The organism is Streptomyces hebeiensis (assembly GCF_052983195.1).
The window spans coordinates 1-57671 of the sequence record NZ_JBRKBE010000003.1 but is presented as its reverse complement, the minus strand read 5'-3'; the positions used below and the strand labels follow the sequence as shown (position 1 = coordinate 57671).

Annotated in this window: 71 protein-coding genes; 43 read left to right on the top strand and 28 right to left on the bottom strand. The window is 38.9% G+C overall.

The features are described 5' to 3' along the window. Positions 1-898 precede the first annotated feature (898 nt). From ACU6P3_RS33530 to ACU6P3_RS33405, 26 genes are all read left to right on the top strand, one after another. Entirely contained in the window at positions 899-1567 is a 669-nt protein-coding gene (locus ACU6P3_RS33530; RefSeq protein ID WP_447198344.1) for a hypothetical protein, read from the top strand. A gap of 690 nt (positions 1568-2257) precedes the next feature. Further along, a complete protein-coding gene (locus ACU6P3_RS33525; RefSeq protein ID WP_447198343.1) occupies positions 2258-2452 on the top strand; it encodes a hypothetical protein in 195 nt (64 codons plus the stop codon). Between the two features lie 49 nt (positions 2453-2501). Then, positions 2502-2891 carry a hypothetical protein gene (locus tag ACU6P3_RS33520; RefSeq protein ID WP_447198342.1) on the top strand — a complete coding sequence of 130 codons (390 nt, stop codon included), beginning with the start codon at positions 2502-2504 and terminating at the stop codon, positions 2889-2891. Between the two features lie 82 nt (positions 2892-2973). Next, positions 2974-3153, top strand: coding sequence for a hypothetical protein (locus ACU6P3_RS33515; RefSeq protein WP_447198341.1), 180 nt, complete (start codon positions 2974-2976; stop codon positions 3151-3153). Between the two features lie 341 nt (positions 3154-3494). Then, on the top strand, positions 3495-3770 hold the full coding sequence (locus ACU6P3_RS33510; protein ID WP_447198340.1) for a hypothetical protein: 276 nt from the start codon (positions 3495-3497) through the stop codon (positions 3768-3770). Between the two features lie 212 nt (positions 3771-3982). Further along, the gene (locus ACU6P3_RS33505; protein WP_447198339.1) at positions 3983-4276 is read left to right on the top strand and encodes a hypothetical protein; all 294 of its coding nucleotides are present in this window, start codon (positions 3983-3985) and stop codon (positions 4274-4276) included. A gap of 140 nt (positions 4277-4416) precedes the next feature. After that, positions 4417-5133: a hypothetical protein gene (locus ACU6P3_RS33500; protein ID WP_447198338.1), complete on the top strand. Its 717-nt coding sequence runs from the start codon at positions 4417-4419 to the stop codon at positions 5131-5133. 105 nt (positions 5134-5238) lie between these two features. Further along, positions 5239-7236: a DEAD/DEAH box helicase gene (locus tag ACU6P3_RS33495; protein ID WP_447198337.1), complete on the top strand. Its 1998-nt coding sequence runs from the start codon at positions 5239-5241 to the stop codon at positions 7234-7236. Positions 7237-7682: 446 nt separating this feature from the next. Then, a complete protein-coding gene (locus ACU6P3_RS33490) occupies positions 7683-7880 on the top strand; it encodes a hypothetical protein (RefSeq protein WP_447198336.1) in 198 nt (65 codons plus the stop codon). A gap of 552 nt (positions 7881-8432) precedes the next feature. Continuing rightward, positions 8433-8645, top strand: a complete 213-nt coding sequence (locus ACU6P3_RS33485; RefSeq protein WP_447198335.1) for a GntR family transcriptional regulator — start codon at positions 8433-8435, stop codon at positions 8643-8645. A gap of 373 nt (positions 8646-9018) precedes the next feature. Beyond that, the gene (locus ACU6P3_RS33480; protein ID WP_447198334.1) at positions 9019-9342 is read left to right on the top strand and encodes a hypothetical protein; all 324 of its coding nucleotides are present in this window, start codon (positions 9019-9021) and stop codon (positions 9340-9342) included. 250 nt (positions 9343-9592) lie between these two features. Further along, complete coding sequence (locus ACU6P3_RS33475; protein WP_447198333.1) at positions 9593-9886, top strand: hypothetical protein; 294 nt, start codon at positions 9593-9595, stop codon at positions 9884-9886. Positions 9887-10309: 423 nt separating this feature from the next. Then, positions 10310-11206, top strand: a complete 897-nt coding sequence (locus tag ACU6P3_RS33470; protein WP_447198332.1) for a PD-(D/E)XK nuclease family protein — start codon at positions 10310-10312, stop codon at positions 11204-11206. Between the two features lie 3 nt (positions 11207-11209). Continuing rightward, positions 11210-11923, top strand: coding sequence for an AAA family ATPase (locus ACU6P3_RS33465; protein WP_447198331.1), 714 nt, complete (start codon positions 11210-11212; stop codon positions 11921-11923). 5 nt (positions 11924-11928) lie between these two features. Continuing rightward, positions 11929-12381 (top strand): hypothetical protein, encoded by a 453-nt coding sequence (locus ACU6P3_RS33460; protein ID WP_447198330.1) that lies wholly within the window; start codon positions 11929-11931, stop codon positions 12379-12381. A 255-nt stretch (positions 12382-12636) separates the two neighbouring features. Continuing rightward, a complete protein-coding gene (locus ACU6P3_RS33455; RefSeq protein WP_447198385.1) occupies positions 12637-14451 on the top strand; it encodes an AAA family ATPase in 1815 nt (604 codons plus the stop codon). Continuing rightward, positions 14423-15028, top strand: a complete 606-nt coding sequence (locus ACU6P3_RS33450) for a 3'-5' exonuclease family protein (RefSeq protein WP_447198384.1) — start codon at positions 14423-14425, stop codon at positions 15026-15028. Before ACU6P3_RS33455 ends, ACU6P3_RS33450 begins: the two co-directional genes overlap by 29 nt. A 269-nt stretch (positions 15029-15297) precedes the next feature. Continuing rightward, a complete protein-coding gene (locus tag ACU6P3_RS33445) occupies positions 15298-16506 on the top strand; it encodes a DNA polymerase (protein WP_447198383.1) in 1209 nt (402 codons plus the stop codon). Between the two features lie 103 nt (positions 16507-16609). Then, positions 16610-16768: a hypothetical protein gene (locus tag ACU6P3_RS33440; protein ID WP_447198382.1), complete on the top strand. Its 159-nt coding sequence runs from the start codon at positions 16610-16612 to the stop codon at positions 16766-16768. Then, a complete protein-coding gene (locus ACU6P3_RS33435) occupies positions 16765-16950 on the top strand; it encodes a hypothetical protein (RefSeq protein ID WP_447198381.1) in 186 nt (61 codons plus the stop codon). Before ACU6P3_RS33440 ends, ACU6P3_RS33435 begins: the two co-directional genes overlap by 4 nt. After that, positions 16932-17177, top strand: coding sequence for a hypothetical protein (locus ACU6P3_RS33430; protein ID WP_447198380.1), 246 nt, complete (start codon positions 16932-16934; stop codon positions 17175-17177). Before ACU6P3_RS33435 ends, ACU6P3_RS33430 begins: the two co-directional genes overlap by 19 nt. A 50-nt stretch (positions 17178-17227) precedes the next feature. Further along, on the top strand, positions 17228-17476 hold the full coding sequence (locus tag ACU6P3_RS33425; protein WP_447198379.1) for a hypothetical protein: 249 nt from the start codon (positions 17228-17230) through the stop codon (positions 17474-17476). A 5-nt stretch (positions 17477-17481) separates the two neighbouring features. Further along, complete coding sequence (locus ACU6P3_RS33420; RefSeq protein WP_447198378.1) at positions 17482-17940, top strand: hypothetical protein; 459 nt, start codon at positions 17482-17484, stop codon at positions 17938-17940. A gap of 147 nt (positions 17941-18087) precedes the next feature. Then, positions 18088-18714: a hypothetical protein gene (locus ACU6P3_RS33415; protein WP_447198377.1), complete on the top strand. Its 627-nt coding sequence runs from the start codon at positions 18088-18090 to the stop codon at positions 18712-18714. Next, positions 18704-18886 carry a hypothetical protein gene (locus ACU6P3_RS33410; RefSeq protein ID WP_447198376.1) on the top strand — a complete coding sequence of 61 codons (183 nt, stop codon included), beginning with the start codon at positions 18704-18706 and terminating at the stop codon, positions 18884-18886. The genes ACU6P3_RS33415 and ACU6P3_RS33410 overlap by 11 nt, the downstream gene beginning before the upstream one ends. 9 nt (positions 18887-18895) lie before the next feature. Then, on the top strand, positions 18896-19069 hold the full coding sequence (locus tag ACU6P3_RS33405; protein ID WP_447198375.1) for a hypothetical protein: 174 nt from the start codon (positions 18896-18898) through the stop codon (positions 19067-19069). Between the two features lie 58 nt (positions 19070-19127). On the opposite strand, the gene ACU6P3_RS33400 is transcribed toward ACU6P3_RS33405, so the two are convergent. The 28 genes from ACU6P3_RS33400 to ACU6P3_RS33265 all read right to left on the bottom strand — a co-directional run bounded on the left by ACU6P3_RS33400 (position 19128) and on the right by ACU6P3_RS33265 (position 43028). Beyond that, positions 19128-19430, bottom strand: a complete 303-nt coding sequence (locus ACU6P3_RS33400) for a WhiB family transcriptional regulator (RefSeq protein ID WP_447198374.1) — start codon at positions 19428-19430, stop codon at positions 19128-19130. A gap of 314 nt (positions 19431-19744) precedes the next feature. Next, positions 19745-20296: a transglycosylase SLT domain-containing protein gene (locus tag ACU6P3_RS33395; protein WP_447198373.1), complete on the bottom strand. Its 552-nt coding sequence runs from the start codon at positions 20294-20296 to the stop codon at positions 19745-19747. Continuing rightward, entirely contained in the window at positions 20290-21132 is an 843-nt protein-coding gene (locus tag ACU6P3_RS33390; protein ID WP_447198372.1) for a C40 family peptidase, read from the bottom strand. The genes ACU6P3_RS33395 and ACU6P3_RS33390 overlap by 7 nt, the downstream gene beginning before the upstream one ends. A 35-nt stretch (positions 21133-21167) precedes the next feature. Beyond that, positions 21168-25460 (bottom strand): hypothetical protein, encoded by a 4293-nt coding sequence (locus ACU6P3_RS33385; protein ID WP_447198371.1) that lies wholly within the window; start codon positions 25458-25460, stop codon positions 21168-21170. Positions 25461-25638: 178 nt separating this feature from the next. Further along, positions 25639-26844, bottom strand: coding sequence for a hypothetical protein (locus tag ACU6P3_RS33380; protein WP_447198370.1), 1206 nt, complete (start codon positions 26842-26844; stop codon positions 25639-25641). 44 nt (positions 26845-26888) lie between these two features. After that, complete coding sequence (locus tag ACU6P3_RS33375; protein WP_447198369.1) at positions 26889-27314, bottom strand: hypothetical protein; 426 nt, start codon at positions 27312-27314, stop codon at positions 26889-26891. A 3-nt stretch (positions 27315-27317) separates the two neighbouring features. Then, the gene (locus ACU6P3_RS33370) at positions 27318-27626 is read right to left on the bottom strand and encodes a hypothetical protein (RefSeq protein ID WP_447198368.1); all 309 of its coding nucleotides are present in this window, start codon (positions 27624-27626) and stop codon (positions 27318-27320) included. After that, a complete protein-coding gene (locus ACU6P3_RS33365; RefSeq protein WP_447198367.1) occupies positions 27626-27892 on the bottom strand; it encodes a hypothetical protein in 267 nt (88 codons plus the stop codon). The genes ACU6P3_RS33370 and ACU6P3_RS33365 overlap by 1 nt, the downstream gene beginning before the upstream one ends. Further along, positions 27893-29593: a hypothetical protein gene (locus ACU6P3_RS33360; protein ID WP_447198366.1), complete on the bottom strand. Its 1701-nt coding sequence runs from the start codon at positions 29591-29593 to the stop codon at positions 27893-27895. Next, a complete protein-coding gene (locus tag ACU6P3_RS33355) occupies positions 29583-30254 on the bottom strand; it encodes a phage adaptor protein (RefSeq protein WP_447198365.1) in 672 nt (223 codons plus the stop codon). Before ACU6P3_RS33355 ends, ACU6P3_RS33360 begins: the two co-directional genes overlap by 11 nt. Then, positions 30208-30675: a hypothetical protein gene (locus tag ACU6P3_RS33350; protein WP_447198364.1), complete on the bottom strand. Its 468-nt coding sequence runs from the start codon at positions 30673-30675 to the stop codon at positions 30208-30210. Before ACU6P3_RS33350 ends, ACU6P3_RS33355 begins: the two co-directional genes overlap by 47 nt. Beyond that, positions 30675-31163, bottom strand: a complete 489-nt coding sequence (locus tag ACU6P3_RS33345) for a hypothetical protein (protein ID WP_447198363.1) — start codon at positions 31161-31163, stop codon at positions 30675-30677. The genes ACU6P3_RS33350 and ACU6P3_RS33345 overlap by 1 nt, the downstream gene beginning before the upstream one ends. A gap of 75 nt (positions 31164-31238) precedes the next feature. Beyond that, positions 31239-32435, bottom strand: coding sequence for a phage major capsid protein (locus ACU6P3_RS33340; RefSeq protein ID WP_447198362.1), 1197 nt, complete (start codon positions 32433-32435; stop codon positions 31239-31241). A 12-nt stretch (positions 32436-32447) separates the two neighbouring features. Then, complete coding sequence (locus ACU6P3_RS33335) at positions 32448-33200, bottom strand: hypothetical protein (RefSeq protein ID WP_447198361.1); 753 nt, start codon at positions 33198-33200, stop codon at positions 32448-32450. A 53-nt stretch (positions 33201-33253) separates the two neighbouring features. Further along, positions 33254-33532 carry a hypothetical protein gene (locus tag ACU6P3_RS33330; protein WP_447198360.1) on the bottom strand — a complete coding sequence of 93 codons (279 nt, stop codon included), beginning with the start codon at positions 33530-33532 and terminating at the stop codon, positions 33254-33256. A gap of 161 nt (positions 33533-33693) precedes the next feature. Then, entirely contained in the window at positions 33694-33960 is a 267-nt protein-coding gene (locus ACU6P3_RS33325; protein WP_447198359.1) for a hypothetical protein, read from the bottom strand. After that, the gene (locus ACU6P3_RS33320) at positions 33935-36028 is read right to left on the bottom strand and encodes a portal protein (RefSeq protein WP_447198358.1); all 2094 of its coding nucleotides are present in this window, start codon (positions 36026-36028) and stop codon (positions 33935-33937) included. The genes ACU6P3_RS33325 and ACU6P3_RS33320 overlap by 26 nt, the downstream gene beginning before the upstream one ends. Before the next feature lie 12 nt (positions 36029-36040). Then, positions 36041-36238, bottom strand: coding sequence for a hypothetical protein (locus ACU6P3_RS33315; protein WP_447198357.1), 198 nt, complete (start codon positions 36236-36238; stop codon positions 36041-36043). After that, complete coding sequence (locus ACU6P3_RS33310) at positions 36201-36686, bottom strand: hypothetical protein (RefSeq protein ID WP_447198356.1); 486 nt, start codon at positions 36684-36686, stop codon at positions 36201-36203. The genes ACU6P3_RS33315 and ACU6P3_RS33310 overlap by 38 nt, the downstream gene beginning before the upstream one ends. Further along, on the bottom strand, positions 36673-37014 hold the full coding sequence (locus tag ACU6P3_RS33305; protein ID WP_447198355.1) for a hypothetical protein: 342 nt from the start codon (positions 37012-37014) through the stop codon (positions 36673-36675). Before ACU6P3_RS33305 ends, ACU6P3_RS33310 begins: the two co-directional genes overlap by 14 nt. Further along, on the bottom strand, positions 37007-38536 hold the full coding sequence (locus ACU6P3_RS33300) for a terminase large subunit domain-containing protein (RefSeq protein ID WP_447198354.1): 1530 nt from the start codon (positions 38534-38536) through the stop codon (positions 37007-37009). Before ACU6P3_RS33300 ends, ACU6P3_RS33305 begins: the two co-directional genes overlap by 8 nt. Continuing rightward, positions 38526-39155: a hypothetical protein gene (locus ACU6P3_RS33295; RefSeq protein WP_447198353.1), complete on the bottom strand. Its 630-nt coding sequence runs from the start codon at positions 39153-39155 to the stop codon at positions 38526-38528. The genes ACU6P3_RS33300 and ACU6P3_RS33295 overlap by 11 nt, the downstream gene beginning before the upstream one ends. A gap of 56 nt (positions 39156-39211) precedes the next feature. Then, positions 39212-39856, bottom strand: a complete 645-nt coding sequence (locus tag ACU6P3_RS33290) for a hypothetical protein (protein ID WP_447198352.1) — start codon at positions 39854-39856, stop codon at positions 39212-39214. Between the two features lie 120 nt (positions 39857-39976). Beyond that, positions 39977-40633: a hypothetical protein gene (locus tag ACU6P3_RS33285; protein ID WP_447198351.1), complete on the bottom strand. Its 657-nt coding sequence runs from the start codon at positions 40631-40633 to the stop codon at positions 39977-39979. Beyond that, on the bottom strand, positions 40633-41409 hold the full coding sequence (locus ACU6P3_RS33280) for a peptidoglycan recognition protein family protein (RefSeq protein WP_447198350.1): 777 nt from the start codon (positions 41407-41409) through the stop codon (positions 40633-40635). Before ACU6P3_RS33280 ends, ACU6P3_RS33285 begins: the two co-directional genes overlap by 1 nt. 41 nt (positions 41410-41450) lie before the next feature. Further along, positions 41451-41849 carry a hypothetical protein gene (locus tag ACU6P3_RS33275; protein WP_447198349.1) on the bottom strand — a complete coding sequence of 133 codons (399 nt, stop codon included), beginning with the start codon at positions 41847-41849 and terminating at the stop codon, positions 41451-41453. Beyond that, positions 41846-42532 carry a phBC6A51 family helix-turn-helix protein gene (locus tag ACU6P3_RS33270; RefSeq protein ID WP_447198348.1) on the bottom strand — a complete coding sequence of 229 codons (687 nt, stop codon included), beginning with the start codon at positions 42530-42532 and terminating at the stop codon, positions 41846-41848. The genes ACU6P3_RS33275 and ACU6P3_RS33270 overlap by 4 nt, the downstream gene beginning before the upstream one ends. After that, positions 42522-43028, bottom strand: a complete 507-nt coding sequence (locus ACU6P3_RS33265) for a helix-turn-helix transcriptional regulator (RefSeq protein WP_447198347.1) — start codon at positions 43026-43028, stop codon at positions 42522-42524. The genes ACU6P3_RS33270 and ACU6P3_RS33265 overlap by 11 nt, the downstream gene beginning before the upstream one ends. Before the next feature lie 144 nt (positions 43029-43172). Between ACU6P3_RS33265 and ACU6P3_RS33260 the strand changes: the two genes are divergently transcribed. The 17 genes from ACU6P3_RS33260 to ACU6P3_RS33180 all read left to right on the top strand — a co-directional run bounded on the left by ACU6P3_RS33260 (position 43173) and on the right by ACU6P3_RS33180 (position 57344). After that, positions 43173-43484, top strand: coding sequence for a hypothetical protein (locus ACU6P3_RS33260; RefSeq protein ID WP_447198346.1), 312 nt, complete (start codon positions 43173-43175; stop codon positions 43482-43484). A 649-nt stretch (positions 43485-44133) separates the two neighbouring features. Next, positions 44134-44769, top strand: a complete 636-nt coding sequence (locus tag ACU6P3_RS33255) for a hypothetical protein (RefSeq protein WP_447198345.1) — start codon at positions 44134-44136, stop codon at positions 44767-44769. Between the two features lie 1092 nt (positions 44770-45861). Then, complete coding sequence (locus tag ACU6P3_RS33250) at positions 45862-46530, top strand: hypothetical protein (RefSeq protein ID WP_447198344.1); 669 nt, start codon at positions 45862-45864, stop codon at positions 46528-46530. A 690-nt stretch (positions 46531-47220) separates the two neighbouring features. Next, positions 47221-47415, top strand: coding sequence for a hypothetical protein (locus ACU6P3_RS33245; protein ID WP_447198343.1), 195 nt, complete (start codon positions 47221-47223; stop codon positions 47413-47415). 49 nt (positions 47416-47464) lie between these two features. Beyond that, complete coding sequence (locus ACU6P3_RS33240; protein WP_447198342.1) at positions 47465-47854, top strand: hypothetical protein; 390 nt, start codon at positions 47465-47467, stop codon at positions 47852-47854. A gap of 82 nt (positions 47855-47936) precedes the next feature. Continuing rightward, positions 47937-48116: a hypothetical protein gene (locus ACU6P3_RS33235; protein ID WP_447198341.1), complete on the top strand. Its 180-nt coding sequence runs from the start codon at positions 47937-47939 to the stop codon at positions 48114-48116. 341 nt (positions 48117-48457) lie between these two features. After that, positions 48458-48733, top strand: a complete 276-nt coding sequence (locus ACU6P3_RS33230; protein ID WP_447198340.1) for a hypothetical protein — start codon at positions 48458-48460, stop codon at positions 48731-48733. A 212-nt stretch (positions 48734-48945) separates the two neighbouring features. Beyond that, the gene (locus tag ACU6P3_RS33225; RefSeq protein WP_447198339.1) at positions 48946-49239 is read left to right on the top strand and encodes a hypothetical protein; all 294 of its coding nucleotides are present in this window, start codon (positions 48946-48948) and stop codon (positions 49237-49239) included. 140 nt (positions 49240-49379) lie between these two features. Next, a complete protein-coding gene (locus tag ACU6P3_RS33220) occupies positions 49380-50096 on the top strand; it encodes a hypothetical protein (protein ID WP_447198338.1) in 717 nt (238 codons plus the stop codon). A gap of 105 nt (positions 50097-50201) precedes the next feature. Continuing rightward, positions 50202-52199: a DEAD/DEAH box helicase gene (locus ACU6P3_RS33215; protein WP_447198337.1), complete on the top strand. Its 1998-nt coding sequence runs from the start codon at positions 50202-50204 to the stop codon at positions 52197-52199. Between the two features lie 446 nt (positions 52200-52645). After that, a complete protein-coding gene (locus ACU6P3_RS33210) occupies positions 52646-52843 on the top strand; it encodes a hypothetical protein (RefSeq protein ID WP_447198336.1) in 198 nt (65 codons plus the stop codon). A 552-nt stretch (positions 52844-53395) separates the two neighbouring features. Further along, positions 53396-53608 carry a GntR family transcriptional regulator gene (locus ACU6P3_RS33205; RefSeq protein ID WP_447198335.1) on the top strand — a complete coding sequence of 71 codons (213 nt, stop codon included), beginning with the start codon at positions 53396-53398 and terminating at the stop codon, positions 53606-53608. Positions 53609-53981: 373 nt separating this feature from the next. Further along, positions 53982-54305: a hypothetical protein gene (locus ACU6P3_RS33200; RefSeq protein WP_447198334.1), complete on the top strand. Its 324-nt coding sequence runs from the start codon at positions 53982-53984 to the stop codon at positions 54303-54305. Positions 54306-54555: 250 nt separating this feature from the next. After that, positions 54556-54849: a hypothetical protein gene (locus ACU6P3_RS33195; RefSeq protein ID WP_447198333.1), complete on the top strand. Its 294-nt coding sequence runs from the start codon at positions 54556-54558 to the stop codon at positions 54847-54849. A 423-nt stretch (positions 54850-55272) separates the two neighbouring features. Beyond that, positions 55273-56169 carry a PD-(D/E)XK nuclease family protein gene (locus tag ACU6P3_RS33190; protein WP_447198332.1) on the top strand — a complete coding sequence of 299 codons (897 nt, stop codon included), beginning with the start codon at positions 55273-55275 and terminating at the stop codon, positions 56167-56169. 3 nt (positions 56170-56172) lie between these two features. Continuing rightward, positions 56173-56886 (top strand): AAA family ATPase, encoded by a 714-nt coding sequence (locus tag ACU6P3_RS33185; RefSeq protein WP_447198331.1) that lies wholly within the window; start codon positions 56173-56175, stop codon positions 56884-56886. 5 nt (positions 56887-56891) lie between these two features. Then, on the top strand, positions 56892-57344 hold the full coding sequence (locus ACU6P3_RS33180; protein WP_447198330.1) for a hypothetical protein: 453 nt from the start codon (positions 56892-56894) through the stop codon (positions 57342-57344). Positions 57345-57671: the final 327 nt, after the last annotated feature.

Below are 57671 nucleotides of genomic sequence, written 5' to 3'. Positions count from 1 at the left end.
CATTAATGAATCAACCCCCGACTTTAATTAGTCGGGGGTTTTTTCATGCCCTAAATTAGTGAGGCTCATACACCTATAAGTGAGAGCTTCGCATGGAAATTCAGGTCAGCTTTAAGGATGGTTAAATGAAGAAGGTTTCGCTTATCAAGAAGTGCAACACTTGTGGTCACAACGAATCTACTCATCACACCTTGGACGGTAAGGTAATCTGTAATTGGTGTGCTGTAATGTGGATTCACGACTGTTGTAACTAAGAAACTAACCCCTTCTTTAATTAGAAGGGGTTTTCTTTTATATAGTGTGAAGAGTAATAAGCGACTAGAAATTCAGGTCCCGAAATTTACACCTTCCCAGTCTAATAAAATCACCAACGTAATTAATACTTTTGCTACAGGGAGTAGAGAGATGTTTTGGGTTGAGAGGCACTACAGCTATGTAGCTCAGAACAAGGGACGTAAGATTACACCTAAGCAGCGTAAGCGTCTTGAGAAGAAGAATAATCAGATGCTTAGGCGGCTTTTCGATTCCAAGAGGATTCGATAAATTAATACCCATCTAATAGTTATTGACCCAGTTTAGCAGTAACTCAGTGCTAAACTGACATATTCGGGCATATGGCTACAGGGGGTACTAAACACCTGATATCAGGTCAAGGTACCCCCAACTAGCCTAATCGTAACTATTCACCCATTGTTTACTTTAACAGACATCGGGCAGTGAACGACACTTCGTTTACGATACACTGCCCATGCCACCTTGAGTTTTGCATCTCACTGACCTGCTAGTTTGACTTTAGCAAATGAGTTTTGCAGTTTTGCACCCCTAGTTTGACAGGGTTAGTGCAAAACTCAAAAAATGTCCGAATTGCCCGGATGCGGAGAACCGAAATCAGGTGTAATTGAACTTGTCAAGACCACTAAATACAGAGCTGCGATCTGCTATCCTGGGAGCATTCGATCAAACACCGGTTGGAACGGTTCAAAATGTAATTAGTCATCTAAAAGAGCTGAATCTTAAACAAGAGGAAGATAATACTTTCTTCAAACTTGAGAAAAAGACAAAACTAAATACTAATTATCATACTATTCGTAGAGTTATGGTATCCATGGTTAAGGAAGGACTTCTGTCTGAACTTCCTAAACGTGGTGACAGAAACCAGGTCTACTATACTAAGGCAATCTTCAAGAACACTAATCGTCTTACTGATTATTCAGGCAATAACGTATCTCTTCGAGAATTCATCCATACTCTTATTGATGAAGTTAATCCAGAACTAATTAACCCCAGCGCGATGGATGTACTCAAGATTTGGATGCTCGATTCATTGGGTGCATCCATTCCGGGAGCTTACAAAAGTAAGAATAGGGAAGTTCCTAAACCTGAAGAACTACGTAAGAAGCTCGAAGCAACACTCAGCATGACACGAACGTTCCATGCTTTTATAAAGGCTTTCTTGGATAGCGATATTTGGTCTCCTGTAGCCCAAGAAAGACTTGAGCGTGAATTTAAAGCTTCTTGCGTAGAGGAACATACTGCTATCGTAGATAAGGCTTGGCTAGAAAAGTGAACAATTTATGAATATCTCAAAAGCTGAATGGTTTTGGTACTACACTGTCATCTTACTCATAACTCTTTGTCTTAAGTCTCTTGTTGAGGGCGAATATCTGCTCTCTGTAGCCAATATATTCATTTTGTCGTTAGTAACTATTATTATTCGACTAATGAGGTTCATTAATGACTTCCGTAAAGAATATTCCAAATGGGACATGGAATGAAGTATTACGTGGTGAATTAGTACGTCTTAAGCCTCACTATAGACATAGTAGTCCTGATTCTGTTTGTATTAAGATTCGTGATTTTTGTTGCCCTGGTGAAGACCTCGTATATCAAGGTATAATGTCATTGTGTATTAACTGCGGCTCAATAACTCTTAAAGTGGTGAGTTCTAATGGCAGTAAGTCTAAAGAAACACCGGATAATAACAGTCGGATTTAAAGAATACAGTATATGGGAAGACCACGATGGTACCGAGATTTATGTGTATCATCGCGACTCTTCAGGTAGTTATAGATTTCTGAAGAGCAGATTCATTCCCAAGCCCAAGGGTTCTAGATGATTTTCGAGTTTAAACTTTTACGAGTCTATAATAGAATCTTCTGGATCATTACCGATAAACGAGGGAAGCACATTGTCGTTTATCGCGATGGTAAATATGTAGGTACTAGGCATATGCCTCCTGTAGCAAAGGAATTTTAAAATGCTTGCTGATTGTCAATTTCTGGTAGAGCCATACCATGCTGAATTTATTGAAGAAAACGACCCTGATAAGATGCGTAAACTTATCGAATCTCGCTGGCTTGATAACTATATGTCTGATAAATCCTGGGATCTTCTTATGGAAGGAGAAAGGCTTTCTTTTTATGGAGATTGTAATATTCAAATCAAAAAGTAGCTAATTACCAGCTCAAATTAAACTCTGGGGAACAAGAATGCTGTATCGTGTGAAGTTTATCAATCTCCGTGAGCAGACGATTGATATTCAGGATGACTATGAAAATCTCTTCGATGCTATTCGAGTAGCTAAGGAAACTAATATTGGTCCAGATCGCACGTATCGTGTCGCTATCTCTAACGAGCGCTTCAACGAGGTGTTCTTCACACTTCTTACATCAGGTTATATTTACGCAGGTACTAAGAGTACTCCATACCCGTACGGAGACGTTATGGTTATGCTTCTTAGTGTTAATGCTGATGGTTCTGAACAGCCGGTTTACAGCTCTGTAGCCATGGTAGTTAATAACCCTAAGATTCCTAGTGTTCCTGAACAAAAGATTTCAGAACTTTCTGAACGTTCTTACGTGGTGAAGAGTCAGTTTCACAAGGAAATTTAATTGGGTATAGTTTAGACGCGCTCATTCGACTGGAAAATTGTCCTATGAGCGCGGTAATCGGTATCCAATTAGGAGGGTTTTAATGGATTTTATTACAGGTGGTATGTTTATGGTCAGTGTGTCTACAGCTACTGGTAAAGCTATTAAGGAATGGATGTTAAGCCTTAAAAAAGAGGACTTTGATACCTTTGATATCATTGAAGAAGAGAACTCCCTTAAGGTAGTCCTTGACGGACGTTCCTTTGAGATTAATGATTCATAAAATGATAAAAGATCTTTCGTGTCCTTATGAACTTGGTAGTCACAGCTCACATTCCTGGCAATTTAGAGATACTAGTAAAACCACTATTTACCGTTGCCCTGGTAGGGAGCCTTACTCGGTAAGTTATATTTTTAAGGGTGAAGAATCTACAATCTCGTTTTCCTCCAAGGATTTGGCCGAACAATTCAGGATGGATAATCCAACCTGGTGGTTTAATTGTAACTACGAAATCTAACTTCTAGCCTCTAGTTTCTATCGTGCTCATGGTCTGAAAGACATGAGCGCGTTAGTGGTTAGAGGTGACTTACTTCTAATCCCCCTGTAGCGAAAGGTTTAATCTAATGGCTGTTGACTCTCGTATCCACCAGGCTGTAGTAGTTATTGACTCGAAGGTGTATTACGGATTTTCTGATATTGCTAGCGCTATTGGATTCATTGAGAACCAAGTTGTTCGACCTGTGGTTGATTCCGACAAGGTCTTTGGGCTTCTTTCAGAGGTTCTCTCGGATGGAATTAATGTCCTCGGTGTGAATTATGAAATTCTTGACACCGATTCTTTCCTGGATGTTTACGGTGCTGATGACGAAGGTGTGGATGAAGACGAAGACGATGAGTAATTAAATAAAAGGGTCGGCATCACGGTAACGACTAATGTTATTACGTCAAGTGGTGATTGGACGTACAGCAGGCAGGATGGCATTAGTGACCCTTATTTAAATGAAGGTCAGCACTACGGTAACGACTAATACTACCGCGCTAAGTAGTGATTGGGCGCGAATTTAAACCCGCGAGTGGTATTAGTGACCTTCTTATCTTAAGGAGTTTTATTATGGATCTAGTAGTTATTAAATGCACGATGGATGGTACTACTCAGATTGTAATGGAAGATGATTGGGATCTTCTTAAGGTAGCACTTGTTAGTAATCCATCCACTAATCATCTAGATGTTAATGAAGAGGAGTGGAATCACAAAAGGGTGTGGGGTCTTCTTAAGGACGGTAGTACAGTTTTTACCGGTAATTTTATGTATTCCTATTTTAGTCAGGATCACCATAGGGTTATTCATAGAGATTATTTCCTGGCTTTCTCAGGAGAGGTATGTGATATTCGAGATATCAAATGATTCGAGATTATAAGGTATCAGTTTGTGGATGTGGAAAGATTTGTCTAACAAAGAGTGAAGCTTACGACGTTCTACAGCGGATGCCTGAACAAAGAAGGTTTTACTTTTGTAAACGTAGTGGATCTTATCATACTACTAGAATGGATATTGTACCTAGTCATGTTAAACAACGTATGTCTAAAGAAGATCAGCTTTCTGTCCTACAAGAGGAATTGAATTCCGCTATGGCAATTTCAAATAAAGTTAAAACTACAATTATTGATGAACTTAAAAAACTATATAAAGACAAGGGTATCTATAAAGTAACAAGCGAGATTCTGTTGTCTCATTTTAAGAAATATCCAGGACTCGCATCTGAACAATATTTGAGACAACAAATCTCCGTACTAAAGACGGAGGGGATTCTTCAAGATCTTGGTGAAGTTATTACTGGTTCTAATGGGAGGAAACTTAAGTACTTTGCACTGACTGAAATTTTGGAAGAAGTTACGTCACCTAAGAAGGAAATTGAAGTGTCAAAAACTGTGCCTAATCAGGCATCTCCTATTACTGTAGCTAGCAATCCTTTTGATAAGGTTAATTCTCAGCTTGGTGAGCTACTGTCAAAGGTTAATGGACTTAGTAATGGCTATGCAGAACTAGTTCAAAATAAGCAGAATCTCGACGATGTTGAGCATATGGTAAGTGCTTTGAGGAGTGATTTGTTTACAGCTACTACAGCTATTCAGGAACATATTTCTAGTATGATTAAAAACGTTAACGGTTCTGAGGACTATAAGCGAGGTATCCAAGACGGACTTAAGATGGCAATTGAGATGAATATCACAAGTCGGCACGATGGTTCATCTACTACGTGAGATAGTACAAATCGGTCATCCCTAATGTGATAGACTGAACCTGCTACAGGGCGGCTGAATACTCCCTGTAGCAGATTGAATCTATCCTAATTCGAGGTGTTATTTATGGCTGAATATGAAATTCCTGATAACTATGAGGAACTTAAGCAGTGGCTGGAAAATAAGGAGGAAGAAAATAAGAAGCTTAAGAATAATATTCCGACTATTAATACTTCAATTGAAGCTGATCTAAAAGCTGAACGAGAACTTATGGCTAAAGTTCATGAAATTACTCGCAAGCGTAGGGAGGCTGAAAGAGTACGCGATGCTATGAAAGAGCAGTCGCGTAAAGATGCTCAGGCTATTGCTGCTGCACAAAGGCGTCTTGAAACTTTTGCTTCTGATCGTGCTATTCGTGAGCGACTTAAGAATCAAGCTGAAGAGTTTGATAGGATTACTCAGCAACATACATGGCGTGAATTTGCATTTAATCACCAGATTGATGGTGCTCGACGTCTAGCGTCTGCAAAACGTGGCATTCTAGGCGATAAACGAGGTCTTGGTAAATCTCTGACTTCGCTTATTTGGGCAGATATGTTGGATGCAAAGAAGGTTCTAGTCTTTGCTCCAAAGGATGTTCTAGAAAACTTTAAGCGTGAAATTAATCACTGGACTCCACATCGTAGTGTTCTAATTCTTGGTGGTCTAAATAAATTTCAGCGTGAGCTATATCTAAATCATCTTGCCGCGCTAGATCAATTTTTGCTACTTATTAATTACGAGGCATGGCGTAAGGATCCCATGCTTCTAGAACTTATTAAAAATGTTCGAGCTGATACTGTAATTATTGATGAAGCTCATAATATTAAAGAGCGGCGTACTAGCGCTTATAATGGTATTCGTGATATTGTCTATGCTGATAACGAGTGTAGTCAGTGTGGAGGATATCCTGAGCAGTTTACTAAGTCTCATGGAAGTAGGTCTCTTCGTTGTAGTGTGTGTTTGCATGAACAGGAAACTACTGGTGAATTTTGTAGTGTAAAGAATGTTCTACCTATGACAGGTACAGCTATTCTTAATAAACCACAGGATCTTTGGACTCTTCTTAATCTTGTTGATAGGGTCGCATTTCCGAGTGAAAAAGCATTTTTGCAGGATTACTGTACAACAAATATTTATACTGGTCGTTGGATCTTTAAGCATGGCGGTGAAAATGCTCTCATTAAGCGACTAGGTCCACGATTTGTTAAGCGTGATAAGAATACTGCTGGAGTTAAATTTAAGGAACAGGTGCACGTTCCTCATTATATTGAATTTGATAAAACTCTTTATCCGTCTCAATGGCGTGTTATGCAGGAGATCGCTAAATATGGCGCTATTAAGATGGATGAGAATGTAAAGCTTGATATTATCGGTATTCTTCCGGAACTTATGCGTCGCAGGCAGGCTATCACTTGGCCGAAAGGTATTAAGATTTGGGAAAAGGATGAAGAAGGGAGAAAAACTGGTCGGGTTCTTTATGAAGCTCCGGCAACTGAGTCCATTAAAATGGATAAGGCTATGGAGATTGCTAAGGAAATTATTGAAGAAGATGAAGATCGTCTAGTAATCTTTTCTCAATTTAAAGAAGCTCTTAAGGAATTTGAGCATCGATTTAATTATCTAGGAGTTCCGGTTGTTCGGTATGATGGAGATATTTCAGATAGCAAGGCTGTCGAAGCTCAACTAGATTTTGATGGAAAGACTTCTGCTAATCACCCTCCTTATACTTCGTGTAATCCTGAATGTAAGAAGTGGGGTAAGTCTTGTAATGGCTGGAAATGGACTGTAATCCTTTGTCATTATAAGAAGGGCGGTGTTGGGCTTAATCTGAATTCTGCTCGACAGATGATTAAGCTTGATAGGGAATGGAATCCTGGTAAGGAGGATCAAGCGGATGGACGCATTGACCGTCTTGATAATACAAAGGATTCCGTAGTTCATACTATCCATGTTAGTGGAACTATTGATTCCTTTATGGATAGTCTGATTGAAGAAAAGGCTAAAATTATTGACGGGTTTGAACAGCAACACGATATTGCTGAGAAACTTCTAGCTGCACTTAGGGATAAGGATTTGATGTAGGCAATAATTTATCCGGGTGGTAACGGACGTCACACGGTCCCCACCATTCGAGTGACGAGTTTAGGACACAGTGTGAATGTCCGGTTTAACACCCCGGAGTAGTGGTACACTAGGGATGAAGGGAAAGAGGAGCCGATCAAATCGGACACCTTGGACTCTTCCCACAAAGCAGGTGTAGTAAATAATTAATCTCCCCAGAGTTGTTATTTACTACACCCTTAAAGGTCTGAGTAGGGTAACTTGCGCGGAGAAGTTATTTTTCGAGGCGTCCGAAAGTAACCTACTTTGCTAGGAACCGTGTAATTCCTAGTTAGAGATAACCGAATGCCGTTATCTTACTCAGCCAAGCCTAATCCCCTGGTGTATCGCCTCCACCAGGGGATTTTTATTTATATAGGATTAATATGAAAACAGACGATGAATGGTTCTTAGATAGAATTCTAGAGATGTCTAATCTTAAGGAAGCATTGAAGAATAATCCAAAACCCTCTGTAGCCGATTGTAAACATTTAGAAGCCTTAGTATCGTTTATTGAAGATGCTATTCCAGATAATGAAGAGGATAAATTGACATTCTGGTTTTGGCTGATTGATAAACACCCGGATCATCCTGCTGTGCTAAATATTCACTTTAGATCTTCATGAAAATTGATCTTATTAAAAAGAGTAAGATTTCTAGGGTCTATGATATAGTAATTGATTTTACTTCGTACGCTAATAATGAAAAATATTATCCTATATCTCCGTATGGGGTTAAGTCTAATGAAGTAACTATTAATACTCTTGATTCCTTACTAGCTAGTCTTTCGCTTAGACGTATTACTCGTTGGAAAACTATTAACCCTGTTGGTCGTAGTTATAAAATTCTAGTTTATACAACTACCGTTATTTCTGATAGAAAGTAGCAGACTTAAATGTTTACGTGGTTTGATTTTCGTATCGAATTTACTGACACTCTTCATGAATCTATTGTAGAAGGTACACAAGTAATTTGTAATTATATTCACTGTAGTTATGTAGAAAAGTTTGCTACAGTAGAAGATGCAGAAATAGCGGCGGAGATTCACGTACAGAAGGAGTAAACTATGACTGCCCAAGGCTTATCATTAATTATACTTAATACGTTAATTATTATAGGCTTCTGGGCAGGCTTAGGTTACTTCATCTATAAAATATCAAGGCGTAGGGGGAAGTAGAATGTCAGCTGTTAAGTATACAATTATTGCTGATGATATTAAGAAGCGAATTAAAGATGGAGAATTTAATCATCAACTCCCTACTATGAAGGAATTGGTTAACTATTATAAGTCCTCTCTTAGGACACTTACTAAGTCCATTGAATTGCTTAAAGCTGAAGATATTGTTTATGCCGTAAGTGGTCAGGGTATCTACCTTAAGGAAAAGACATGAAATTTATTCAAAAACGTAGTGAATCAGCTACTAAGAAGACTTGGTTTAGGGTTATTAATAGTAAAATTTTTCTATTTACTACTGTCGAACATAAAGATACTGTAACTTTTTTAGTACATAGATATTATACAATCGGAAAAAGGGATCTGTTGCATTGCTGGAGTGTCCCTAATACTAAGAAGAGGTCTAAATAAGTTGTGTAGCTTGTAAACTCGGCCGTTATTGGGAATGTAGAGAGTCTAGGAATTGTGGAACAATTATAGTTCCAGAATACGTTGATAAATCTACAGGACCTATACGAGAAATCAATACCTATAAAAATGATGCAGCTCTAAAAGATCAGCAGTCTACAGGTCGTAAAAGAGCTGCTGAAATGTATCCTCTAGATAGGGATGCTGATTGTGAGTGGAAATTGCAGAAAAATTGTGGAGGTGGTAATTCACCAATAGTCGGTTGTGTTAAGGGTAAACAAGAAGCACGTCATCATGGTCCTGATAAGAATACTCTAAATAATGATCATGGAAACGTGCATCGTATTTGCCATACTTGTCACAACCGCTGGCACGCTAGAAATGATGAGGATTACGTATGGGGATCTATTTATAATAACCACTCCCCCACTGTAGCGACACTTGAAGAAGTCGCGCTAGATGAGCTTAATTGGATTGGTAAGAAACTACCGAATGTGGTGGATTGATGGAAAATAATCCCAAGATGTTATTCAAGCCAAGTCTGGTGAACTAACTAATGACTAGAAAAGTACGTTCAGAAAAAACTGAACGTAGTGTTCAATATGGTAACAAGAGATTTACCCTAGTTAAAGCATGGTATTATTTGGATAACGGTGACCAATATCACTATATCCATGTATATCAAGGTGGTGTTCTTAGTTTTGTTAAACGATTTTGTTGGTCAGTAGATAAAGAAGGAAAGGTAACTATGCGCTAATGCCTGATATCAAAGCTTTTATAGGAAAGCCTGTATTAGTCCATGCTGTTAAATGGACTGGCGATAATTTTGCTGAGATAAAGTTGTGGGGAGGTTCTTTAGTTTTTCTACGCGATGGTAATCTATTTGTACATACTATTAATGGTGTAGTTCCCGCATTAGTAGGCGATTGGATTACTCGTGGTACACAGGGTGAATTCTATCCTATTAGACCGCGTATTATGGAATCTAAGTATGAACAGACAGAGGTCGATCCTTTGAATTTGAAGGATTCTTATAACGCCCCAAGATAGGATTGACTTTATAATCTTTAGGCTGTATAATTTGGTTAGGCTACAGGGAAGATGTATAAGCCCCCGTCCATTTTCCCTGTAGCCAGTTTTATTAATTAGTCTGTAAACCAGAAATTGGACATATGGTACATACTGTAGTATATGCACATAAAAGTTCATTTAAACGAAAATTTGCTCTTGAGACTGTTTTTAATCATCTTTGTGATGACATGTACAGTCCCAAGACACGATGCGTCGATTCAGGGGGTCTGAGGGACCCTGAGACGGGTCATATGGTATGCTCTGGGTGTGGCAAGGTTCGGATGAGCAGTGGTTTAAGAGAATGTATTATTTGTGATACTGAATATATTGATCTAAATAAACATCAAGACGCTAATTACGAGACTAATTGTCCACGTTGTATTAAAGAATATGGGCTAGAGGATGTCGTATAAAGTATCAACTTCTGAAGTAGCTACTTTTCTTACTTGTAAACAACGTTGGATGTATGCTCACCATCCTTCTTATAATCTTGAGCCTAGGACTTTGGGAATTGCGCTTACACGGGGCGTAGTTGGTCACAAGGCACTTGAGACTTATTACAAGGCTATTTATGAGGGCCTAAGTAATGAAGAAGCAATTAACAAGGCTAATGACTTCCTTGTTAAGGAATCTCTAGACAGCATGATGGCTGGAGATATTGAGAAATCTCGGATGATTTCTGATCTGGGTCTAGTTCTTAAGAACTATTTCTCTGAACAACTTTGGATTCTCGATTCCTATGAGATTGTAGGAGTTGAGTCTCTAGTTAATGCGCCACTCCCCCACACTGATAATATTGATTTTGTTGGGCGTGTAGATCTTTTGCTAAAAATTGTAAAAGGTCTAAATAAGGGTGAGATTGTACCTTGGGATCACAAATTTTGTTATAATTTTTGGTCCGAGTCATCTATTAAGATGACACCCCAGATTCCTAATTATATTTGGGCAGTTAGGGAAATGGGTATGCATTCTCGTAGCGGAATTATTAGCATGATTCGCTACAGGAGTAATGCACAGGAATCTTTTAAGCAAGAATCTATTGAGACAAAATCATCTCTTCGAGATGTTCACATTGTCAATCATACAGTAGCAGCTAAACAAATTGTAGATCTTAAGCAGAAGTCTAAGGTCTCTACTTCAGATGGTATTACTCGCTCTGCATCTAAGTTTAATTGTGAGTATTGCCCATTTATAAATCTATGCTATACTGAAGCTCAAGGTCTTGAAAGTGAGACTATGATTAAAGCTAGCTATCGTCCTAATAGCTATGGTTATGACAATGTATTGGATGTAGAGTAATTAATGAATTCTACCGATGATATTCAAAATGTAGATGATATTCCTAGAAATCTTGTTACTGTCATCTACGGCCCCGAAGGTGTTGGCAAAACTATCCTTGCGGCATCTTTGGGGGACAACAATCTTATTGTCGCGACAGAACGGTCTAATGTTAGTCTAAGTAATTTTCCGGAATTGACAGCTAAGACTAGAATTCTTAAACTTAAACGATTTGATCGTTTTACTAAACTTATTGCACAAATTTTTAACGGAGAGGTTGTGTGTGATCATTTGATTATTGATACCTTTCCAGCTTTGTGTGACATGAAGTTGTCTGAGCAGCTGAAGACAGTTCAATTTAATCGTAAACACCCTGATGTAAATAGTCTTGAAGACTATCAACTACTTCGAGAGCATATGAAGGCACCTATTAAGCAACTTGTGGGGCTTGATATTAGCGTTACCTTTATTGCTCACGAGCGTATTCCTGAACCTGAAGGATACTCCAGAGGTGATAGGCTTACGCGACCAAACGTACCATTTCGGGTATTTCAACTCGTAAATGGGTACACAAACCTTACTGCTTATATGCATAAGGTTAAGAAAGATAAAGAATATGTAAGGGCATTGCGAACTGAATCTACTGAGTCTCATGTAGCTAAGACGCATATCCCCATGGGACCTATTGTCTCAGACACTAAGTTCATCGAAACTATCCGTAACTGGAAAGGTATCTAACAAAAATGTCTTGGTTCGCTTCGGTTAATATTGACGACATCCCTGACAACCCGAATGAGCTTCCTAACAATACTTATAAGTTTAAGGTAACTTCAGCTAAGGTTGGACCTACTAAGGACGGATCTAAGACTGGTATTAGTTTTAAGTACCAGATCATTGAAGGTAGTTACTCTAGCTTCTTTCCTCTTAACGATTGGTGCCGAGTTCCTGACAATAAGACGAACCCTGATGAAGTAGAAAAGATGCTTTCTTATCTTAAGATGCGTCTTTTGGCATGGGGATTCTCTATTGATGAGATTCAGCACTTCGGCCCTGAAACTGTTGAGCAGTGCATCGGTCGAGAGTTTTACGGAACTACCTCCCTTAAGAAGGAAAATGGTCACACTAATATCAGGGTCGTTAAGTTTGACCCTGTTAGTGACGATAATGACACGCAGATGATTGACTTTGGAGTTTAATCACTCCTAGTTTTAAGTTGGCTACAGGAGAACTCCCAGTCTCCTGTAGCTTTCTTAATCTTAGGGCAGATTAAGAAAGAAGGTCTATGATTTGTTTCTTGTGTAGAAGTAAAAGACATACAAATTGTCTTAATCTATATAGGATTGATAATGAGAAATTCATTCCAAGAGAACTTGTTACGAATACACATTGTGCTTGTCAACACAAGGAGTCTTGGAATTATGTAAAGGATATTAGAAAAGAGCAAAAATAATATGGGGAACGCAACCGTCAGAAGTATTAACCCCTCTAAAGGTCTAGAGGAGTTTTGCTACTTCCTTTACGGTGAAGAAGAGGCTTTTATTCATCTTCCGGTTAAGAATCCTGAAACGGAAGTCTATGAGTATAATTTCTTCTTTAAGTGGCCTTCACAAAAACAAGATGTAATTGATCATGTAGAACGATACTCTAAAACATCTGAAGTATTTATTACCCCGGGTATGTTTAAGACCCGTTCTTCGAATGTTACAGAATCTCATGGTAGTTATGTTGCGTGGGCTGACTTTGACGGTAACGTTCCAGCATTGGAAGACCTAGAAGAATTGGGAATTCCGGTACCTACCGTTAGAGTACAGTCTTCAGTACCTGGTAGAGAACATTGGTACTGGCGTTATACTCAATTTAATAAAGATATTGTAAGTATTCAGGGTATTAATAAAGCTATTTGCTACGCCTTGGAAGGGGATACAGGGGCTTGGGACGCAGGACATAGCACGCGTCCTGTAGGTTCTTATAATCATAAACGTAATGCCCCTGTTATTCTAATTTCTCACAATACACATTCTTACCATGTAGATAGTTTCTCTTCTGTACCTGTACCTGAAGAAAGTTATAATCTAGAGCAATTTCTTCGCGAAAGTATCCCTAACCCCGTTAGGACTATTGCTAAACATGGCCCTTGGTCAGATGATGCTTTGGACCTATTGGTCAAGTATCAAATTCCCGAAGGCTCTAGGTCTAGTGCACTAGCCCGCTTTACATATACTTGTTGTGAACAAGGGCTAGATAATAGCGAAGTCTATTCATTGCTTCAGTGGGTAGATAAACGTTGGAAGAAATTTTATAATCGTTCAAATAAAGAGAAGTATTACGTAGATCTTATTAACTATGCTAGGCAGAAAATTCCTTATCAAGGTATTAAGGATGTAACTGTTCTAGCTGATGAAATTCCTACTTTCTCTTTCAAAGAGGTTCTAGAATATGTAGATGATACTGAGTGGATTATTAACGGACTACTCCCCTACAAAGGTATTGCTTACCTTGTAGGTAGGTCAGGTACTGGTAAAACTACTTTGGGTCTAGGTATGTGTACATACCTGGCTCTGAATAAGAAATATCTTGACTGGGAGTCTTCTTCAGAGAAGCAATATAAGACACTATATCTCTCCTTGGAAATGTCCATGGAGGATGTAAATGATTTCTATAAAAAGATCAGCTTGAATTTTACTACTCCTGAGTTGAATGACCTGGATAAACATATTCATACATACGCTAGTCCGGAGAAGATTAAATTTTATCAACCCGGTAGTCCTATTATGGGTCGCTTTCTTAGAAAGCTTGAAAATCTTAAGCCGGATATTGTATTTGTAGATTCAGCTTCGTATTCTCTTGCGTCCAATCTTAATAATCAGGAGGAAGTAACTAAATCTGTAGAGCTTTTGGATATGATTAAGGATAGGTATGGGTGCACTTTTATCTTTATTCATCATTCACGTAAAGATCCTCCTAATAGCGGTTATAGAGAAGCAGATCTAGATGATGTGTTCGGAAGTACTTTTATCGCAGCATCGGCAAGTAGTATTATTGCTCTTAAAAATAATAAAGAATACTCTGACACAAATCGTCTTATGGATATTCGTTATCTTAAAACTCGATTCCGTGGAGATAATACAGGTTTCTCTGTAACTATGGATGGAGAACGCCGTATGTTCAGACGTCCGATTATGGGTGAGCTTATGGCGAAATCAACTGTTAAGACAGAAACAAAGAATGAGTCATCAAATGAATCTCGAAGCTTCTTCCAACATTGATCCTAAAGAGTTTCTTTCATATGCCCTACTAGACGGAACTATGGCAGTAGATACAGAAACTAATGGTAAGGATCTACGCGATGGTAGAGGTTTTGCTATCGGAATTTCTGCTGCTGTAAAAGTTAATAGTAAATATTACTCTTCATATTTCCCTGTAGCCCATACGAAAGGTAATGTAGATGAAGATATTAAGAATATGTTGTTTGATGTAATTAAAACACGAGATAGGATTTTGTTCCATAACGCAAAATTTGATCTTGTGTCTATGAAGACGGCAAATTACACGTCGGGATATAGACGTTATTATTGTACTATGCTTATGTCTCATATGCTTAACGAAAATATCCCTAAAGGTCTTGATTGGCTAGCTAAAAATGAATTGAAAGAAGCAGGAAAAAGTAAGCCTCCTATTTGGGAAGGTATGTTCAAGATTTACGGTTGGTCCCCTGACTTTCCAGCAGAGATTATGGCTCTTTACGCAGGAGAAGACGCGGTCCTGACTTATAAATTGTTTGAGCGAATGTATCCGTATTTTGTGAAATCAGGATTTGATGGAAACTCAGGAAGTACCATGTAATGGATGTAGTAAGGAATTTTCAAAAAATGAATTGTTTGTCTTCTCAGATAGTACAATCTGGTGTGAGGACTGTAGACCAAATCCAGTAAAACCTATTTTGATTAAAGTTCTTTTTAGTTGGAGAGAACTTACAGCCCTCCGAGATTTTATAGAAGGGGATGTGAGTCTTGATGTCTTGGATATTGTAGACGATATTAAAGAAACTCTTGATGACGAAATACTTGTTATACTACGACGAGTTCTTAAAAAAGATTAATTAGGGAGATTTAATGACTCAGTTTAAGAGTCCTATTCCTAATCTATGGGATAGAGAAGTTCAGAATATTGAGATTTTTAATCTCATGGAAAGCCGTGGGGTTAGTATTAATAAGGAACTTTGTCTACAGGAGATTGCTGTAGGTGAAGGACGAATGAACCAGCTTTATAAAGAGTTGGGTAATAGAAATCCAAATTCTAATAAAGATCTTAAGGTTTTGCTTCTAGATGAGATGAAATTGCCAACAGTTAAACTTACTAAGAATGGAGCTCCTTCTTTTGATAAAGAAGCTATGTCAGAATACGAACTTATTCTATCTAATAATCCAGAATATACAGATGGTCCTTGGGGTTCTGTAGCTAAAAATATTCTTGAATATCGAGGTTGGAGTATTACACTTGGACTCTGTTATAGAAAGTTTGTAGATCTACTTAGTCCAGATGGAAAACTTCGATGTAACTATTGGTTGCATGGGACTAAAACAGGTCGAACAAGTTGCCACGACCCTAATCTTCAGCAGACACCAAAAGATACTGTGAAAGTATGGAATCGTAATATTAAGAAAGCTTTTGAAGCTGATAATGACGATTATGCTCTAGTACAGTTTGACTTTTCTCAAGGCGAGATGCGTCTAGCGGCTGGATATGCTAAACAAGAGAATTTGATTGATACGTTTACTAGTGGTCGCGACATGTGGGGCGATATGATCGCAGAACTAGAACGTCCTAAAACTCAATGTAAGACATTGACATATGCAAAAATGTATGGTGCTCAGCGTAAAAAACTAACCCAGATTCTTGGTGGTGATGATCCGGATCAGTTTATTACTGACTGGGAAAACTACCATGACAAGATTATGGCTTTCTCAAGAGCGGTACGTAACAAGGCTGACTCTAGAGGTTATGTATACCTCTGGACTGGTCGAATTAGGCACACTAAAGCAGATCCTAAAGGTTCTTCAATTGCCTTTAATTCTGTGCTACAAGGTGGACTTGCAGAAATTGTAAAGAGTGCAATGATCCGTCTTAAGAATAAGGTAGACTCTAAAGAATGTCGAATGCTTCTTATGGTTCATGACTCAGTAATCTTCGAAATTAAGAGGGAATATCTAGATCAGTATATTCCTCTTATTAAGGAGGTTATGAGTGATGTAAAGTCCGAAGTAGATTTTGGACTCCCATTTGATGTGGAACATGAGATGTGGGGTAAAGATGCAGTGTAATTATGAACCTATCCCTTGTGATAATCATGATGCACATAGAGGACATCTTTGGATTCATTCAAATTTTGGGGAAGTAGAGTGCCTTGGTGTATGCCTCCCTAAAATGACTCAAGAAGATTTTCAGAATTATGCACATAATGGAAAGTCAGGACCTGAGTTTGCTATCGTAGGACCACTAACTGAGGAAGAAAAAGAATTTTACGCTAGAGAAGCTAAAGAATACAATAAGAGTTTTGGAACCTCTACTAGGAGTGATGAGTGAGAAAACTTAACTGGTTTGGTTGGAGTATCTATACTATTGCTGCTGTATACGAAACTGATATGGCAGCTAAAGAACTCAAACAGAACTTGGTCAATGAAGAATACCTTTGGTCAGCTTATCGCGCAGAGGCTCAAGAAGTTGAAAAAGATAAGGAGAACGTTTTATGGAACTTGACAAGTTGAACTCACTCGTAGGAAAATATGTAGATATTACTTATGAGGATGGTGATGGCGCTTCAGGTTGGGTTGTTGAAATTACCTCTGCTCCTGATAATGAAGGTCGAATGATTCAATTTGACTATGGTATGGGGTTCTTTGTAGATAAGAATGCTACAATTAAGGAAGTTGAACCTCCTGAAGGTGATACCGGTCTGTTTAATCCGGATACTCCGCCTCCCCCATTTCCTTAAATAAACTAATTGTAATTCTTTCTAAGCCCACCTCAGAAGGAAGTTAGATTATGTCTAATAAGCCTATTAAAATGCATCGAGTAGAACTTGCAGGCGTTTTTAAAGACATCGCAGCTTCAATCGAAGCTGGAGATTCTTTTGAAGGGAGTATTACATATTCTTGTATTGATAATATTTTTTCTGTAGATGTAGATCTTGAAGAACTTACTGGTGATGAGTTTTTCGTTGGTGGTATGTATCGTGTTGGGAATTCCATGGGTCAAGGTGGGGTTAATTTTCTTTGGGAGCAGACAAATTAATGTTTGTGTCTGTTGATCCAGGTCAAAATGTGGGCGTAGCTACCTTTCGTAAAGATGGAAGTGATATTAATAAAACAATTATGAATTTGAATAATTTTCAAAATTGGTTGGCCATACTATATAAAACTGTAAATGAATCTCACAGTGACAGAATTCTTAATTTTATCGTAGAGGATTATACTCTCCGTAAAGATAAGGCACTGGATCAAACAGGTTCTAATATGCCAGCTTCAAAATGTATCGGATCTATTGAGCAGATTCAAGCTTTGCTAGAAACTAGGTGTACTATTTTCTATGCTAAGCCTACTAATCTTAAGACTGCTCTTAAATGGGCAGGATACCATGAATTGGCTAACAAGCCTAGAACCTATCATGTATCTGACGATATCTCAGCATATGCACATGGAGTTCATAGGTTGATCGATTTGGGTTTGCGTACCCACCCTATCTTTAATGAGGATTGATTATGAATGATCTAGAAGAGTTTATTATTAAAGTTAAACACGCATCTCATGGCGGTAATTATGTTGCATTAGTTCATTCTAAGTGTAAAGAAATTATCGCTACAGGGAATATCAATGTAAGTAAGATTACAGCATACTGTCTTACACATGAATGTCCAGAGGAAACTAATGGCACGTAAAAGTAAGCATAAAAACGATCTAGATCGACTTGCTAAGCTCTCTGCAAAGCTTGGTATTGATGTAGATGCTCTTCTAGAACAAGTATCTCTCACAGATGTTGGACATGATGCTGTAGTAAGGAAACAACTTGAAGCAGAGAGTGTACTTTATTATGTAGAGACAAAAGGGAAAAATTTCTCTGCACGTAAATGTAAAGGTTGCGGAGAAGATTTCCTCTTTACCCACTTTAGGGTTAGTTACTGTTCTGAAAATTGCAGAGCACAAGCTCTAGCAGATTTGGGAATTATCTGGAATCCCCATCGTAAATCTGATGGTTCTCGATGGAACATCAAGGGTAAAGGACTAATTCCCAAAGTAATTAGCTCATCTGCTACGGCCGCGCTAGTTGAGTCAGGAAATATTCATACTGAGTTTCCAGAAACTATAGAAGATGATTTCGAAGATGAGGAGATTTCAGATTCGGATCCCAGTTCTTATATTGGATCACCTCCAGAGGGTTCAAAATTCCCTGTAGATGAATACGAGAAGCAGCAACGTATCCAAGAAGTTGCAAAACGCATGGTAGAATCTGGAGAATTTGAAGATGAATATTAATGATGTGATTGGGCAAATTCAGGCGTCAGCAGACGCCGGAACTGATTCATTGAGTGTAGAACCTTACGAACTCAATGTAGTCATTGGAGATGATGAAGGTAATACTTACGAAATTCAAGAAGTAGTCTACGACCCTAATACGAAATCTATCCATATTACTACTGAATTCTAGGAGAATTTAATGAAGAAGAATGAATTTAGAGAAAGATTTGATGTAGAGGTTCAAACTGCTTTTGAATTGAGGGGAGATGAAAATCCTGAAACTCAAGTTGTAGATAATGAAGGAAATATTCTAGATATCAAAGAAATTAAATATGATATTCGAACAGGTTCAATCTTGTTTATTGCTGACTAGAAATTAGGCATAAAGAAACCCCCGGTAGTCATTAAGACTATCCGGGGGTTTTCTATGTCTAAACCTTGAGTTCAGGATTATAAGTTCCTGATTCCTTAGCGTCATCCCTAATAAGGGTAACATAGACCTTGCTAAGTTTGCGACGCTCTTTCTCTGTCTTTCCTCCCCAAATTCCAGACAGATTATAGAGTATCGCGAATTCTTCGCATTTTCCTCTAACAGGGCAATTATTGCAATAATCACGATATGTGCCCGACTTATCCCCATCAAAAAATATTGATAGGTCGGCACCCACACAAAGAGCTTCTGTTTGCCACAAAGACACCCCGTCTTTATCCGTAGGACAAACTGATTCTTGCATTTGGGCGGTACCCCCCGCCTTTAAGCAGCTCTAAGTTTCAGAGCTTTAAGCACTTAGCCTAGAGCTTTTGTTAGTAGAAAGACCACCATACCACCCACGATAGGCAGAAGCAAGCTTGACACAAAGACATCTTGGAGCCGGAAGCGTCGCTCAGATATCGAGTTGTCAAGCGAGTCAAGCTGTTTTTCTAGGTCAGTTACCTTGGTATTTAGTATAGCTATCTCTGTTTTAATAGTTCTAAGATGCAAAGCGATTTCTCTGTTATTCTCAGGTATATCAAGACCGTATTCATTTTGAGACATAAACAATATACCTCACATCTTACTCAGCACAGAAGTCCAATATGCATAAAGACTAGGATAACCACCCGCTTGAGTAGTCTTTGAATACATATTTTTGACAGCTCCCGGACCTCCATACCAAGCTACAGCAGCACCAGCAGCGCCATATTTAGCTAGATATTGTCCCAGTTTATACTTAGCAATAGCATCTTGAACGGATGGAGAATTCATAAATTCATTATAAGAAACAGTTCGACCGAGTGCTTCTTTAGACCAAGATGGGATATTACTCTTAAGGATCTGGTATGCACCAGATGCTCCATACATACTATTATAAGCTTTATAATTATTATTGGATTCCTGTTTCTTAATAGCATTCATCAACTTCAATAGATCTCCTGTAGCCCCTCCTAGATTTCCAGTACTTGTTGAATAACTAGCAGATGGAAGGTTAGGAAACTGTAGATTAATCGTCTTCGGTTTAACAGGTTTGAGTTTAGGTTGTACAGAATAGTTTCCTTTAGATGTAATATTATTGAGTTCACTGATAAAGTTCCCAAAATTCTCACTAAAATTGTCTACCATGGCCTTACCGCCCTAGCCGGGGTACCAGAAGTATTCATAGAATTAACTTGTACCTTCTTACCCTTACCTGGTGCCTCAACTACTTTACCATTTCCAATATAAATTGCAACATGACTCAACGAACCAATGCCATTCGGATCTCTACTTCCTGTATTATAAAAGATCAAATCACCAGGGAGAAGACTATTTAGACTAACTATCCTACCAGATTTTGCCTGCTCATATGTAGTCCTAGGAAGAGTAACACCTAGTTTTTTGTATACCTGTTGAACTAGACCACTACAATCCACTCCCCCAGTAAGAGAATTCCCACCCCATACATACGGTGTTCCATTTTGGTATGCAGTCATCGCGAGATTAACTGCTTTAGCCCCTACATTATTACCATTGGTAGAAGCTCCAGGAGTATAATTAATAGAGTATCCTGCATTAGCTTCCTGCATACCTTGCAATTGTTGCCACTGAGCTTGAGCTTCCGCTGTAGCCAAAGAAGCTTTACCTTTAGCTCCAATTGCACCCAATTGATTGTTAAAATAACTAGAGAAATCTGAAGTTTTATCTGTTACAATTCCATATTCATTTGTGGGTACTTGACCTGCTGCTTTAGTTGCATAATCACTTGCAAGTTCAGTAGTCCTATTATTCTTATCTTGCATATATGAATTCAAAGCATTACTTTTACGATTTCCAAGCCAATCAGGTACGCCAGAACCAAAAGATGTTTGCGTAGGACTTACAGGAAGTGGATTAATAGATTTATTACTAGGACCCAATTTAGTTTCAGCTACAGGAGAATTCCGTGATGAGAGAGGATTTATTACTTTCTTGTTATTCATAGAGCTTCTATACGTACTTAGAAAATCTTGGATTGTCATTTCTGACTCCTAAGATACTCTCTCAAATCAAATTCTGCGCTCTTCTGATAAGGTCCTGTGTTTTGAATACCGAGCGCGGTAAGTAGATTCAAAATATTCTGCATGTTATATCCAGTGGAATTTTCCTTAGTAGTATCTGAGACTCCAAATTCACCTGTGATCCTACCGGCATGGCTTACTCCCGGTATTTGCTTAGCCAAATAATCTATATCAGTTATACCATCTATAGGTGCACCTGTCTGTGCTTCCCTCCCTGTAGCCAATTCTATTGGAATCCTAGCAGCTGGATTAAGCATACTCATACCCATTTTACCAGGATCACTCATTTGTGAAATAAGATCCATAGTAGGGTTGCCAGGATTAACTACAGTATAGCTACCTGGTTCTCCTGTAATAGGACCAATACCTTTTTCTCTAAGCCAGTCAGGAAATAGCTGATCATAAGGAAATGGATCTGACATTGGTCCTGACTCAATACCCATCATATTCTGCAATAGGTACTGACCTTTTGGATAAGCCATTACCTTACCAGGTGTCGCGACAACAGATTCTACAATGAGTGGGAATGCTTTACGTGTCCAACTATAGAATGGAAACATACGACGCATAACATTGCGTTCAAAAGTTGTTAGATCCATACCATCAGGATGCCATTTACGTACTATAGCTGCTGCATCTTCAACCGCATTTTCAAAAGGCTTATTAGACTTTTTAAGGGCATCAATAAAATGAGCAAGTCGAATGTAATGATCTCGTCCTTCAGAAAGTTTATGAGCTGCTTTCTGACCCCGACCACCTAGAGGTCTAATCTTTTCCAACCCTGTAGCTACATCATCCGGAATATCTTCAAGCACACGCGTAGTTGGCAAAATACCTTGCTGAAATGCACTAACGTATACCATATCATTAGTAACATGTGTACCATTACGCATTGTCAAGGCAGTTTGTTTTCCAACAGAATTAGGATACTTACCTTCGATGGCTCTTTTTAGAGCATTAGGGCTAGTGAGATTATTAAGTTCTGCTATTCCTTCATAACGTCCTCTTTGAGATTGCATGACTTTAAGAGCAGCCGAGTAAGGTCGAGCAGAATTTACCCCACCCAACCAATTAAAATACAAATCTCCAATCATATTACGAATATGATGTGAAGGTACATAAATAGTTACTCCAGACTTCCATTTACTAAGTACTTTATCAAAATTCTGAAGAGCTTTAGAAGATGGTTTACTAATTTCCTTAAGATTCTTGATAAATTGAATAATTTGATTGGAAGCTTCCTTACCAAAATAAATTCCAGCAAGACGGGGATGGCTATTTACTGTGTGTACAAAATCTCCATTACGAGTATAAGAACCAAACCGAGAAATAATTTCATCAAACATAGTTTTTTCACGTACAGTATGTTCTACTACATTTTGAATCTTAAATAGAAAATCTAGAGGACGTTCAATCTTCCAAGATTCCCAAGAATTAAGCCATTGAGTACCTTTAGAGTAATCGCCCTTTTTGGTAAATTGATATTGGCCAAGTCCAAATCTCTTAAGATTACTATTTAGTTCTTTCATAAAGAGTTGAGAACGTCCAGCAACAGAGTTTTCTAGAGCTACTGCATTATTAAGTCCAGAACTCCCGAACAGATTTTCCATGACCTGTAGGATCTCACGACTCAGGAGTGCCGCTTGTGAGCCCTCTATCGGGGCAAGACGGCCTTGAGCACCCTTGAGGGCATCATCCCATAGGGCAGAATCGTTAATATTGAACTCTTTAGCCAATTTATTTAGATAATCAGCTCTTCTGGCTACAGTGGCTTTAGCACTAGCAATATTTTTAAGATATATAGGTCTCATGTCAGCATTTTTATATGCTGCATTAAATCGAGCCCCAAGCCATTCCAAAGCTCGTGCAGATTCGCCTACTTTAGTTCCAAGAATTCTTGGAGAAGGTCCCCCTATAGTTTTATTAATAGCTCTTGTTATTGCTGGAGCATTAGAGTATTTCTTAAGGAGCTTATTTGAAACATCAGGATGACTAATAAGTGTAGATGTATTTAGATGGGAAGAATTAATTGCAGTATCTATAGGTGTCTTAGGGATAAATTCATCCTTAAGATAATTCGCTGCCTTAGATTGTGCTACAGAGCTGCCACCAGCTGACGCAGTAATATCACTAGCTACTTTGGAACCTATAGTGACAACTTCTTCAGTTCTAGCTACAGAAAGGGGACCTTTAGTTATATCTTCAATTTGTTTAGAAGCCGCGTTGACACCTTCAATTACCTTACCACTGTCAACTAGAGCTTCTCCAGCCTTAAGTTCTTCAATCTTCTGTATAACTTCTATAGGAAGTGTTTCTAGAGCTTTAGATTCTCCACGAAGAATTTTTGTAAGAAGAGTAGGGCTAATAGCGGCTGCTGCTGGACCAATAGAATCAAGAACTTGACTAAGTCTAAGAGGTGTAGATTCGCTTACTCTAACACCATTTACAGGTATAGCACCTTTAGCCATAAAAGAATCTTCAACTTTACGAAGAATATTATTAGCTACAGCAAAACGGTTAGGAGATTTTACATCTTTCAGAACGTGAGTAATATGATTCCACATCTGAACTTGTTGTGAACCAGAATATCGAGCTGTCTTACCTGATGCTACTGCATAATCGTAAGCTCCTGGATTTCTAATCCCGGCAGGTCGAGCCTTGCCAAGAATCTGATCTTTAAATTTCTTTATTGTTTCATCAGCAATTTTACTATCACGTGTTGGATTTTTAGACTGAATTTCTCTTGGCTTAGAATTTTGAACCAGCCGTTCCAAATTAATAGGATTAGATTGAGAAATTTCATTAATAATGACTTCAGCAGATTTTACCTTGGGTGGGATTTTTAGAGCTTCAGCATCAGCTCTAATAGTTCTATTAAAAGCACCAATAATTTTCTTATTTTCAGCAGGGATACCAAGCCGTCGAGAAAAATTTGGAATACTAGAAATTCTATCGATTAGTTTGTTAGTTTGATTAAAGGAAATACCAGGATACTTTATTGCTAGACGAGATCTGAGGTTATCTGCCCAATTAAGGTCACCAACAGCAGCTCTACTAACTAGATCTTTTGTAAGTTTAGCTGTGCCTTCAGGACTAGAAAGTTTATCAGCCAATCTAAGTTGACCAGGATCAATCTTTGCTACAGGGAGTTGAACTTCTGAACCTTTAAATTGTCGTTCTGCCTGTGTAGTTTTACCAGGAGTCCAACTATTAAGAAGATTATCCAAAGGATCTATTATATTTACAGGAGGTGACTCTTTTACATCTCTAATACTTCTAAGTACATCTCCTAGTTCATCCAATTCAGGGGAGCTAGGAAATTCGAACCAGCTCGGAGGAGTTATCAATTCCCCTGTAGCCGGGTTTGCAATTCTATTCTGAATAGATCCAGGAGGCATTATAACTTTATAGGATCCAGATGTTTTTCCTACTGCCATGGACCCAAGGTTTACTTTAGGAGTACCTGAGTTAAGAGGAGAAAGTTTATCAGCAGATTTAGCAATATTCGTGACTTCTGGAATTTCTGCAAGACCCTTAGTACCCGAAAGAATATTAGCAGGACCCTTCAAAAAATTAAGAGGGTCACCAACCATACTTGCACCTAGACCGTACAAATTCATATCTTCAAAATACTGATCAATATCTTCGTCAGTTACTTCTACAACACCTTTATCAAAATCATAAAAATACTTATCTTTATCATCGTCACTAAATCTATTAATCTTCTTACCCATAAGCCTTTCTCGAACCTTCTCACGGTTCTCAGGCTTCATAGCATCTTCGGCAGACATATGTGTATCGAGACGGATAAGAGCATCACCAAGATAGATTTTATCCTGTGGATTTGCCGCAGTTTCACTGGAAGTAAAGGCACCACGTAGACCTGTGCCAATACCTCTACCGCCACCGGTTACAATTCCACCAATAATCTGACCTGCGTCACTAAGGACACTATCAGTATCACTACTTTGATGACCTGCAATAGCATCATCTGTAGCATTAGCAATAGCATAGGCTGGTGTACTAAGAAGATCTACAAATCTACCCCAAAGAGTTTGCTGCCTCTTTGGAGCTTCACCCTTAGAATTAAAACCGGCAGCCTTAAGACTAGAAATTGGGGTTTTATTCCATCGAGAATTAGCTAGAATATCTATAGCAGCTTGAGATACACCAACACGATTCCGCATCTGTCCCAAGTCCATAGGCGGGAAGACACTACTAAAATCAATTGGTTTGTATCCTTCAAGCATTTACTTATCCTTATTAGCCGGAGTTACTAGCTGCCTACCTGTTACGATAGCGATAGTTGTAAGAATAGATTCTATAGCTGTAGGGGTAATACCGTGATCTGTAATAATACCTATAGCTACTTGACAGATAATAATTACAGCACCTAGCCATGCAATGGGTTCCTTTGAAAAATTCATTTTACTTCAACTTCCCCATGTAGGCCAGCAATGCATTAATTGCATTATTCATGTCATAGTCACTAAATGTAGGGTTAGACAACGGTGTATTCGGATTACCTTCTTGCATACGTCGACGAAGCATATCAGTAAGGTATTCAGGAGTTACGTCCAAATTTACAGGATTGCCATAAGAATCCTTCATATCCTGACTCTGGTATTTCCCTGCTACAGCTTCAGGACTTCCCATTACATCATTAAGAGCTTCCATGATTGCTTTAGACGAGAAGGAATCGCTAGGACCGTACATTTCACCTAGGTAATTACTAGCTCCGGAAGGCCCATTAGTACCTTTGAAAAGTTGATCCGGTTTAGACTCTCGTGCATTCTTCTGCTGCATCTCTTGCATCTTAAGCTGAAGATTAAATAGATCCATCAATTGATCGTATTGTGTACTTTCTTGCTCCTGAATTCTTTCAGCATCTTGCTGTTGTAGTTGAGCCAACATAGCTTGAATAGCAGACTCTTTACTAGACCTAAGTCCAGTTAGTTTACTACCAGCAGTTTGCATATAATCTTCAAGCTGAGCACCAATATCCGCTGCTGTATTAACCCCAGCAAGACGTGTATTATCAGAAGACTGTCGATTATAACTTACATCTGAATTCTTCATTTCAGATAGCATCTGAAGAGCTGCATTTTCATCAAGTTTACTTTGATTCTGAAAATAAGACTGATCATCACTAGCTTGCTGAGTAGCTTCAGGTGTAGCAGCCTGAATGCCTAGTTTTTTATAAAGTTCAGCCTGCTGCTGTGCTTGCTGATTATATTGATCTTTAAGAAGTCCTTGAGTCTGATCATATCGCTGTTCAGTCTCTCTAGAAGCTTGTGCCATTTGATTAGTAATCTCAGGCATTTGTGCAGCAATATCTGTAGCCAAATCGCCGTACATCTTTTTGGCTGTAGCTTGATTTTGCTTACCCCGATTTTCAGTTCTTGCCATCTCAGCTTCAAGCTGTTGAATAAGTGGATCAAATTGAGATCCTGCTGTCCCCGTAGCTTGTTTTAGAAGAACATCCAAAGGTGTTGGATCTACACTAATATTCTGGATTTGCTGCATAAGTTGATCCAGAGGATTAGGTGCAGTATTTTGTGAAGTCTTTTTCTGTTTCTTTACTTGAGCTGCTTTAGATTGTGATGCAGCCTGTCGTCTAATAGCATCTGCCAAAGAGTTAGCAGTACCAGAACTGTCCCACGGACTAGGATTAGCCATTAAATTCCCAACTTAGAAGCGCGACGCCTAAGAGCATCTTGTCTGGCAGCGTCCATTTCAAGCTTAAGTTGCCTAAGAAAGTTAGTTCTTTGCATACCTAGGTCACCCAGTTTATCAGATTGACCTGTTTGCAAATTTTTCATCTTAGCATTAAACTCAGTATTGTAATCTCCCAGAGCTTTAGCAAAAACCCCGGATTTCAGAATACCTCTACCTGCAAAATCATTTTGTTGATCTACCCTATCCTGAGTACCCTGTCTATTCATAGACCGAGTCATCTCAGAATAATCTCGTTTTGTAATTCCAGTCTGACGCTTGTACTGAGATTCATAATCTGATTTAGATTTATTAAAATTAGCTAGTTGCTGTTGATACGTAGTATCTCCAGCTAGCCATTTATCAGAGGCAGACTTCTTTTTGGCCATATCTTACTTCCTCTTTTTGACTGTAATTGTCTTCTTAGTATTAGAGAGCTGGTACGGTATAGCTGCGCCAGAACCAACACCATAATCGGATTTAGTAAACCCTCCTCCAGTCTTAATACTTTGGGTTGTATATGATTTAGTACCACCCTTCTTGGGATCAATACTCTTTATGGTCTTATTTCTAGCATCGTTATTAGCCTTAGCAAGCCTCCTTTTAATAGCTGCTTCCCGCATGGAAATTTCAGTTTTTCTAGGCAATCCAACTTTGATAGGAAGACTAGTTCCTGGCTTAGGCTTAGAAGGGAGAGCCATTAATTAAATACTCCTCTGGAAGTATAACCCATAACGCTGCTGTTCATAGGATTACCTGTATTAGCACCTTTCATTCTACGAAGAATAGCATTCTTCCTAGCTTGTGCTCTATTATCTCTCTCTGCATATCCTTGTGGATTTGCTACAGGGCCTAGATTAGGCATAGACCTCCCTCCCCCATAACGTTTATTACCAGCTGCATATGGGTTAAAAGCTTTCATCCCTGGTGCTGCATTAGGAACTGGTTTATTCCCAAATAGATCCATTTAGTTTACTCCCTTGGGAACAAGTTGCTTAGAACCAACAAAAGCGGTTATAGAATATACATATGCAGGACCATCCGTAGTGTTACCTTTTGTCATCATATCAATTCTAAATTGTAGAAGTCTAAATCTAAGGGATTTAGGAAATCTAACAAATTTAATTTGTTTAGCGGAATCTGAAGTAACTTCTTGAATTGTTCCTGGAATATTGGTAAGAGGGTAGTCCCAAGTATTAAGATCATGCCAATGATATAGCTTTAGTTGATTCCAATTAACTTTATAAGCTACAGAGAATGGAAATAGAGTGCCCGTAACATTACGTCCAGTATAGCAGTCTAGACCCCAATGCATCAAACGTTTAAATCTATGGCTAAGTCCTATATCAAATTGCTTAGTTCTTAGCATAAGTTTAATATCTACAGAAGGAAAGATGCCAGTTACGTTACCATTTTCAATATTTGTAAGATTGTACCTATCTTCAAATTTAAATAGTTTAAAATACATATTCCAATTACTTACAGAACCGGGGCCTTGAGAATCGATACCTTTAGTTAGGGTAGACCCAGCTATGTATGTATCAAAACCTCTACGCAACCCTGTATTTGTATTGTCAAGTCTAACAGGGGGTCCCAAGTATTTGATATTCACGTCTTCGGAATCCCATCGAGTCCATGAACGAAGACGCAGATGATAAATATAGAGTCTATTATAGAATCTTACTATAGCCCTATCTCCTACTATACGTAGCCAAAATGGATATCGCCAACTTTGACCACCAGAAATATATGGAGCGGTATTAGGCAGTGTGTCATCGAATTCAAATTCAAGTTTAACGCTGACTCTGACAAAGTCATAATTAGACATCTCGTATAGTTGATTATATTTAAGTACAAAGACCGAATTTTCATAAACATCTACACATCTACCACCCATAGCCCCAATATCTGTATTAATAACCTGTAGAACTGCTTGAGCAGGTCCTGTATCATATGTTAGCACATAAGTAGCGTTATCTTTGAAAATTATAATATTATCTTGATATACTACCAAATCATTAACTGCATCCCCATCACCAGGGTTAATATCGAAAAAATTAGTACCAGGCCATGATGTAAAAGTAGCTAGATCTGAGAAGAATAGGCGTGAATTTGTAGAGACATTTCTTCGACCACTAATCCACAATCGATCTTTATAGATAACAGAAGCGTATCCAACAGGCATACTTGCAATTACAGTTACCAAACCCCCTGATAGATTGTAAACCACGCCCATGCCAGGAGACTGGATATCAGGAACGAGATACACATTATCAGCATAACGATGAGCTTTACTATGAACTCCATCAGCAATCTTCGCGATAAGTCCTGCATTAGGCCCTTCTACAAAATATATAAAAGAAGCTGGATCTCCATTAACATGCGAACTATTTACAATTACGTATCTATTGCCTTCAAAAGTTCCAGTACCAATAACAATCTGGTATGAATTAGGGGGTGTAGACGTACTCAACGAACTTGTATATTTATTAGCCGCCATAGTACCCCAAGGGGGTCTTGAAGAAAGAGAACCATCTAGACTAATGTCAAAATTAACACAATCTACCAATTCATTATCTGCAATCATAGCAGAGTCAGAATAAGTATTAATACCCCCTGAAAATGGACCAATACGAAGTTCTCTAATTGCTTTAGGGTCAGTAGCCATAAACATCTCCGTACTCAGCATCTTCAGGAAGAGTAGTAATTCTCGGATAATATTCTTGACTGGTCCATTTATTATTATCATTCAATTTCATCATAGTTTCATCAAATTGTCCTTTTTTAAATGAAGCCTTCTGGTAATCCTCATCAAGTTCATAAGCTTGCTTCAAACAAAAATCAACGACTGAATTATGATATTTAAGAGGGATAGTCAATCCATCCGCCAAATTCCCAACAGAATTAGGATATCGGATATAATAAATAGAAAGACCATTAGTGACAGTAGCACTCGGTTTCGGAAAGATAGTAAGCTTCCCCTCCCAAACCATAAAGACTTCAGGTACACTAGCGCCATAACTAAAAACGCTATTATCAGAAGAAAACCCATCTAGATACTCATTGAATTCAGCAAAACTAAGACCCTTAACTCGCAGACCACTTGCCTTAAGACCTCTCAAAACTGAGAGATTAGGTGGCAAATCATACTCTCTCTGATCTTTAATTAGATCAGCACTACCTGTTGTTTCCATCAAACCTTCGTTAGAAGTAACGATTTCATTTTGAGCATCGTTAATCCAACGAATAATATCTAGATCTGTAATCTGCACTCCAGCTTCGTCACCAAATATACGTTTTACTCTTGTAACTACGTCCTCTACGTTCAAAGTCTACTCCATTATGTATAAATGACGATTTCTCATTACGAATAATAGCTGCTGCCAACTCATGATCTTCTTGTCTTTTTTCCTCCATCTCCTTAGCTTTAACAAGTTCTAGAGCATTGTTATAATTATCAATATAACTCAATTTATTTGGGAAGTTTTTTTGATCAGCCTCAAATACTTTAGCAAGTAGCCGCTCATCTGCTTCCTCCCCAGTACATACCAAGTATGCTGGTCGTCCGATAGGGAAACATACAACACGAAAAGCCAAATCCTTAGATGAACGTTTATTCGGCGGAATCCACTGCAATTGCAAGGAGCTGTCATAATCTTGTAGAATCTCATTTATTCTAACCTGTTTCTGACTAACAAAATGACCATCTATGGGGAAGTAGAAATTACCATTAAGAACTCTATCACTCATTAAGATATCCTTGTAGCAACAATAGAAGCTGTATAGACTGCACCTGTAGTAGCTACCACTCCGGATGCTACAGAAATAGGAGCAGCGTTAGGAATGTCTACCCTAATTCTATAAACCCCCAATCCTGTAGCACCAGTAGTACCAGCTACAGGATTAAGAATAGTAGCAATAGCCGTGTTCCCAATCTTAAATTTCATGTTATCTACCTCAAGATTAGCTACAGTGGTACCTCCAATAAATGTCCAGATCTCAATATCCCAAGTACCTGCAACCAAATTAGCTGTAGCTGCAATATTCGCATCTGCACCTGGAGTTGTTACTTTTCCATTTGCAGTACTAGAAGTAACTTCTGTTGCAACAGGTATTGTAACCTGAATTGGGGAAGAGCTACCACTAATACTTCCGGAAGTTCTTAGTGCATAATCCCCTTCTGATAGTTTTACAAAAGCTCCTTGGAATTGTGTATTGATAGATTCTGTACTAGGCATAAATCTCCTAAATAAATAAAAATGGCTACAGGGAGTGTTATACCCCTGTAGCCACTTTAATTTGTGCTATAGGGCTTAGCTCTCAGTAACGTCAAAAATACGTCCATGCGTATTACGTCGGTGAGTACCAAGCTGGTGATACTTATAAAGAGTCGCATCATAAGCATCATAACCGATAACGCGTTGCCACTTAGACCCATCGAGATCCATGAAGGACCAGTCACTCTCTCGATAAATCTTAAGCATCTTTTCATTAATAAAGAACATCTGATTAGGCGGAGCATCTACATCAGTAATAACAGGGATATCCCCATTATCTGTAGTAAATGCTAGCCCACTAAAACCACCTTCAAACTTTGTGGTATTAGTATAGCGCCGAGCCTGCATAAGAAGATTTGCATAACTGCGACGTACGCCAAGGGTAGTAAAGATAGCAGTAGTAGTACCACCTTTACTATAAATCTCATCGCACATAGTGGTCATAAGAGACTCTGAGAGCGCCCTATTAACCCCAGCATTACGGTACATAGTAGATTTCCACTTACTCTCAACTGCGGGATCGATTCCCAAAAGAGGTGAAGTATCATCTACAATCTGCTGAAGTCCAATAATCTCCCGATTAAGAGAACCCTGCCGAACAACAATGTCTCCGGCTACAGTAGCAGTTCCAGGAGCAACATTAAGAACAAAGTTAGTATTCTTAACAATACTCTGAATAGTTACACCACCGGCAGCAGTCTTAAGAGTGCTACCTGTAGAATTATAAATATCTACAACCATACCCTCTTCAAGATACTGGGTATTAGTCATAGGAACTGTTACAGTTGCATTAGCACCAGTAATAGTGCCAACAACGCCTACGGAAGTTCCGTAAACCTGCCTATTAAAATCCTTAGCGAGGTCTGTCTGAACACCATTAATCTCCTGGTCCAGAAGAGACGCAAAGGACTGGTAATTAGTCTTAGCCAAAGCCATACTAGGCCCAGAAAGACGTACAGAACCATAAGCGTATGCAAGTCCTACTTGAGCACGTGCATAACCCTGATTACCCGGAACTGGCAACTGTTCCATTTCAAGTCGGGAACCGATTCCATGGTTACGTCGAACATGAATAGGAAACACTACATATTTACCACCGACTTCAGACCTAACACCTTCTGACGTCTGTTCAATTCTTTTAGACGTCTTCTGATAATTCTGCATCTGGTCTTGAATACGCGGTTCGTAGATTTCCTTAAGAATATTTGTTGCAGTTACAAGAGTAGCGCCCACTAGCCTCCAAGCTTAATCCTGCTGATTTGCCCTTGCCAGCATTTCAGCAACAAGATTACGAGTCTCCTTACCGGAGAGATCTGTCACTTTAATTGCATTAGAGGGAAGACCAGAACCACTACTGCCGGTAGAACCAAGGATATTAGGAGCAAACGACTGAGGAGTTAGCGAATTCTTAAGGTTAACAAACGCCTGAACTGCCTCTTCTCCAGAAGCTCCGCCAAGCATCATTCCAGTTACATATTGCTCATCGAATTCGCCATACTTCTCTTGCAGTTGCTTAAATTCCTGATCAAGTTCCCAGTCCATTTGAGCAGCCTGTTTGGCTTGAGCATCTGCCAGAACAATTTTAGAGACTAGCTCTACACCATTCTGCAATTCAGCAATACGAGGATCTTCCGAGATAGGAGAAGTTTCCTCAGAGCTGGATTCATTTTCAGTAGCTTCAGAAGACTTTCCGAAACTATAAGCGTTAGAGAGAGCGTCATATACATTCTGAGGATTATTATTGATCTCATACATAAGTCTGAGACCTTGTTCAATCTCATCAGAAGTAATACCGTGCTCAACAAAAGGCTTATAAGATTCATAATCCTTCAGAGAAGCATTAACAGATTCAATCCTCTGATTAGCTGCTTCATCCCACTTCTGAAAATGTGGTGTAACTAGTGGATGAAATTCTTCTGGAAGAACACTAAGAGCTTCATCCCAAGCCGGATTAGTTCCGGTAGGCTCACTGTTCGGCTCTTCAGTGGGTGTACTCATTTTTCCCTCTTTATCTAAGCTCGTACCTCTTGGAGGCCCTAAACTTATTTAAATTAAACTACTTCATCCGGTCGCGGAAGTGGTTCGGCAGGATTACCAGAATTACCCTTAGCCTTATTAACTTCAACAACCTTAGCACGAACAAAACAGTCCTTAGCGTCAATAAGATGCTGAAGACCGATAGTTATCTGAGAACTAGATTCTACAGTATTAACAATTTCTTCTGCCGCAGTACCAATAACCCTGGCTACAGAGAAGAGAGGTTCGGGAAGATGATTATAGTTAGTAAGAAAATCCAACTTTTCCTTAATGGCAGGATGCTGATCAGTCACTTAGACTCCTTCTTATCCTTCTTATTCTTCTTATTCTTATCCATACGACGCCGAAGTGCTGCTGCCCTATCTTCTGGAATCTCCTTAAGAAGGGCTTGATTATCCTGTTTGTTAACCATAAGACTATTGTAGAGGAAGCTAGCCCAGCGCGCTAGTCCCAATTATGCACGTGTACCCTGCACATTCATGTAATCGGCAATAGTTTTAGGGTCCTTAATATTACGTACCGCAAATATCATATCATTTACTGACATAGTGTCAAGCATAGAACTTGTATAAGTGACATTGTCGTAAGTAGACAGAACATTACGGAGAGCACTAATAGTTGTATAATCAACAGGCGCAGTAAGCCCTGAAGTATTATTCAAACCTTTAATAGCACTAATAAAACTAGCATCTACACTAATACCCAACTGATTCTGGGCCATTAGAAGGTACTCCTCCCTGTTGCTGAGATTCCATCTCTATTTGTGCAGGATCACCCGATGCAGCTTCACCAGAAGTAATTGCACCTTCTGGTGCTGGCATTCCAGGAATCATACCCAATGCCATCATGTGTTGATTAACATGTTCTTCAAATAGATCCTTAAGACGTTGTGGCAATTGTTCGTACTCTTGACCCTTACGATAATTATTGTGTACTTGAATATGAATCTGATGATTATCAAAAGTATTTACAGGAACAATAAGAGGTGGTGCAGTAGGATTACCCATTGTATCTGTAAGAGGTTGACCTGAATTGGGATCAACAAGAGTTGGTGCACCTGTCATAGGGTCGGGAGCACCTTGGAAAGTTTGAAGATATATACTCATATCTTCGTCTGTAACGGTACTCATCTTCATATTTTCACGAGTAGCTTGAGCACTATCAATCTGAATCTCTTCATAAAGCCTCTGTACTCCGCCAACTTCCATAAGCTCTAGACCCTTTTCAGGCGGAATAAATCCGTTATTCATAAGATCCATAAGCAAAGCTTGCTTAGCAGCTTTAGAAGTCGGAAGAGCTGAGCCAGCTTCTACACGAATATCAGTATTATCACCAATAGAAGACCCAACAAAAGAAAGAACATTAAATTGATTATCACGGCCAACAACTTTAACTGTCCTAGGAGTATTCCAAAATTGCTTAACATAACACAGAGTTTGAAAACCTATTTTCTCAAATCCTTCTTCAATACTATTAAAAGTTGTCGAAAGCATAGACTCATCTTGTTCTTGAAGAAAACTAATTGCAGTAGCAGCAGTTACGCCAGGTGGAACCTGTCCTTTAGACACCTGATGCTGTCCACTAATATCTTCAAAATCCTGTAGCAATCTCTGGAGTTCTTCGATTACATAAGGAGGAAGATTCTGCAAAGGCATAGGTTCAGGTTTAGGAAAACCCAGCTTATAAAGAATAGTCTGACCCGGTTCAGTAGTAATCTTAGATGCATCAATAGAACCCTCAGCAGCCAAAAGCTGCGGATGACTCATTTTATTCTTAGCTTCTACGATTTGACCACGAGTTCTGTTGTATTCTCGTTGAATAGAAATTAGATCATTAATAACTGAATCAGAATAAAAACGTCCATTAGGTATATGGTCAAATTTTACATAAGGATATTGCTGATGAAGATACGGATTACCTTTTACAAACTGAACAATGTTATCACCAATGATAGTATACATACCACCTTCAGGCATAAATTCTACCTGACCAGGCTTAATCCATACTTCGTAACAAAGAACTGCATTTCTCTGAAAATCTACAGCGCCAATTAGTTGAAGAAAACTATCATTTAGAATATCGTTAGCTTCCATTACATTGGGTTCTACTTTAAGATCAGGGTAGTTAGCTTTAACCCATTCTAGTGTTTTAGTTTGAATATGTATTACGTAAGGTTGATCTTCAATATCAGTACAAAGCATATCAGGTATAAACAAGTGAAATGGGGTGATAGTTTCATAACAAAAATCACCAGGATTACCTTGTTTATCTCGCTTATTAGGATCCCAATACGTTTTCATAAATCCAACACCTGTAGTCAACATCCACAGAGCAGATTTAGAAAAAGTAGATTTAATCTTCTTTTCTCTATATACAGAATCCCAAATTTGCTCACCTGCTTGAGCAGCTGCCAAATCTCTATCTTCCCCTGTAGCAGGAACGATAGTAGCTGTAGGCTTTTGAGCAGTAAGCTTAGCAAGTTCTGTACGTATAATAGGTCTAATTCTATTAATAACGGGACGAGATCGATAATAAGGAGCAGGTGGAATATAAAGCCTAACTCCAGCATTCATGCCAGCGGCAGTTGTAGGTACTTGTGATACATTCTGCCTACCTACATAAAAAGCAAGATTAAGATACCATTGCCGTTCTACTTGCTGTCGAAGAGTTTTACAACGTTGATGAGATGATTTAGTCCAAGCTATAATTTTGTTATGAAAGTCTTTTTGTTTAGACGCATTAGTAAGTTGATCAATATCTACATCATTAAAGCTACGCTCTTTCTCCACCTGCCTCCTTTCTTATTTGAATTCCTCAAGTCCACCAAAATCCATAATAGCATCATCTGGATTATCATAAGCAGCTCTAGGATCCATTCCTTGCTGCTTATATTCTTCAGCAATATATTGCGCTATGGACTGATCATCCCCAGCAACAAATTCTTTGGCTACAGGGGGATGTTCATTTGTCAGAGTTTGGATTGTTGAAAATGTCGTCAAGTCCTTCGAGACTAGCAAATTCGAATGATTCTGAATCATCTTCATCTGATTGTTTACTAGTTTCATCAGATGATTTTGACTTCTCCAGAACAGATACAGAACTGTTCCCAGAGTTGATCCCAGAATCAATACTAGTGCTATCAGGACGTAGAGCAAAGAGGGCATCCTCTACTTTAGAATATTTATTAATTAGATGATTATGGTCAATCTGTAGCTTTCTATATTCCTTATGAAGATCCTCAAAACTTTCCATAGGAATAAAATTAAGAAGTTTAGCCAATTCAGTAACACATGGCGTACATATATAAATTACACCGTAGTACTCTACTTCTTTATTAAAATCAATAAACTTTCTATCATCAATATCCGCTGTACTACAGGAAACACATATTCCAGGAGCTATAACTGGGGTATTAACTATACTAAATCTAGAATCACTTTCGGTCATCTTCGAAATCTTCCATTGTAAAGAGATCATCTTCTTCATTATTGTCATCCGGAGATGTACTATTAGGTTCCTCAATACCTGAACCAGGCTCGTCCGGAATAACCTCTCCTGGTTCAATAAACTCAATCTGAGTTACTTTAGAAGGTACCGAACCAGAAGGCGGCATCTGAGGAAATCGAGGATGATGAACAGCAATCATAGGTTCGCGCTGTTCGATACGAGCAACCCTATCTTCCTTCTTCTGGGCTTCTACTTCATCAAGAAACGGATTAGTAGAAGCTGCTCCGAGGGTCTTATTCTTCCAAATTTCAGGATCAAGTTCACTCATCGTTTAGTACAACCTTCCAATCTGTTTTAGGTCGTCCAAGAGATTCAGGAGTTAGATTAGGATCCACAAAAGTCCTAGCCATACTCCTAGCAGAATTGCCACCAATCGAAGGTAGTTCCACCGATTTAGTAGGCGGATCCACGGGCTTACGTAGTTCTGGAAGAAACGAGAAAAAATATCTAGCAGAGTCACAAGCGTGATCATCCTTTTTATGGATTTGGTCATAAGGATTATTTTGTGACTGTTGTTTTTTAGATGCCCAAGTCTTCCATCGCAGCCTTTGAATCTCTCTAAGTAGATTAGCACAGTTTGCGGTAATAAGCCAGTTAGGTTTACCGTCAGAAGCAAAATCCAAATATTGATTAACTTTAGCCACGCCAGTCAACATATCATTATTGCCAAGAACCAAACCTATTCCACGCATAGCATATTCAGTCTGGATAGAAGTTCCTGTTACAGCCTGTCTCTGTCCTAGAGCAGGGTCACATATTTTAAGATATGGAATTCGTCCATGCATCTTATCTCTAGTTTTAATAACTTCAGCATGATAATCAATAGTTTGTTCAGATTCATAGTGTTCATCAAATGTAATCACACGATTATCTTGATCTACTATATGCCAAAGCACCGCAGTTGGATTATTAAAACCATGGTCTAGGGACATATACCATGCGTAATTATTTCCAATAAATTCTTTAGGATCTATAACATCTATAACATGAGTCTCAAACTTAAATTTCTTATAGACTAGACCACCCATTTGGACAAATTTACCTTGCCCTCTGGCTTTTCTACTATCTTCATCCAAAGATCCGAGATATTCTTTAATCTGTTCTTTATCTAGATATGGGTTTTCGGCCATATCCACTTCTACTACATCAATCTGTTTACTTCCTGTAATACCCGGCATATAAAGAGTATCGTAAATCCATGTCATACCTTCTACAGGTGTCATAGTAATCCAAGAACGACCTTTACGGTCGATCAATCGAGCTTGACATTCATCATAAATAGCTTTTGGTGGTTCTTCATCATAATGAATAAAATCTCGACTAGTCCCTGCAAATTTTTCAACATCCTGTTCATAACTCATAAGTTCAACGGTAGAACCATTTTCAAAATTAAGAATTTTCAGACCAGCATCATAAGCAGAAAACCAACTGCCACCCCTAAGCTGGCTAGGAGGTATCCACTGTTTAAGTTGGGGAATAATAATTTGAGCAATACCGTAAGAAAAGTCGACACAAACAATACGACCAGCAATAGGTCTGTCAGGAAGTTTATAATCCGGATGTTTGCGAGTAAGCCATCTAATATCCTCTACAATACCACCAGTAGTTTTACCAGAACGGTTTCCTCCAATATAAAGTCTTACTTTCTTCTGAGATTTATGGAATTTCTTCTGTTTCTCATGAGGTCTATACGAATTGATATCAGGAGCATAGGCTAGCTTAGAAAGATTATCAGACATCTCTTTCATAACATCCTGAAGAGATGTAATTTTCCTTTCTTTACGCGCCATAATAAAAACCTTCAGAATTTGGATACGTTAGCCCATCAAGCCAAATATTTTGAGATAGTCCATTGCCTGTATTAAAAAATCTAAATGAAGTATACCCATCACTACGCATAAATATTCTTCCACCAACATACCCTGTTTTACCTGCACCACCTGTAACAGGACTAATAGCTAGGGTATGCATAAAATTCATATTAGGTTTAAGACCATCTGGAAGAAATTTAAGTATAGCAATAGAACTGGCTGGAGTAATACCAGGATTATTAGACATAATAACCCCTCTCCAATGGCACTGACCTTTACTATCCAAAGCTATTTGAAATTTAAAGGTAGGATGTAGAGAGAATCCTGAGTCTTCCATACAACTAGATGGAACTGTAACCCATGGACTCAACATAGTTTGAATAGGACGCCAATGCCAACCCCAAGTAGAGCTTTTCGCTACAAGAAGGTAATTACTTGGATATGTCAAACTAGCAACAGGGTCATCTCTAAATACTCTATCTCCAATTTCATAATTTCCAGACTGTGGTAGTGAATTACCAGCGGGGATTACTGTAATATTGTTACGATTCTCTATCTTCTTAAAATTATCTGTAATATTCTTTTTAATAGCTGACATGGAGTCTTTACCTTGAGGTAGGAAGAATCCATAATTAGATGTAGGTGGTGTTGTCATTAATACCACCAACGCATTCCATCAAGAGACACAAAATTACCGCCTCCTGAATCCCCTTGGTACCTTACTCGAATAGCAACTCTATTAGTTGGAGTAGTTTCAGCTTGTAGCCAGACTACTGCTGAGGCAAAGCCATTAGCAGCAGTAACCTGACCAGTAGCACATTGACTCATAGAAAAACCGCCATTAACAGGTGTAAGACTAGAATTAATGGCGGTATCAGTAGTAATTTCTACAGAAGTATTAGTAGGCCATGGGGTTGCTGATGCACTAATTTGTACAGACCCAGACAATATAACATAACGCATAAAAGGAAAAATTTTGGCTACAGGGGGAAATCCCGTCCTAGCAACATAAGGAGATCTAAGTTCCAAAGCTTGCCAGACAGCTTGTGAGCCTGAATGATTAAGAGATCTACACCAACTAGTACCATTATATACAGCTATACGATAACTATCCGAGCTGGGAGATTCAGGATAGAAAGCTTCAGTGCCTTTGGGTGGATTAATTAGTGTAGTTGGCCTATCTTGAAACGGTCTGATCTTATCATTAACATCTTCCCAATTTTCATTAAGTTGCGTTATAGGGTCAACTTGCTCATCATTAGGAGGATCAGTTACGTAATTAAAATTAAAGTAGGCCAATCATACCATCATCTTCAATAGGAAGTTCAGGCTCCGGTTCAATAATAATTGGAGGTAGATCCCCAATTTCTACAGGAACGGGTGGGAGGTCTTCTTCATCAGGCGCACCAATAGGCATAATTATTGTCCTGCCGTGTCATTAATTGGATAGTATATATCGTTGAGAGATAGATATCTCTCCCCCGAACTACTTGCATTAGCCCCGTATTTAATAAACTCCATTCTAGGATCTCCAGAATTTTTTGGAGGTACAAAAATTCTGAAAGTTTGAAAGTCGGCTCCTGTCGCTACTCCCCCATGCACAAAGAAGTATCTCTGACGTACCGGGAGAATAGATTCTGGCATGGTTAGAAAATTAACTACAGTATTTAGAGGAAAATCATTATCCTTGTTATTAAGGACTACATTTCCTCTAAATCTTATGAATCCGTTGTGTTCCATATATGAGACACGATCAGTAGAATTATCATTACTGCTGTACCCAGATTCAAAAACCAGTCCATCAGTTTTATACGCCTCTACTCTTGCGTTGGGATCCTGATATACTTGCCCATCGTAACTATAAAAAATAGAATTGCTATATTTCTTATACCATTTAAAACCTTGTTCAATTACCAGACTAGTGGTGATATTAGAAACTGAAGTAGCCTGATATTCTACTAGAGATCGAACTCTAGTATCAGCCCTAATCCAATTATAATTTAGATCGTTATCTACACTTACCAGTTCATCCGGATCAATAATATAGAATTTCTGGTTATCAGTATAATCCCCCATTACTTAGCCTTGAGGATCCTGAGAATTTCTTCTGTATTAGCGAGAGCCTTACGAGCATCTTCAGCAGTAGCCCTAATTACATTAATAGGTGTCCAAGTAGGATTATCTTTAGTTTCCCTACCTGTAGGAGGCTGGGCAAAGTCTGATTCCCAAACATCTTTATAAGTCTGGGACTTCTTAGGTACAGTCACAGGATTAGGTCCCCTCTTAATAGCTTCTGAAATATCAGAACGAACAAGAGACATATTAGCCATCTTGTTCTTAGAAATACCTGGATCCCACTTATCGTTAGACCATTCTCCATGCCCAATAACACTAAGAGAAGACCAACTATGATAATTACATACAGCGGCACCCAAACGTGTAAGAGTATAGTATTGTTCATCAGTCATAGAATGACTTCCTGAATACCATATCTCTACACCATAAAATCTAGCATTGCCATCTACACCATCAGAATTACCATACTTAGGCTTAAGAAGACCAGAATAATTTTCAGAAATTACATGCTGCAATACATTTGGATCTCCCCCACCTGCATGATTAGTTCTACCCCAACCAATAGTGTGGAGCACCCCCCTCTGGTCCAAACCCCAATGGCAGAGAGGCCCGGGAAGGCTACTGAGTCCTCCATACAGGAGTTCCCGTTGATCAGAGGCATCCGACCCCGTGTGATGGACCATTAGTCCATGAATAGGACCCCAATTTCCTTTTTGATTACGATTGTGAGTAGACCAGTTTTTATACTCCTTTACAGGTATTTTCCAGGTCTGCATAAGATTAAGCATAGTTGAAGCACTCATAGGACTAGCCATAATTAAACCTGCCTAAATTCTATAAAATTCTTCAATAGATTAGCTAGATCTGCTACAGAGGGGTTATTAGGGATAGTCCATACCGGGCGAGTTTTACCTACGTTAGTAGGATCCATTTCAAGAGGACCAATCTTCTTAGAAGTAATCCCATCATGAATATGGTTACCAGGACTTGCCTGATTATTACCCATACCCAAAGTATGGTGAAGACTTCTAGAACTTACATCCGCGTCAGAACGGTTATGGTAACGCCTAGAATCTGCTGGAGACTCATCAGAGAATTTAGAACTATCTTCGTCTGAATTATATCTCTGTCCAAATCGATCCAGAGGGGTTTTATTAAGAGAATCCTTCAAGCCAAAATTAACAGGCTTAAGAATCCTATCCGCATCATCACTCATGAAATCTCTTTCCTCCTAGATTCACCCGCAATAAAATTATTCGCTACAGGGGAGGTATTCTCTATAGCAATCCTAGAGAGTTCTACTGCCAAATCATTAAGAGTTTTAGGATCAGAAACATGTTTTTGAATAGCTTCAATTACTCTACCAATAATAAGGTTGACGTTTACGTTACTTTCTTCATTAGCATTATAACGCCCAGTAAGTTCATAGAAGAGTTTAATACTTGCTGTATTACCTTGCTTAACTCCACGCAGAAGTCCCATATGAGCCTCATGTACAGAATTACTGATAAGAACTTCAGACCTTTGCTGCATGTAATTAGAGAACTCAGAATTTTGCATCCAAGTTGCAAACTCTTCTGTAGTAACTCCAATATCGCGCAAACGTTTCTCTTCACTACGCCTATCAGCAAGATTTAGCATTATTGACGCAGCAGCCATCTGTCTTTGAGTAAGACCAGTAGAATTAATTACTATTCCACGAACCAACATGGATTTTTGAAAGAGCGGATTCTCTTTCATAGTAATTATAGATTCTGAATTAATTTCTTTGAACTTCTTAGTAATCCTTAGATATTCAATTATATCATCATCGCTAGGAGGAACGCCAGTCACACTATGATGCCGTTCTATAAAAAGAACAGCCTCTAGTTCCCAATCTTTTAGATATTCATCGCTCACTAGTTTTAAACCCCTCTCCAAGTAGATTGAGTTCTGACATAACTTGTTTCAAAGCACTAGGCATCTTATATGTAATACCTTCCTCGTAATCTACTACAGGAGAGGGATGCAAACACATGTCTACACAAAAAGCATGTGAAGTATTCCAATAATCATTACGCCACTGTACAAATACTTTATGATAATAAACAACATCTGGTTGACGTACACGATCAAACTTAGTTACGCTACAGGGAAGAAGAGATTTATCTAGTTTAACTGATTCGCGCTTCTGCCACTGCCACTCTTTATAAAGCTGGTTTACAACCTCCTTAGTTACTGGTTTCTCAATATTTCGATTAAGAATTTCTACAGTCCACTTTAGAAGTTCATCACTAGGTTTGTCATAAAGACCTTGTTCGAGTCGGGAAATATATTGCCTACTAACTCCCAGTTTCTTAGACAAAGCTGTAGTAGAAATATTAGTAAGATAACGGGCATGTGAAATTGGGTTCATGACACTATAATACGTGGTTTACACTGTAAATGTCAAATTCTTGAGGTTTGATTACCACAAGGGAAAAACGGGTGGAAAATTTTGACAACATCAAAGGCGCACCTATAGTTAGACATAGATCGAGCGAACAAACAGGAGGCAATAATGAGCGCGGTAGTCATCGCATTGATTGCAGTAATCGTCATTACCTCTGTAATGCTTGTTCGTCAGATCAACGTAATGCGAGACAATCGCGTCAGTGTTGAGGCATTCGTTTATCCTCCGATGCCTAACTACTCACCCACTAATCACCTCATTAATGAGGAGTGGGAAGAGTACAAGCGCGATGCTTACAACGAGTACGAAGACATGTTCACTGAACTGTTCAACTCTTACGAAACCAAGTGGTCTAAGAACAATCGTCTTATGATTCGTCAGGGTTCTAATGGTTCATACAAGTTCGTGAAGAAAGGCTAAATCATGTCCTACGTCGTGATCGTAACCTTTACACCGCAAGATGAGAATCTTGACAAGTCTCCTTCCGAAATCAATATGGAGTTCGAGGACAGTCAAGTATTCGACGCGGTTGATTACTATAATACGTGCGTCGAATATTTCGGAGCTGCAAAGAAGTGGGATCCGGAATACCACGGTCTTACAGTTAACATGTCGTTCTGGTGGGATCTCACACAAGTACGATATCTCAGCATTAATTGACTCTTGGCTACAGGGAGAAGACCCGGATCTAATTGATTCGGGTTTTTTCTTAGCCTGCGACTGGAATTACGGGTGGAATTCTGGCCAGTCGCTCTGAAAGGCCATAGTCTGTAGACACAACTTCAGAGAAACGCGGTAGCAATCAGATCGCGGATTCTTGATTTCCTTCTTAACTCAATAGTGCGCGCCGTAGCAGTAATTAGGCTCGACCGCGATAGGCAATTTCTAGCCATTTAGTTGCGGTCAAAATAACGCGTGAATTAAGTATCTCTCGGATTAATAATTAACGGCGTCTTTAGGGAAACCTGAGAACATTTTCTGTAGCGCGTTATGTACTATGAGTTATGGCCATAAGCCATAGTGGTGGAAGTCGTCAAAAACTTTCATCACACGAGGGTAGTGGGACCAGGTGCTGGTGCTGAGGCACATAGTACCCTCTTTAACCTTAGCAATACGCTACCAGAAGCTTAATGCTCAGATTGAAAAGATTGTAGCGGAAGCATATAAGGTCATCGATGACGAAGGTCTTATGCCCGCTGAACTTTCTGAGGAAGAGCTGAATAAGCTCAAGTCCGAAGTTACCGAATCCACTAAGGAACTGCGTGAACACACAAAGGTTCTTTCTGGATTCGAAGAGATGATGCCCAATCTTAAGGGCAATCTTATCATTCACCTCGAACCTATTAAGGACCGTAGGGGAACTGGTAAGGCTTCTGGTTCAGCTAGTAAGGGTGAGGGATCTAAGCGTATTCGCTTTAAGCGAATTGAGATCAATAACGCTGTCGAGGACAGCAAGGGTAATACCGTTTGGCAGAAGGATGCCGATGGTAATCAGAAGTACACGTTTACCTTTGCCGCTAAGTTCCTCGGTAAGCAGCACAAGGGTATTAACTGGTCACCTAATGACCTGACTAAGGCATACTTGGAAAGTGTCCCGGATGAGAACAATCTTCCGGAAGTTCACACGTTCACTATGCCTTTCACGTACAAGGACTCTAACGGTAATGACCAGACCATCAATTTCGAAATCAAGGCTTACCGTTAATCCCTAAAGGAACGTTGATTAAAGCCAGGCTAGATTATTTAGTCTGGCTTTTTTCATCCACCTTTAGTGATTGGAGTATAAGATGAAAGAATACAAAACAATTCGTATCGGAAGTAAGATCCAAGAAGTTAAGAAATTTAATTACAAAGATCTCAGGAAGTGAATTAATGCAAGTTGTTCGCTGTCCAATCGACCATTAATGAATCAACCCCCGACTTTAATTAGTCGGGGGTTTTTTCATGCCCTAAATTAGTGAGGCTCATACACCTATAAGTGAGAGCTTCGCATGGAAATTCAGGTCAGCTTTAAGGATGGTTAAATGAAGAAGGTTTCGCTTATCAAGAAGTGCAACACTTGTGGTCACAACGAATCTACTCATCACACCTTGGACGGTAAGGTAATCTGTAATTGGTGTGCTGTAATGTGGATTCACGACTGTTGTAACTAAGAAACTAACCCCTTCTTTAATTAGAAGGGGTTTTCTTTTATATAGTGTGAAGAGTAATAAGCGACTAGAAATTCAGGTCCCGAAATTTACACCTTCCCAGTCTAATAAAATCACCAACGTAATTAATACTTTTGCTACAGGGAGTAGAGAGATGTTTTGGGTTGAGAGGCACTACAGCTATGTAGCTCAGAACAAGGGACGTAAGATTACACCTAAGCAGCGTAAGCGTCTTGAGAAGAAGAATAATCAGATGCTTAGGCGGCTTTTCGATTCCAAGAGGATTCGATAAATTAATACCCATCTAATAGTTATTGACCCAGTTTAGCAGTAACTCAGTGCTAAACTGACATATTCGGGCATATGGCTACAGGGGGTACTAAACACCTGATATCAGGTCAAGGTACCCCCAACTAGCCTAATCGTAACTATTCACCCATTGTTTACTTTAACAGACATCGGGCAGTGAACGACACTTCGTTTACGATACACTGCCCATGCCACCTTGAGTTTTGCATCTCACTGACCTGCTAGTTTGACTTTAGCAAATGAGTTTTGCAGTTTTGCACCCCTAGTTTGACAGGGTTAGTGCAAAACTCAAAAAATGTCCGAATTGCCCGGATGCGGAGAACCGAAATCAGGTGTAATTGAACTTGTCAAGACCACTAAATACAGAGCTGCGATCTGCTATCCTGGGAGCATTCGATCAAACACCGGTTGGAACGGTTCAAAATGTAATTAGTCATCTAAAAGAGCTGAATCTTAAACAAGAGGAAGATAATACTTTCTTCAAACTTGAGAAAAAGACAAAACTAAATACTAATTATCATACTATTCGTAGAGTTATGGTATCCATGGTTAAGGAAGGACTTCTGTCTGAACTTCCTAAACGTGGTGACAGAAACCAGGTCTACTATACTAAGGCAATCTTCAAGAACACTAATCGTCTTACTGATTATTCAGGCAATAACGTATCTCTTCGAGAATTCATCCATACTCTTATTGATGAAGTTAATCCAGAACTAATTAACCCCAGCGCGATGGATGTACTCAAGATTTGGATGCTCGATTCATTGGGTGCATCCATTCCGGGAGCTTACAAAAGTAAGAATAGGGAAGTTCCTAAACCTGAAGAACTACGTAAGAAGCTCGAAGCAACACTCAGCATGACACGAACGTTCCATGCTTTTATAAAGGCTTTCTTGGATAGCGATATTTGGTCTCCTGTAGCCCAAGAAAGACTTGAGCGTGAATTTAAAGCTTCTTGCGTAGAGGAACATACTGCTATCGTAGATAAGGCTTGGCTAGAAAAGTGAACAATTTATGAATATCTCAAAAGCTGAATGGTTTTGGTACTACACTGTCATCTTACTCATAACTCTTTGTCTTAAGTCTCTTGTTGAGGGCGAATATCTGCTCTCTGTAGCCAATATATTCATTTTGTCGTTAGTAACTATTATTATTCGACTAATGAGGTTCATTAATGACTTCCGTAAAGAATATTCCAAATGGGACATGGAATGAAGTATTACGTGGTGAATTAGTACGTCTTAAGCCTCACTATAGACATAGTAGTCCTGATTCTGTTTGTATTAAGATTCGTGATTTTTGTTGCCCTGGTGAAGACCTCGTATATCAAGGTATAATGTCATTGTGTATTAACTGCGGCTCAATAACTCTTAAAGTGGTGAGTTCTAATGGCAGTAAGTCTAAAGAAACACCGGATAATAACAGTCGGATTTAAAGAATACAGTATATGGGAAGACCACGATGGTACCGAGATTTATGTGTATCATCGCGACTCTTCAGGTAGTTATAGATTTCTGAAGAGCAGATTCATTCCCAAGCCCAAGGGTTCTAGATGATTTTCGAGTTTAAACTTTTACGAGTCTATAATAGAATCTTCTGGATCATTACCGATAAACGAGGGAAGCACATTGTCGTTTATCGCGATGGTAAATATGTAGGTACTAGGCATATGCCTCCTGTAGCAAAGGAATTTTAAAATGCTTGCTGATTGTCAATTTCTGGTAGAGCCATACCATGCTGAATTTATTGAAGAAAACGACCCTGATAAGATGCGTAAACTTATCGAATCTCGCTGGCTTGATAACTATATGTCTGATAAATCCTGGGATCTTCTTATGGAAGGAGAAAGGCTTTCTTTTTATGGAGATTGTAATATTCAAATCAAAAAGTAGCTAATTACCAGCTCAAATTAAACTCTGGGGAACAAGAATGCTGTATCGTGTGAAGTTTATCAATCTCCGTGAGCAGACGATTGATATTCAGGATGACTATGAAAATCTCTTCGATGCTATTCGAGTAGCTAAGGAAACTAATATTGGTCCAGATCGCACGTATCGTGTCGCTATCTCTAACGAGCGCTTCAACGAGGTGTTCTTCACACTTCTTACATCAGGTTATATTTACGCAGGTACTAAGAGTACTCCATACCCGTACGGAGACGTTATGGTTATGCTTCTTAGTGTTAATGCTGATGGTTCTGAACAGCCGGTTTACAGCTCTGTAGCCATGGTAGTTAATAACCCTAAGATTCCTAGTGTTCCTGAACAAAAGATTTCAGAACTTTCTGAACGTTCTTACGTGGTGAAGAGTCAGTTTCACAAGGAAATTTAATTGGGTATAGTTTAGACGCGCTCATTCGACTGGAAAATTGTCCTATGAGCGCGGTAATCGGTATCCAATTAGGAGGGTTTTAATGGATTTTATTACAGGTGGTATGTTTATGGTCAGTGTGTCTACAGCTACTGGTAAAGCTATTAAGGAATGGATGTTAAGCCTTAAAAAAGAGGACTTTGATACCTTTGATATCATTGAAGAAGAGAACTCCCTTAAGGTAGTCCTTGACGGACGTTCCTTTGAGATTAATGATTCATAAAATGATAAAAGATCTTTCGTGTCCTTATGAACTTGGTAGTCACAGCTCACATTCCTGGCAATTTAGAGATACTAGTAAAACCACTATTTACCGTTGCCCTGGTAGGGAGCCTTACTCGGTAAGTTATATTTTTAAGGGTGAAGAATCTACAATCTCGTTTTCCTCCAAGGATTTGGCCGAACAATTCAGGATGGATAATCCAACCTGGTGGTTTAATTGTAACTACGAAATCTAACTTCTAGCCTCTAGTTTCTATCGTGCTCATGGTCTGAAAGACATGAGCGCGTTAGTGGTTAGAGGTGACTTACTTCTAATCCCCCTGTAGCGAAAGGTTTAATCTAATGGCTGTTGACTCTCGTATCCACCAGGCTGTAGTAGTTATTGACTCGAAGGTGTATTACGGATTTTCTGATATTGCTAGCGCTATTGGATTCATTGAGAACCAAGTTGTTCGACCTGTGGTTGATTCCGACAAGGTCTTTGGGCTTCTTTCAGAGGTTCTCTCGGATGGAATTAATGTCCTCGGTGTGAATTATGAAATTCTTGACACCGATTCTTTCCTGGATGTTTACGGTGCTGATGACGAAGGTGTGGATGAAGACGAAGACGATGAGTAATTAAATAAAAGGGTCGGCATCACGGTAACGACTAATGTTATTACGTCAAGTGGTGATTGGACGTACAGCAGGCAGGATGGCATTAGTGACCCTTATTTAAATGAAGGTCAGCACTACGGTAACGACTAATACTACCGCGCTAAGTAGTGATTGGGCGCGAATTTAAACCCGCGAGTGGTATTAGTGACCTTCTTATCTTAAGGAGTTTTATTATGGATCTAGTAGTTATTAAATGCACGATGGATGGTACTACTCAGATTGTAATGGAAGATGATTGGGATCTTCTTAAGGTAGCACTTGTTAGTAATCCATCCACTAATCATCTAGATGTTAATGAAGAGGAGTGGAATCACAAAAGGGTGTGGGGTCTTCTTAAGGACGGTAGTACAGTTTTTACCGGTAATTTTATGTATTCCTATTTTAGTCAGGATCACCATAGGGTTATTCATAGAGATTATTTCCTGGCTTTCTCAGGAGAGGTATGTGATATTCGAGATATCAAATGATTCGAGATTATAAGGTATCAGTTTGTGGATGTGGAAAGATTTGTCTAACAAAGAGTGAAGCTTACGACGTTCTACAGCGGATGCCTGAACAAAGAAGGTTTTACTTTTGTAAACGTAGTGGATCTTATCATACTACTAGAATGGATATTGTACCTAGTCATGTTAAACAACGTATGTCTAAAGAAGATCAGCTTTCTGTCCTACAAGAGGAATTGAATTCCGCTATGGCAATTTCAAATAAAGTTAAAACTACAATTATTGATGAACTTAAAAAACTATATAAAGACAAGGGTATCTATAAAGTAACAAGCGAGATTCTGTTGTCTCATTTTAAGAAATATCCAGGACTCGCATCTGAACAATATTTGAGACAACAAATCTCCGTACTAAAGACGGAGGGGATTCTTCAAGATCTTGGTGAAGTTATTACTGGTTCTAATGGGAGGAAACTTAAGTACTTTGCACTGACTGAAATTTTGGAAGAAGTTACGTCACCTAAGAAGGAAATTGAAGTGTCAAAAACTGTGCCTAATCAGGCATCTCCTATTACTGTAGCTAGCAATCCTTTTGATAAGGTTAATTCTCAGCTTGGTGAGCTACTGTCAAAGGTTAATGGACTTAGTAATGGCTATGCAGAACTAGTTCAAAATAAGCAGAATCTCGACGATGTTGAGCATATGGTAAGTGCTTTGAGGAGTGATTTGTTTACAGCTACTACAGCTATTCAGGAACATATTTCTAGTATGATTAAAAACGTTAACGGTTCTGAGGACTATAAGCGAGGTATCCAAGACGGACTTAAGATGGCAATTGAGATGAATATCACAAGTCGGCACGATGGTTCATCTACTACGTGAGATAGTACAAATCGGTCATCCCTAATGTGATAGACTGAACCTGCTACAGGGCGGCTGAATACTCCCTGTAGCAGATTGAATCTATCCTAATTCGAGGTGTTATTTATGGCTGAATATGAAATTCCTGATAACTATGAGGAACTTAAGCAGTGGCTGGAAAATAAGGAGGAAGAAAATAAGAAGCTTAAGAATAATATTCCGACTATTAATACTTCAATTGAAGCTGATCTAAAAGCTGAACGAGAACTTATGGCTAAAGTTCATGAAATTACTCGCAAGCGTAGGGAGGCTGAAAGAGTACGCGATGCTATGAAAGAGCAGTCGCGTAAAGATGCTCAGGCTATTGCTGCTGCACAAAGGCGTCTTGAAACTTTTGCTTCTGATCGTGCTATTCGTGAGCGACTTAAGAATCAAGCTGAAGAGTTTGATAGGATTACTCAGCAACATACATGGCGTGAATTTGCATTTAATCACCAGATTGATGGTGCTCGACGTCTAGCGTCTGCAAAACGTGGCATTCTAGGCGATAAACGAGGTCTTGGTAAATCTCTGACTTCGCTTATTTGGGCAGATATGTTGGATGCAAAGAAGGTTCTAGTCTTTGCTCCAAAGGATGTTCTAGAAAACTTTAAGCGTGAAATTAATCACTGGACTCCACATCGTAGTGTTCTAATTCTTGGTGGTCTAAATAAATTTCAGCGTGAGCTATATCTAAATCATCTTGCCGCGCTAGATCAATTTTTGCTACTTATTAATTACGAGGCATGGCGTAAGGATCCCATGCTTCTAGAACTTATTAAAAATGTTCGAGCTGATACTGTAATTATTGATGAAGCTCATAATATTAAAGAGCGGCGTACTAGCGCTTATAATGGTATTCGTGATATTGTCTATGCTGATAACGAGTGTAGTCAGTGTGGAGGATATCCTGAGCAGTTTACTAAGTCTCATGGAAGTAGGTCTCTTCGTTGTAGTGTGTGTTTGCATGAACAGGAAACTACTGGTGAATTTTGTAGTGTAAAGAATGTTCTACCTATGACAGGTACAGCTATTCTTAATAAACCACAGGATCTTTGGACTCTTCTTAATCTTGTTGATAGGGTCGCATTTCCGAGTGAAAAAGCATTTTTGCAGGATTACTGTACAACAAATATTTATACTGGTCGTTGGATCTTTAAGCATGGCGGTGAAAATGCTCTCATTAAGCGACTAGGTCCACGATTTGTTAAGCGTGATAAGAATACTGCTGGAGTTAAATTTAAGGAACAGGTGCACGTTCCTCATTATATTGAATTTGATAAAACTCTTTATCCGTCTCAATGGCGTGTTATGCAGGAGATCGCTAAATATGGCGCTATTAAGATGGATGAGAATGTAAAGCTTGATATTATCGGTATTCTTCCGGAACTTATGCGTCGCAGGCAGGCTATCACTTGGCCGAAAGGTATTAAGATTTGGGAAAAGGATGAAGAAGGGAGAAAAACTGGTCGGGTTCTTTATGAAGCTCCGGCAACTGAGTCCATTAAAATGGATAAGGCTATGGAGATTGCTAAGGAAATTATTGAAGAAGATGAAGATCGTCTAGTAATCTTTTCTCAATTTAAAGAAGCTCTTAAGGAATTTGAGCATCGATTTAATTATCTAGGAGTTCCGGTTGTTCGGTATGATGGAGATATTTCAGATAGCAAGGCTGTCGAAGCTCAACTAGATTTTGATGGAAAGACTTCTGCTAATCACCCTCCTTATACTTCGTGTAATCCTGAATGTAAGAAGTGGGGTAAGTCTTGTAATGGCTGGAAATGGACTGTAATCCTTTGTCATTATAAGAAGGGCGGTGTTGGGCTTAATCTGAATTCTGCTCGACAGATGATTAAGCTTGATAGGGAATGGAATCCTGGTAAGGAGGATCAAGCGGATGGACGCATTGACCGTCTTGATAATACAAAGGATTCCGTAGTTCATACTATCCATGTTAGTGGAACTATTGATTCCTTTATGGATAGTCTGATTGAAGAAAAGGCTAAAATTATTGACGGGTTTGAACAGCAACACGATATTGCTGAGAAACTTCTAGCTGCACTTAGGGATAAGGATTTGATGTAGGCAATAATTTATCCGGGTGGTAACGGACGTCACACGGTCCCCACCATTCGAGTGACGAGTTTAGGACACAGTGTGAATGTCCGGTTTAACACCCCGGAGTAGTGGTACACTAGGGATGAAGGGAAAGAGGAGCCGATCAAATCGGACACCTTGGACTCTTCCCACAAAGCAGGTGTAGTAAATAATTAATCTCCCCAGAGTTGTTATTTACTACACCCTTAAAGGTCTGAGTAGGGTAACTTGCGCGGAGAAGTTATTTTTCGAGGCGTCCGAAAGTAACCTACTTTGCTAGGAACCGTGTAATTCCTAGTTAGAGATAACCGAATGCCGTTATCTTACTCAGCCAAGCCTAATCCCCTGGTGTATCGCCTCCACCAGGGGATTTTTATTTATATAGGATTAATATGAAAACAGACGATGAATGGTTCTTAGATAGAATTCTAGAGATGTCTAATCTTAAGGAAGCATTGAAGAATAATCCAAAACCCTCTGTAGCCGATTGTAAACATTTAGAAGCCTTAGTATCGTTTATTGAAGATGCTATTCCAGATAATGAAGAGGATAAATTGACATTCTGGTTTTGGCTGATTGATAAACACCCGGATCATCCTGCTGTGCTAAATATTCACTTTAGATCTTCATGAAAATTGATCTTATTAAAAAGAGTAAGATTTCTAGGGTCTATGATATAGTAATTGATTTTACTTCGTACGCTAATAATGAAAAATATTATCCTATATCTCCGTATGGGGTTAAGTCTAATGAAGTAACTATTAATACTCTTGATTCCTTACTAGCTAGTCTTTCGCTTAGACGTATTACTCGTTGGAAAACTATTAACCCTGTTGGTCGTAGTTATAAAATTCTAGTTTATACAACTACCGTTATTTCTGATAGAAAGTAGCAGACTTAAATGTTTACGTGGTTTGATTTTCGTATCGAATTTACTGACACTCTTCATGAATCTATTGTAGAAGGTACACAAGTAATTTGTAATTATATTCACTGTAGTTATGTAGAAAAGTTTGCTACAGTAGAAGATGCAGAAATAGCGGCGGAGATTCACGTACAGAAGGAGTAAACTATGACTGCCCAAGGCTTATCATTAATTATACTTAATACGTTAATTATTATAGGCTTCTGGGCAGGCTTAGGTTACTTCATCTATAAAATATCAAGGCGTAGGGGGAAGTAGAATGTCAGCTGTTAAGTATACAATTATTGCTGATGATATTAAGAAGCGAATTAAAGATGGAGAATTTAATCATCAACTCCCTACTATGAAGGAATTGGTTAACTATTATAAGTCCTCTCTTAGGACACTTACTAAGTCCATTGAATTGCTTAAAGCTGAAGATATTGTTTATGCCGTAAGTGGTCAGGGTATCTACCTTAAGGAAAAGACATGAAATTTATTCAAAAACGTAGTGAATCAGCTACTAAGAAGACTTGGTTTAGGGTTATTAATAGTAAAATTTTTCTATTTACTACTGTCGAACATAAAGATACTGTAACTTTTTTAGTACATAGATATTATACAATCGGAAAAAGGGATCTGTTGCATTGCTGGAGTGTCCCTAATACTAAGAAGAGGTCTAAATAAGTTGTGTAGCTTGTAAACTCGGCCGTTATTGGGAATGTAGAGAGTCTAGGAATTGTGGAACAATTATAGTTCCAGAATACGTTGATAAATCTACAGGACCTATACGAGAAATCAATACCTATAAAAATGATGCAGCTCTAAAAGATCAGCAGTCTACAGGTCGTAAAAGAGCTGCTGAAATGTATCCTCTAGATAGGGATGCTGATTGTGAGTGGAAATTGCAGAAAAATTGTGGAGGTGGTAATTCACCAATAGTCGGTTGTGTTAAGGGTAAACAAGAAGCACGTCATCATGGTCCTGATAAGAATACTCTAAATAATGATCATGGAAACGTGCATCGTATTTGCCATACTTGTCACAACCGCTGGCACGCTAGAAATGATGAGGATTACGTATGGGGATCTATTTATAATAACCACTCCCCCACTGTAGCGACACTTGAAGAAGTCGCGCTAGATGAGCTTAATTGGATTGGTAAGAAACTACCGAATGTGGTGGATTGATGGAAAATAATCCCAAGATGTTATTCAAGCCAAGTCTGGTGAACTAACTAATGACTAGAAAAGTACGTTCAGAAAAAACTGAACGTAGTGTTCAATATGGTAACAAGAGATTTACCCTAGTTAAAGCATGGTATTATTTGGATAACGGTGACCAATATCACTATATCCATGTATATCAAGGTGGTGTTCTTAGTTTTGTTAAACGATTTTGTTGGTCAGTAGATAAAGAAGGAAAGGTAACTATGCGCTAATGCCTGATATCAAAGCTTTTATAGGAAAGCCTGTATTAGTCCATGCTGTTAAATGGACTGGCGATAATTTTGCTGAGATAAAGTTGTGGGGAGGTTCTTTAGTTTTTCTACGCGATGGTAATCTATTTGTACATACTATTAATGGTGTAGTTCCCGCATTAGTAGGCGATTGGATTACTCGTGGTACACAGGGTGAATTCTATCCTATTAGACCGCGTATTATGGAATCTAAGTATGAACAGACAGAGGTCGATCCTTTGAATTTGAAGGATTCTTATAACGCCCCAAGATAGGATTGACTTTATAATCTTTAGGCTGTATAATTTGGTTAGGCTACAGGGAAGATGTATAAGCCCCCGTCCATTTTCCCTGTAGCCAGTTTTATTAATTAGTCTGTAAACCAGAAATTGGACATATGGTACATACTGTAGTATATGCACATAAAAGTTCATTTAAACGAAAATTTGCTCTTGAGACTGTTTTTAATCATCTTTGTGATGACATGTACAGTCCCAAGACACGATGCGTCGATTCAGGGGGTCTGAGGGACCCTGAGACGGGTCATATGGTATGCTCTGGGTGTGGCAAGGTTCGGATGAGCAGTGGTTTAAGAGAATGTATTATTTGTGATACTGAATATATTGATCTAAATAAACATCAAGACGCTAATTACGAGACTAATTGTCCACGTTGTATTAAAGAATATGGGCTAGAGGATGTCGTATAAAGTATCAACTTCTGAAGTAGCTACTTTTCTTACTTGTAAACAACGTTGGATGTATGCTCACCATCCTTCTTATAATCTTGAGCCTAGGACTTTGGGAATTGCGCTTACACGGGGCGTAGTTGGTCACAAGGCACTTGAGACTTATTACAAGGCTATTTATGAGGGCCTAAGTAATGAAGAAGCAATTAACAAGGCTAATGACTTCCTTGTTAAGGAATCTCTAGACAGCATGATGGCTGGAGATATTGAGAAATCTCGGATGATTTCTGATCTGGGTCTAGTTCTTAAGAACTATTTCTCTGAACAACTTTGGATTCTCGATTCCTATGAGATTGTAGGAGTTGAGTCTCTAGTTAATGCGCCACTCCCCCACACTGATAATATTGATTTTGTTGGGCGTGTAGATCTTTTGCTAAAAATTGTAAAAGGTCTAAATAAGGGTGAGATTGTACCTTGGGATCACAAATTTTGTTATAATTTTTGGTCCGAGTCATCTATTAAGATGACACCCCAGATTCCTAATTATATTTGGGCAGTTAGGGAAATGGGTATGCATTCTCGTAGCGGAATTATTAGCATGATTCGCTACAGGAGTAATGCACAGGAATCTTTTAAGCAAGAATCTATTGAGACAAAATCATCTCTTCGAGATGTTCACATTGTCAATCATACAGTAGCAGCTAAACAAATTGTAGATCTTAAGCAGAAGTCTAAGGTCTCTACTTCAGATGGTATTACTCGCTCTGCATCTAAGTTTAATTGTGAGTATTGCCCATTTATAAATCTATGCTATACTGAAGCTCAAGGTCTTGAAAGTGAGACTATGATTAAAGCTAGCTATCGTCCTAATAGCTATGGTTATGACAATGTATTGGATGTAGAGTAATTAATGAATTCTACCGATGATATTCAAAATGTAGATGATATTCCTAGAAATCTTGTTACTGTCATCTACGGCCCCGAAGGTGTTGGCAAAACTATCCTTGCGGCATCTTTGGGGGACAACAATCTTATTGTCGCGACAGAACGGTCTAATGTTAGTCTAAGTAATTTTCCGGAATTGACAGCTAAGACTAGAATTCTTAAACTTAAACGATTTGATCGTTTTACTAAACTTATTGCACAAATTTTTAACGGAGAGGTTGTGTGTGATCATTTGATTATTGATACCTTTCCAGCTTTGTGTGACATGAAGTTGTCTGAGCAGCTGAAGACAGTTCAATTTAATCGTAAACACCCTGATGTAAATAGTCTTGAAGACTATCAACTACTTCGAGAGCATATGAAGGCACCTATTAAGCAACTTGTGGGGCTTGATATTAGCGTTACCTTTATTGCTCACGAGCGTATTCCTGAACCTGAAGGATACTCCAGAGGTGATAGGCTTACGCGACCAAACGTACCATTTCGGGTATTTCAACTCGTAAATGGGTACACAAACCTTACTGCTTATATGCATAAGGTTAAGAAAGATAAAGAATATGTAAGGGCATTGCGAACTGAATCTACTGAGTCTCATGTAGCTAAGACGCATATCCCCATGGGACCTATTGTCTCAGACACTAAGTTCATCGAAACTATCCGTAACTGGAAAGGTATCTAACAAAAATGTCTTGGTTCGCTTCGGTTAATATTGACGACATCCCTGACAACCCGAATGAGCTTCCTAACAATACTTATAAGTTTAAGGTAACTTCAGCTAAGGTTGGACCTACTAAGGACGGATCTAAGACTGGTATTAGTTTTAAGTACCAGATCATTGAAGGTAGTTACTCTAGCTTCTTTCCTCTTAACGATTGGTGCCGAGTTCCTGACAATAAGACGAACCCTGATGAAGTAGAAAAGATGCTTTCTTATCTTAAGATGCGTCTTTTGGCATGGGGATTCTCTATTGATGAGATTCAGCACTTCGGCCCTGAAACTGTTGAGCAGTGCATCGGTCGAGAGTTTTACGGAACTACCTCCCTTAAGAAGGAAAATGGTCACACTAATATCAGGGTCGTTAAGTTTGACCCTGTTAGTGACGATAATGACACGCAGATGATTGACTTTGGAGTTTAATCACTCCTAGTTTTAAGTTGGCTACAGGAGAACTCCCAGTCTCCTGTAGCTTTCTTAATCTTAGGGCAGATTAAGAAAGAAGGTCTATGATTTGTTTCTTGTGTAGAAGTAAAAGACATACAAATTGTCTTAATCTATATAGGATTGATAATGAGAAATTCATTCCAAGAGAACTTGTTACGAATACACATTGTGCTTGTCAACACAAGGAGTCTTGGAATTATGTAAAGGATATTAGAAAAGAGCAAAAATAATATGGGGAACGCAACCGGTGCTGGTGCTGAGGCACATAGTACCCTCTTTAACCTTAGCAATACGTAACTGAAC

Excerpts from the sequence above, each read along its gene's own strand:
- ACU6P3_RS33525 (WP_447198343.1), top strand. The coding sequence starts at position 2,258 with ATGCTTGCTGATTGTCAATTTCTGGTAGAGCCATACCATGCTGAATTT.
- ACU6P3_RS33515 (WP_447198341.1), top strand. The coding sequence starts at position 2,974 with ATGGATTTTATTACAGGTGGTATGTTTATGGTCAGTGTGTCTACAGCT.
- ACU6P3_RS33510 (WP_447198340.1), top strand. The coding sequence starts at position 3,495 with ATGGCTGTTGACTCTCGTATCCACCAGGCTGTAGTAGTTATTGACTCG.
- ACU6P3_RS33505 (WP_447198339.1), top strand. The coding sequence starts at position 3,983 with ATGGATCTAGTAGTTATTAAATGCACGATGGATGGTACTACTCAGATT.
- ACU6P3_RS33500 (WP_447198338.1), top strand. The coding sequence starts at position 4,417 with ATGGATATTGTACCTAGTCATGTTAAACAACGTATGTCTAAAGAAGAT.
- ACU6P3_RS33495 (WP_447198337.1), top strand. The coding sequence starts at position 5,239 with ATGGCTGAATATGAAATTCCTGATAACTATGAGGAACTTAAGCAGTGG.
- ACU6P3_RS33490 (WP_447198336.1), top strand. The coding sequence starts at position 7,683 with ATGTCTAATCTTAAGGAAGCATTGAAGAATAATCCAAAACCCTCTGTA.
- ACU6P3_RS33485 (WP_447198335.1), top strand. The coding sequence starts at position 8,433 with ATGTCAGCTGTTAAGTATACAATTATTGCTGATGATATTAAGAAGCGA.
- ACU6P3_RS33480 (WP_447198334.1), top strand. The coding sequence starts at position 9,019 with ATGTATCCTCTAGATAGGGATGCTGATTGTGAGTGGAAATTGCAGAAA.
- ACU6P3_RS33475 (WP_447198333.1), top strand. The coding sequence starts at position 9,593 with ATGCCTGATATCAAAGCTTTTATAGGAAAGCCTGTATTAGTCCATGCT.
- ACU6P3_RS33470 (WP_447198332.1), top strand. The coding sequence starts at position 10,310 with ATGTCGTATAAAGTATCAACTTCTGAAGTAGCTACTTTTCTTACTTGT.
- ACU6P3_RS33465 (WP_447198331.1), top strand. The coding sequence starts at position 11,210 with ATGAATTCTACCGATGATATTCAAAATGTAGATGATATTCCTAGAAAT.
- ACU6P3_RS33460 (WP_447198330.1), top strand. The coding sequence starts at position 11,929 with ATGTCTTGGTTCGCTTCGGTTAATATTGACGACATCCCTGACAACCCG.
- ACU6P3_RS33455 (WP_447198385.1), top strand. The coding sequence starts at position 12,637 with ATGGGGAACGCAACCGTCAGAAGTATTAACCCCTCTAAAGGTCTAGAG.
- ACU6P3_RS33450 (WP_447198384.1), top strand. The coding sequence starts at position 14,423 with ATGAATCTCGAAGCTTCTTCCAACATTGATCCTAAAGAGTTTCTTTCA.
- ACU6P3_RS33445 (WP_447198383.1), top strand. The coding sequence starts at position 15,298 with ATGACTCAGTTTAAGAGTCCTATTCCTAATCTATGGGATAGAGAAGTT.
- ACU6P3_RS33440 (WP_447198382.1), top strand. The coding sequence starts at position 16,610 with ATGACTCAAGAAGATTTTCAGAATTATGCACATAATGGAAAGTCAGGA.
- ACU6P3_RS33430 (WP_447198380.1), top strand. The coding sequence starts at position 16,932 with ATGGAACTTGACAAGTTGAACTCACTCGTAGGAAAATATGTAGATATT.
- ACU6P3_RS33425 (WP_447198379.1), top strand. The coding sequence starts at position 17,228 with ATGTCTAATAAGCCTATTAAAATGCATCGAGTAGAACTTGCAGGCGTT.
- ACU6P3_RS33415 (WP_447198377.1), top strand. The coding sequence starts at position 18,088 with ATGAATGTCCAGAGGAAACTAATGGCACGTAAAAGTAAGCATAAAAAC.
- ACU6P3_RS33410 (WP_447198376.1), top strand. The coding sequence starts at position 18,704 with ATGAATATTAATGATGTGATTGGGCAAATTCAGGCGTCAGCAGACGCC.
- ACU6P3_RS33405 (WP_447198375.1), top strand. The coding sequence starts at position 18,896 with ATGAAGAAGAATGAATTTAGAGAAAGATTTGATGTAGAGGTTCAAACT.
- ACU6P3_RS33400 (WP_447198374.1), bottom strand. The coding sequence starts at position 19,430 with ATGCAAGAATCAGTTTGTCCTACGGATAAAGACGGGGTGTCTTTGTGG.
- ACU6P3_RS33395 (WP_447198373.1), bottom strand. The coding sequence starts at position 20,296 with ATGGTAGACAATTTTAGTGAGAATTTTGGGAACTTTATCAGTGAACTC.
- ACU6P3_RS33390 (WP_447198372.1), bottom strand. The coding sequence starts at position 21,132 with ATGAATAACAAGAAAGTAATAAATCCTCTCTCATCACGGAATTCTCCT.
- ACU6P3_RS33385 (WP_447198371.1), bottom strand. The coding sequence starts at position 25,460 with ATGCTTGAAGGATACAAACCAATTGATTTTAGTAGTGTCTTCCCGCCT.
- ACU6P3_RS33375 (WP_447198369.1), bottom strand. The coding sequence starts at position 27,314 with ATGGCCAAAAAGAAGTCTGCCTCTGATAAATGGCTAGCTGGAGATACT.
- ACU6P3_RS33370 (WP_447198368.1), bottom strand. The coding sequence starts at position 27,626 with ATGGCTCTCCCTTCTAAGCCTAAGCCAGGAACTAGTCTTCCTATCAAA.
- ACU6P3_RS33365 (WP_447198367.1), bottom strand. The coding sequence starts at position 27,892 with ATGGATCTATTTGGGAATAAACCAGTTCCTAATGCAGCACCAGGGATG.
- ACU6P3_RS33360 (WP_447198366.1), bottom strand. The coding sequence starts at position 29,593 with ATGGCTACTGACCCTAAAGCAATTAGAGAACTTCGTATTGGTCCATTT.
- ACU6P3_RS33350 (WP_447198364.1), bottom strand. The coding sequence starts at position 30,675 with ATGAGTGATAGAGTTCTTAATGGTAATTTCTACTTCCCCATAGATGGT.
- ACU6P3_RS33345 (WP_447198363.1), bottom strand. The coding sequence starts at position 31,163 with ATGCCTAGTACAGAATCTATCAATACACAATTCCAAGGAGCTTTTGTA.
- ACU6P3_RS33335 (WP_447198361.1), bottom strand. The coding sequence starts at position 33,200 with ATGAGTACACCCACTGAAGAGCCGAACAGTGAGCCTACCGGAACTAAT.
- ACU6P3_RS33325 (WP_447198359.1), bottom strand. The coding sequence starts at position 33,960 with ATGGCCCAGAATCAGTTGGGTATTAGTGTAGATGCTAGTTTTATTAGT.
- ACU6P3_RS33310 (WP_447198356.1), bottom strand. The coding sequence starts at position 36,686 with ATGACCGAAAGTGATTCTAGATTTAGTATAGTTAATACCCCAGTTATA.
- ACU6P3_RS33305 (WP_447198355.1), bottom strand. The coding sequence starts at position 37,014 with ATGAGTGAACTTGATCCTGAAATTTGGAAGAATAAGACCCTCGGAGCA.
- ACU6P3_RS33300 (WP_447198354.1), bottom strand. The coding sequence starts at position 38,536 with ATGGCGCGTAAAGAAAGGAAAATTACATCTCTTCAGGATGTTATGAAA.
- ACU6P3_RS33295 (WP_447198353.1), bottom strand. The coding sequence starts at position 39,155 with ATGTCAGCTATTAAAAAGAATATTACAGATAATTTTAAGAAGATAGAG.
- ACU6P3_RS33285 (WP_447198351.1), bottom strand. The coding sequence starts at position 40,633 with ATGGGGGATTATACTGATAACCAGAAATTCTATATTATTGATCCGGAT.
- ACU6P3_RS33280 (WP_447198350.1), bottom strand. The coding sequence starts at position 41,409 with ATGCAGACCTGGAAAATACCTGTAAAGGAGTATAAAAACTGGTCTACT.
- ACU6P3_RS33275 (WP_447198349.1), bottom strand. The coding sequence starts at position 41,849 with ATGAGTGATGATGCGGATAGGATTCTTAAGCCTGTTAATTTTGGCTTG.
- ACU6P3_RS33265 (WP_447198347.1), bottom strand. The coding sequence starts at position 43,028 with ATGAACCCAATTTCACATGCCCGTTATCTTACTAATATTTCTACTACA.
- ACU6P3_RS33260 (WP_447198346.1), top strand. The coding sequence starts at position 43,173 with ATGAGCGCGGTAGTCATCGCATTGATTGCAGTAATCGTCATTACCTCT.
- ACU6P3_RS33245 (WP_447198343.1), top strand. The coding sequence starts at position 47,221 with ATGCTTGCTGATTGTCAATTTCTGGTAGAGCCATACCATGCTGAATTT.
- ACU6P3_RS33235 (WP_447198341.1), top strand. The coding sequence starts at position 47,937 with ATGGATTTTATTACAGGTGGTATGTTTATGGTCAGTGTGTCTACAGCT.
- ACU6P3_RS33230 (WP_447198340.1), top strand. The coding sequence starts at position 48,458 with ATGGCTGTTGACTCTCGTATCCACCAGGCTGTAGTAGTTATTGACTCG.
- ACU6P3_RS33225 (WP_447198339.1), top strand. The coding sequence starts at position 48,946 with ATGGATCTAGTAGTTATTAAATGCACGATGGATGGTACTACTCAGATT.
- ACU6P3_RS33220 (WP_447198338.1), top strand. The coding sequence starts at position 49,380 with ATGGATATTGTACCTAGTCATGTTAAACAACGTATGTCTAAAGAAGAT.
- ACU6P3_RS33215 (WP_447198337.1), top strand. The coding sequence starts at position 50,202 with ATGGCTGAATATGAAATTCCTGATAACTATGAGGAACTTAAGCAGTGG.
- ACU6P3_RS33210 (WP_447198336.1), top strand. The coding sequence starts at position 52,646 with ATGTCTAATCTTAAGGAAGCATTGAAGAATAATCCAAAACCCTCTGTA.
- ACU6P3_RS33205 (WP_447198335.1), top strand. The coding sequence starts at position 53,396 with ATGTCAGCTGTTAAGTATACAATTATTGCTGATGATATTAAGAAGCGA.
- ACU6P3_RS33200 (WP_447198334.1), top strand. The coding sequence starts at position 53,982 with ATGTATCCTCTAGATAGGGATGCTGATTGTGAGTGGAAATTGCAGAAA.
- ACU6P3_RS33195 (WP_447198333.1), top strand. The coding sequence starts at position 54,556 with ATGCCTGATATCAAAGCTTTTATAGGAAAGCCTGTATTAGTCCATGCT.
- ACU6P3_RS33190 (WP_447198332.1), top strand. The coding sequence starts at position 55,273 with ATGTCGTATAAAGTATCAACTTCTGAAGTAGCTACTTTTCTTACTTGT.
- ACU6P3_RS33185 (WP_447198331.1), top strand. The coding sequence starts at position 56,173 with ATGAATTCTACCGATGATATTCAAAATGTAGATGATATTCCTAGAAAT.
- ACU6P3_RS33180 (WP_447198330.1), top strand. The coding sequence starts at position 56,892 with ATGTCTTGGTTCGCTTCGGTTAATATTGACGACATCCCTGACAACCCG.